General features: G+C 65.2%; 42 protein-coding genes (2 of these 42 cut by a window edge). 21 read left to right on the forward strand and 21 right to left on the reverse strand.

The genetic code is table 11. From position 1 onward, the window contains the following. Window positions 1–1,184: the 3' portion of an FG-GAP-like repeat-containing protein gene (locus FRC96_RS03135; protein WP_146972616.1), read on the forward strand. The gene continues 1,174 nt to the left of window position 1, outside the view; only the last 1,184 of its 2,358 coding nucleotides appear in the window; its start codon lies off the left edge, out of view; its stop codon occupies window positions 1,182–1,184. A 399-nt stretch (window positions 1,185–1,583) separates the two neighbouring features. Then, entirely contained in the window at window positions 1,584–2,084 is a 501-nt protein-coding gene (locus FRC96_RS03140) for a DUF892 family protein (protein ID WP_146972617.1), read from the forward strand. A gap of 416 nt (window positions 2,085–2,500) precedes the next feature. Here the strand turns inward: FRC96_RS03140 and FRC96_RS03145 are convergent, their stop codons facing one another. Further along, a complete protein-coding gene (locus FRC96_RS03145; RefSeq protein ID WP_146972619.1) occupies window positions 2,501–3,481 on the reverse strand; it encodes a hypothetical protein in 981 nt (326 codons plus the stop codon). Between the two features lie 464 nt (window positions 3,482–3,945). On the opposite strand from FRC96_RS03145, the gene FRC96_RS03150 reads away from it, so the two are divergent. Then, the gene (locus tag FRC96_RS03150; RefSeq protein WP_146972620.1) at window positions 3,946–4,590 is read left to right on the forward strand and encodes an RluA family pseudouridine synthase; all 645 of its coding nucleotides are present in this window, start codon (window positions 3,946–3,948) and stop codon (window positions 4,588–4,590) included. A 230-nt stretch (window positions 4,591–4,820) separates the two neighbouring features. On the opposite strand, the gene FRC96_RS03155 is transcribed toward FRC96_RS03150, so the two are convergent. The 4 genes from FRC96_RS03155 to FRC96_RS03170 all read right to left on the reverse strand — a co-directional run bounded on the left by FRC96_RS03155 (window position 4,821) and on the right by FRC96_RS03170 (window position 8,308). Then, entirely contained in the window at window positions 4,821–5,408 is a 588-nt protein-coding gene (locus FRC96_RS03155) for a pentapeptide repeat-containing protein (protein ID WP_146972622.1), read from the reverse strand. Window positions 5,409–5,471: 63 nt separating this feature from the next. Beyond that, complete coding sequence (locus tag FRC96_RS03160; protein WP_146972623.1) at window positions 5,472–5,966, reverse strand: cupin domain-containing protein; 495 nt, start codon at window positions 5,964–5,966, stop codon at window positions 5,472–5,474. Window positions 5,967–6,146: 180 nt separating this feature from the next. Further along, window positions 6,147–6,749 carry a TetR/AcrR family transcriptional regulator gene (locus tag FRC96_RS03165; protein WP_230469816.1) on the reverse strand — a complete coding sequence of 201 codons (603 nt, stop codon included), beginning with the start codon at window positions 6,747–6,749 and terminating at the stop codon, window positions 6,147–6,149. Window positions 6,750–7,042: 293 nt separating this feature from the next. Next, entirely contained in the window at window positions 7,043–8,308 is a 1,266-nt protein-coding gene (locus FRC96_RS03170; RefSeq protein WP_230469817.1) for an aminotransferase class V-fold PLP-dependent enzyme, read from the reverse strand. A 422-nt stretch (window positions 8,309–8,730) separates the two neighbouring features. On the opposite strand from FRC96_RS03170, the gene FRC96_RS03175 reads away from it, so the two are divergent. From FRC96_RS03175 to FRC96_RS03185, 3 genes are read left to right on the forward strand one after another with little or no spacing between them, the layout of a single operon-like run. Then, window positions 8,731–10,905, forward strand: a complete 2,175-nt coding sequence (locus FRC96_RS03175; protein WP_146972628.1) for a response regulator — start codon at window positions 8,731–8,733, stop codon at window positions 10,903–10,905. Window positions 10,906–10,960: 55 nt separating this feature from the next. Next, a complete protein-coding gene (locus tag FRC96_RS03180; RefSeq protein ID WP_146972629.1) occupies window positions 10,961–12,229 on the forward strand; it encodes a hypothetical protein in 1,269 nt (422 codons plus the stop codon). Continuing rightward, complete coding sequence (locus tag FRC96_RS03185) at window positions 12,226–12,558, forward strand: hypothetical protein (RefSeq protein ID WP_146972631.1); 333 nt, start codon at window positions 12,226–12,228, stop codon at window positions 12,556–12,558. Before FRC96_RS03180 ends, FRC96_RS03185 begins: the two co-directional genes overlap by 4 nt. Window positions 12,559–12,851: 293 nt before the next feature. Here the strand turns inward: FRC96_RS03185 and FRC96_RS03190 are convergent, their stop codons facing one another. From FRC96_RS03190 to FRC96_RS03200, 3 genes are all read right to left on the reverse strand, one after another. Next, window positions 12,852–15,089 (reverse strand): RCC1 domain-containing protein, encoded by a 2,238-nt coding sequence (locus tag FRC96_RS03190; protein ID WP_230469818.1) that lies wholly within the window; start codon window positions 15,087–15,089, stop codon window positions 12,852–12,854. A 114-nt stretch (window positions 15,090–15,203) separates the two neighbouring features. After that, window positions 15,204–16,106, reverse strand: coding sequence for a pirin family protein (locus FRC96_RS03195; RefSeq protein WP_146972634.1), 903 nt, complete (start codon window positions 16,104–16,106; stop codon window positions 15,204–15,206). A gap of 271 nt (window positions 16,107–16,377) precedes the next feature. Next, entirely contained in the window at window positions 16,378–16,845 is a 468-nt protein-coding gene (locus FRC96_RS03200; RefSeq protein WP_146972636.1) for a hypothetical protein, read from the reverse strand. A 134-nt stretch (window positions 16,846–16,979) separates the two neighbouring features. Here FRC96_RS03200 and FRC96_RS21725 point away from each other — a divergent pair, with 134 nt between their 5' ends. The 4 genes from FRC96_RS21725 to FRC96_RS03220 all read left to right on the forward strand — a co-directional run bounded on the left by FRC96_RS21725 (window position 16,980) and on the right by FRC96_RS03220 (window position 22,098). Beyond that, a complete protein-coding gene (locus FRC96_RS21725; protein WP_230469819.1) occupies window positions 16,980–17,171 on the forward strand; it encodes a hypothetical protein in 192 nt (63 codons plus the stop codon). A 147-nt stretch (window positions 17,172–17,318) separates the two neighbouring features. After that, the gene (locus FRC96_RS03210; protein WP_146972640.1) at window positions 17,319–20,405 is read left to right on the forward strand and encodes a right-handed parallel beta-helix repeat-containing protein; all 3,087 of its coding nucleotides are present in this window, start codon (window positions 17,319–17,321) and stop codon (window positions 20,403–20,405) included. Window positions 20,406–20,575: 170 nt separating this feature from the next. Continuing rightward, window positions 20,576–21,283, forward strand: coding sequence for an alpha/beta fold hydrolase (locus tag FRC96_RS03215; protein WP_146972641.1), 708 nt, complete (start codon window positions 20,576–20,578; stop codon window positions 21,281–21,283). Between the two features lie 206 nt (window positions 21,284–21,489). Then, window positions 21,490–22,098, forward strand: a complete 609-nt coding sequence (locus tag FRC96_RS03220) for an MYXO-CTERM sorting domain-containing protein (protein ID WP_146972643.1) — start codon at window positions 21,490–21,492, stop codon at window positions 22,096–22,098. Window positions 22,099–22,425: 327 nt separating this feature from the next. Here FRC96_RS03220 and FRC96_RS03225 read toward each other — a convergent pair whose 3' ends face one another. After that, window positions 22,426–22,704, reverse strand: coding sequence for a hypothetical protein (locus FRC96_RS03225; protein WP_146972645.1), 279 nt, complete (start codon window positions 22,702–22,704; stop codon window positions 22,426–22,428). On the opposite strand from FRC96_RS03225, the gene FRC96_RS03230 reads away from it, so the two are divergent. Next, on the forward strand, window positions 22,675–23,859 hold the full coding sequence (locus FRC96_RS03230; RefSeq protein ID WP_146972646.1) for a DUF7151 family protein: 1,185 nt from the start codon (window positions 22,675–22,677) through the stop codon (window positions 23,857–23,859). The genes FRC96_RS03225 and FRC96_RS03230 overlap by 30 nt on opposite strands. A 282-nt stretch (window positions 23,860–24,141) precedes the next feature. Here FRC96_RS03230 and FRC96_RS03235 read toward each other — a convergent pair whose 3' ends face one another. After that, on the reverse strand, window positions 24,142–24,753 hold the full coding sequence (locus FRC96_RS03235) for a flavodoxin domain-containing protein (protein ID WP_146972648.1): 612 nt from the start codon (window positions 24,751–24,753) through the stop codon (window positions 24,142–24,144). A gap of 455 nt (window positions 24,754–25,208) precedes the next feature. Between FRC96_RS03235 and FRC96_RS03240 the strand changes: the two genes are divergently transcribed. Further along, window positions 25,209–28,157 (forward strand): protein kinase domain-containing protein, encoded by a 2,949-nt coding sequence (locus tag FRC96_RS03240; RefSeq protein ID WP_146972650.1) that lies wholly within the window; start codon window positions 25,209–25,211, stop codon window positions 28,155–28,157. A gap of 177 nt (window positions 28,158–28,334) precedes the next feature. Here the strand turns inward: FRC96_RS03240 and FRC96_RS03245 are convergent, their stop codons facing one another. Beyond that, window positions 28,335–29,876: an ATP-binding cassette domain-containing protein gene (locus FRC96_RS03245; protein WP_230469820.1), complete on the reverse strand. Its 1,542-nt coding sequence runs from the start codon at window positions 29,874–29,876 to the stop codon at window positions 28,335–28,337. 545 nt (window positions 29,877–30,421) lie between these two features. Between FRC96_RS03245 and FRC96_RS03250 the strand changes: the two genes are divergently transcribed. Genes FRC96_RS03250 through rtcR form a run of 3 tightly spaced genes read left to right on the forward strand, consistent with a single transcriptional unit; the run spans window position 30,422 to window position 34,689 of the window. Continuing rightward, window positions 30,422–31,801 carry an RtcB family protein gene (locus FRC96_RS03250; protein ID WP_146972653.1) on the forward strand — a complete coding sequence of 460 codons (1,380 nt, stop codon included), beginning with the start codon at window positions 30,422–30,424 and terminating at the stop codon, window positions 31,799–31,801. After that, window positions 31,802–32,908, forward strand: a complete 1,107-nt coding sequence (gene rtcA / locus FRC96_RS03255; RefSeq protein WP_146972655.1) for an RNA 3'-terminal phosphate cyclase — start codon at window positions 31,802–31,804, stop codon at window positions 32,906–32,908. Continuing rightward, entirely contained in the window at window positions 32,905–34,689 is a 1,785-nt protein-coding gene (gene rtcR, locus FRC96_RS03260; protein ID WP_230469821.1) for an RNA repair transcriptional activator RtcR, read from the forward strand. The genes rtcA and rtcR overlap by 4 nt, the downstream gene beginning before the upstream one ends. A 24-nt stretch (window positions 34,690–34,713) precedes the next feature. Here rtcR and FRC96_RS03265 read toward each other — a convergent pair whose 3' ends face one another. From FRC96_RS03265 to FRC96_RS03275, 3 genes are all read right to left on the reverse strand, one after another. Beyond that, window positions 34,714–35,448 carry a glutathione S-transferase family protein gene (locus tag FRC96_RS03265; protein WP_146972657.1) on the reverse strand — a complete coding sequence of 245 codons (735 nt, stop codon included), beginning with the start codon at window positions 35,446–35,448 and terminating at the stop codon, window positions 34,714–34,716. 345 nt (window positions 35,449–35,793) lie between these two features. After that, complete coding sequence (locus tag FRC96_RS03270) at window positions 35,794–37,518, reverse strand: hypothetical protein (protein WP_146972658.1); 1,725 nt, start codon at window positions 37,516–37,518, stop codon at window positions 35,794–35,796. 226 nt (window positions 37,519–37,744) lie between these two features. Beyond that, window positions 37,745–38,770: a sigma-54 interaction domain-containing protein gene (locus FRC96_RS03275; RefSeq protein ID WP_146972660.1), complete on the reverse strand. Its 1,026-nt coding sequence runs from the start codon at window positions 38,768–38,770 to the stop codon at window positions 37,745–37,747. A 356-nt stretch (window positions 38,771–39,126) separates the two neighbouring features. On the opposite strand from FRC96_RS03275, the gene FRC96_RS03280 reads away from it, so the two are divergent. The 3 genes from FRC96_RS03280 to FRC96_RS03290 all read left to right on the forward strand — a co-directional run bounded on the left by FRC96_RS03280 (window position 39,127) and on the right by FRC96_RS03290 (window position 43,563). Beyond that, window positions 39,127–39,639 (forward strand): DUF4402 domain-containing protein, encoded by a 513-nt coding sequence (locus FRC96_RS03280; RefSeq protein ID WP_146972661.1) that lies wholly within the window; start codon window positions 39,127–39,129, stop codon window positions 39,637–39,639. A gap of 105 nt (window positions 39,640–39,744) precedes the next feature. Beyond that, complete coding sequence (locus FRC96_RS03285; protein WP_146972663.1) at window positions 39,745–40,584, forward strand: fimbrial biogenesis chaperone; 840 nt, start codon at window positions 39,745–39,747, stop codon at window positions 40,582–40,584. 15 nt (window positions 40,585–40,599) lie between these two features. Beyond that, complete coding sequence (locus FRC96_RS03290; protein WP_146972665.1) at window positions 40,600–43,563, forward strand: hypothetical protein; 2,964 nt, start codon at window positions 40,600–40,602, stop codon at window positions 43,561–43,563. A 190-nt stretch (window positions 43,564–43,753) separates the two neighbouring features. Here FRC96_RS03290 and FRC96_RS03295 read toward each other — a convergent pair whose 3' ends face one another. The 3 genes from FRC96_RS03295 to hmgA form a co-directional block, all read right to left on the reverse strand. Then, window positions 43,754–46,477: a tandem-95 repeat protein gene (locus FRC96_RS03295; protein ID WP_230469822.1), complete on the reverse strand. Its 2,724-nt coding sequence runs from the start codon at window positions 46,475–46,477 to the stop codon at window positions 43,754–43,756. Window positions 46,478–46,608: 131 nt separating this feature from the next. Beyond that, window positions 46,609–48,333 (reverse strand): M66 family metalloprotease, encoded by a 1,725-nt coding sequence (locus FRC96_RS03300; protein ID WP_146972669.1) that lies wholly within the window; start codon window positions 48,331–48,333, stop codon window positions 46,609–46,611. 442 nt (window positions 48,334–48,775) lie between these two features. After that, entirely contained in the window at window positions 48,776–50,089 is a 1,314-nt protein-coding gene (gene hmgA, locus FRC96_RS03305) for a homogentisate 1,2-dioxygenase (RefSeq protein ID WP_146972670.1), read from the reverse strand. 302 nt (window positions 50,090–50,391) lie between these two features. Here hmgA and FRC96_RS03310 point away from each other — a divergent pair, with 302 nt between their 5' ends. Both FRC96_RS03310 and FRC96_RS03315 read left to right on the forward strand, forming a co-directional pair. Then, window positions 50,392–50,838 carry a GyrI-like domain-containing protein gene (locus FRC96_RS03310; RefSeq protein ID WP_146972672.1) on the forward strand — a complete coding sequence of 149 codons (447 nt, stop codon included), beginning with the start codon at window positions 50,392–50,394 and terminating at the stop codon, window positions 50,836–50,838. A gap of 322 nt (window positions 50,839–51,160) precedes the next feature. Continuing rightward, entirely contained in the window at window positions 51,161–53,422 is a 2,262-nt protein-coding gene (locus tag FRC96_RS03315; RefSeq protein ID WP_146972674.1) for an ATP-binding protein, read from the forward strand. Window positions 53,423–53,437: 15 nt separating this feature from the next. On the opposite strand, the gene FRC96_RS03320 is transcribed toward FRC96_RS03315, so the two are convergent. Then, window positions 53,438–55,240, reverse strand: coding sequence for a DUF4153 domain-containing protein (locus FRC96_RS03320; RefSeq protein WP_230469823.1), 1,803 nt, complete (start codon window positions 55,238–55,240; stop codon window positions 53,438–53,440). A 124-nt stretch (window positions 55,241–55,364) separates the two neighbouring features. Here FRC96_RS03320 and FRC96_RS03325 point away from each other — a divergent pair, with 124 nt between their 5' ends. After that, complete coding sequence (locus FRC96_RS03325; protein ID WP_146972677.1) at window positions 55,365–55,895, forward strand: hypothetical protein; 531 nt, start codon at window positions 55,365–55,367, stop codon at window positions 55,893–55,895. A gap of 10 nt (window positions 55,896–55,905) precedes the next feature. On the opposite strand, the gene FRC96_RS03330 is transcribed toward FRC96_RS03325, so the two are convergent. From FRC96_RS03330 to FRC96_RS03340, 3 genes are all read right to left on the reverse strand, one after another. After that, the gene (locus FRC96_RS03330; RefSeq protein WP_146972679.1) at window positions 55,906–56,103 is read right to left on the reverse strand and encodes a hypothetical protein; all 198 of its coding nucleotides are present in this window, start codon (window positions 56,101–56,103) and stop codon (window positions 55,906–55,908) included. A 12-nt stretch (window positions 56,104–56,115) separates the two neighbouring features. After that, complete coding sequence (locus tag FRC96_RS21730) at window positions 56,116–56,922, reverse strand: hypothetical protein (protein ID WP_230469824.1); 807 nt, start codon at window positions 56,920–56,922, stop codon at window positions 56,116–56,118. A 299-nt stretch (window positions 56,923–57,221) separates the two neighbouring features. Beyond that, on the reverse strand, window positions 57,222–57,671 hold the 3' portion of the coding sequence (locus FRC96_RS03340; RefSeq protein ID WP_146972681.1) for a hypothetical protein. 384 nt of this gene lie beyond the right edge of the window; only the last 450 of its 834 coding nucleotides appear in the window; its start codon lies off the right edge, out of view; the stop codon is at window positions 57,222–57,224.

Consider the following 57,671-nt stretch of genomic DNA (forward strand, 5'->3'; position numbering starts at 1 on the left):
ACAACCACCGCGGAGAGGTATTATGGACCTACGCCTTCACCTCACAGAACTCCCGCTGTCAGGGTCCCTTGACCTGTGACGGGTTTAACGCCGTGGCACGTTTTGAGGATGGTCCCCACCCCAACATCGTGCTGGTGCGTCGCGGGGAGATCATTGTGCTCGACCATCAGGGGCAGGAGGTCTGGAAGATCGGCGTGCCGCTGGACAACTGCACCAACGGCAATGAGGCTGGCCCACCCACGATCGCGGACTTCGACGGCGACGGAATCCCCGAGATCGGCACCGCCGGCGCGGACTTCTACGTGGTGGCCAAGCGGGAGTGCGACGTCGACAACTGGGAAGATCTGAACTGCTCGGATCGCGGCATCCTCTGGAAGACCACCAACCAGGACTGCTCCAGCCGCGCCACCGCCTCCAGCGTCTTCGACTTCGAGGGCGACGGCAAAGCCGAGGTCGTCTACGCCGATGAGCAGGACTTCTACATCCTCGACGGGACCACCGGGGAGGTGCTCTTTGTGGACGGGCAGCACGAGAGCAACACACGCATTGAGATGCCGGTAATCGCCGACGTCGACAACGACGGGGCGGCCGAGGTCTTGGTGGCCTCGGCCTACGGAAACCGCGGAAGTCGCCCCGGGCTGTGGGTCTGGAAGGACGCGCGCAACAACTGGGTGCGCACCCGGCGTATCTGGAATCAGCACGCCTACTCGGTGACCAACATCACCGAGGACGCACGCGTGCCCCGGACTCCGGAGCGGAACTGGGAGAACGGCCGTCTCAACAACTTCCGCCAGAATGTTCAGCCCGACGGCCTCTTCGACGCGCCGGATCTTGTGGTGGAGGAGGTCACCACCAACCAGGTCAGCTGCGGGGTGGAGGGCGAGCTTCGCATCAGCGTGGTGGTGGGCAACCAGGGGGCGAGGAGCGTGCCGGAGGGGACGCCCGTATGGGTGACGCTCGCCCGCAACAGCACCGTGTTGCTCGATGAGCGGCTGGAGCTAAGCGAGGCGCTGCTGCCGGGCAACACCGAGCGCTTTGAGCTGAGCCTGGAGGTCCCCAACGCCCTGGTGCAGGCCGAGTTCGCGTTGAGCGTCGAAGCCGACCCGGACAACCGCTACAACGAGTGCAACGAAGACAACAATGCGCAACTGGTGGAAGGGGTGCAGTGCCGCATTCTCGGCTGATGAGCGTGCTGTGGTGCCCGACCCTCGGTCGGGCGTTTGCGGCGTGGTGACCAACCCTCGGTCGGCTCTTTCGGGGCGGTGACCGACCCTCGGTCGGGCGTTTGGGCTGCGGATGGTCAGCCTTCCGATGGGACCGCCTCTTAATCGTACTCTTCGGGAGAGGTGACCGAATCTCGGCGTGTTGACCGACCCTCGGTTGAGCCATGCGTCGACATACGGCGCTTCCTCGGCATCTCGTCTTTCGCCTCCTCCTCTGGCCCCGGCCCCCTGATCGCCTCCATGGAGGAGGCGTGTTTGGTTTGGTGAGGTGTGTTCGTGCCCACCTTTATCGCTGGGCCCCGCCCGAGGGCTTCTTCGACACGTCCCCCTCTCTGGGGTGGCGCAAAGACAGGAGGCATTATGAGCACAGACCCTCATCGTCAGCTGCTGATCAAGTGGCTTGAAGGCGCATATACACTGGAGAAAACGCTGAGCAAGGCGCTGACCCGACAGGCCAAGCACGCCCGGGAGTTTCCCGAGTTGCAGGCCCGCCTGCACGAGCATACGCGCGAGACCAAACGGCACTGCGAGCTTGTAAAGCACTGCCTGGAAGATCTCGGCGCCGAGGCCCCCGAGCTGCGCGCGAAAGCGTCGAGTTTTGCGGGCGCGGCACAGGCCGGATTTACCGGGTTTCTGGACAACACCTTTGTCAAAGACACCATGATCGGCGCTGCCAGCGAGGAGTTGGAGATCTCGATGTATCAGGCCATCATCGCGCTGGCGGAGAAGTTGGGAGAGGACGAGATCGCCAGTATCTGCTCCGATATCCTGGAGGACGAGCGCGCGATGCTCGCGTTTTTCAACGACAACCTCCCCCAGATGATCCGCGCCGGGGTGGAAAACAACCTGCTGCGGGGCTGACATCACCCGCGAAAAGACAACCGGTCATCGGCCGCAGTCTGCATGCATGATGTCCAACCGAGGGTTGGGCATCATGCGTATCGGTACAACCGAGGGTTGCGCACCCTCCCGTGGCGTTGCGCCGCAACGACACCTGCATTTTTGCGCGTTTTGCGACCGGTGGCTGCCATCATGGGGCGTCGATCGCGACGCTCTGGCTGTGAAGTTGGCGCGTGGAGCCGGCGAGCAGACAGACCCTGGCCCGCGTCGGCCTCGGGGGGCCGGAGGAGATAGGACCATGGGGGGCCGGAGGAGATAGGACCATGCGGTGCGGGCCGATAAAAGCCGCCCCACACGCTGTGGTTCCTCACTATGTTTTGCTGCCTCCAGGCCAGCACAAGCGCTGGCGTCTTACCGGGTACATTCGGCGCCCAGCCTCACCCGCCGGTGCCTGGAAGAAGCGTGTGTATCTCGGAGGGCGGGTGCTCCTCGGGAGGACAATGCCCCAGACACAGCGCCAGCTCTTCTGGACCGGCGGGGTTGCAGCTGACACGGGCATGTTGCTTCAGCCAGAGGGTGCCGCAGGGGAATACGACACCGGTCTTTTTGCCCTTCCACCGCAGGCGAACTCGCTCGTAGACGCGCACAAAGGAGGCGTACTGACGTTCCGCCGCCAAGAGCAGTGCCGGGAGCGTCGCGACAAAACGCGGCGCCTTGCGCACGCGCGGGCACGGGGTCGAGGGCCGCGTGCTCGTCGGCAGCCCCAGCACCCTGAGCACCCCCTCTGCGCCGACCTTCCCCCTCTCGCGCTCCTGGAGCACCTCCTGGAGCGCCTCTTCGAGCAACCCTTCGAAGTGCTCCTGCACCTCCTCAAGACTCATCTGCTCGTAGCCCGGGGGCGGGGTCGGGGTAAATTCCACGTACTTCTCGGAGCGCCGGCCGTAGCCGTTGGGCTTTGCAACCCGCATCGGTTTCCCCCAGTCCCGGGGCAGGATCATCATACCCGGCCACTCCTCAGGATGGTCGCATTCGCCGGTACGCACCGGGTTGAGCCAGATGTAGAGCAACTGCTTGACCAGCGCCCCCTGATCGAGGACGACCATGTCGTGGTAGCCACGGGAATCCCAGAAATAGCCACTGCGATCGAGGTCGCGGTTTCGTGCGCGGGCCACCCCGGCCATCGTATCTCGCATAAATCCGCTGCGCGTGGCATGCACATCGGTGGCCAGCACATGGACGTGGTTGGACATCGCGACAAAAGCGTGGATACGCAGCCCATGGCGCGATGCGGAGCGCGCGATCTCGTAGCGAAAAATCTCGTTCATCACGACGTCCGGCCGCAGCAGATACTCGCGATCGTGGGTACGACGGCTCATCACGGCGACCTGATTTTCGGTGTGGCAACGGGGTAGCGTCATGGCACGATTCTCCGGGTGGGGGTCGAGGTCAGACGTCGTTGTTCTGTTATCGACCGCCCGGCAGAGATGTTGCGCGGGACATCACATTTTTTTCGTTGCTCCCTGGAAAAAGGGCTGACCGCGTAGGCCTCGTCTGAGCTGCGTCCAACCCCCGGTCGGCCATCTCTCGGGCTACGTGCGCCGACATTGACCAACCCTCGGTTGCGCAATCACTCGCCAACACACGGCGATACGATGCGCATAAGAGCGGGGCGCTCTGACGTGGTTTAAGGCTCCACCGGCCTCATACCACCAGCGCGCCATCTCCACGTTGCAGTCTCAACGCCGCGACGTTCGACGTCACACAGACCACGCTGCTCGCGCTCGAAACGATCGCCTTGATGTCCGACCCTCGGTCGCCTATCACCCGCATCACCACAGCGCGTTGACCAACCCCCGGTCGCGCACCTCGACACGGCTCCTCCATGAACGACCCGACACTGCTCTCGCACGATGACGATCTCTTCGTCGTCAACAAACCCGCTGACTGGGTGGTGCACCCCACCAACGATCCCGGGATGAAGGATCTGGTCAGCTGGCTCAACGCACTGACCGGCACCTCCGAGCACGCGCCGATTCATCGCCTCGATCGCGAGACCAGTGGCGTCGTGCTGATGTCACCTTCCCCTGAGCTTCGCGCGGAGTTTGGTGAGTGGTTCGCGCAGAACCAGGTGCGAAAGGAGTACCGGGCGATGGTCTACGGGAAGACGCCCGACGCCATGACGCTCGATGCGCCGCTCTTCGATCGGCGCCGTCGGCGGCCACTGGACGCCCTGACTCGGATCGAGACTCTGGAGCGCTTTGTCTCCTGCTCCTACCTGCGCGTGCTGCCGGAGACCGGACGAAAACACCAGATCCGCCAGCATCTTCAACGCGAGGGTCACGCCATCGTAGGAGAGTCGCGCTACAAGCCTAAGAAGTTTTTACGAGTTCCGGGCTTTCCGGGGCGTCTCTGGTTGCACGCGCTGCGACTGGAACTTCCCGACGGTCGCGTCATGGAGGCCCCGCTTGCCCCCGAGCTGGAGGCACAACTCACCCTGCTTCGCTCGCTGGCCGAAGAGCCGCGCTGACGTTGCACATCCGAGGGTCGGACATCTCCCAGGTTCAGGTTTCTCGCCAACTTTGCACATCCGAGGGTCGGACATCTCCAACTTTGCACATCCGAGGGTCGGACATCTCCTGCTTCGCTCGCTGGCCGAAGAGCTGCGCTGACGTTGCACATCCGAGGGTCGGACATCTCCCAGGGTTCTCGCCAACTTTGCACATCCGAGGGTCGGACATCTCCCGGGTTTCTCGCCACCTAACCCTCGATCTTTAGCCCGAAGCGTGACACCAGACCGGGCAGCTGCTCCAGACGCACCTTCATCCCCCGGGTGCGGCTTTTGGCCGGGTCGAGCACCAGGTTTATCGCCCCCCGAAGATCGGCCCCCTCCAGATTGGCCCGCTCCCAGCTCACTCCCGCCACGTCGCTCTGCTCAAACGTCGCTCGCCGCAGATCGGCCTCGTAGAGGTCGCTCTCCTGAAGGGTGCAACGCGTAAAGGAGGTCTGACGCAGATTCAGCGCGCGCATCGACGCGTAGTTGAGGTTGCTGCCCTCAAACCCCACGCTGAACCCGAAGTCGCTGACCTCGAAAAAACTCACCCCCATCAGCTTGCAGTCCACAAACTGCACCCCCTGCAGGCGCGCGCCGGCCAGTTTGACCATGGCCAGGTTGCATCCCCGGAAGGTGCAGTCGACAAATGCGACCTGCCGAAGATCCGCGCCCAGAAACTCGCAGTCCACAAACTCGCAGGCGTAGACCTCCTGCTCAAAAGGCCGCTGATGGGTGAAGTCGGCAGCGTTGATGGTGGTGTTGAGGTAGGCGTCAGGGGCGGGAAGATCGCTCATCGGGAGGCACACACAGCGCAAGGGGAGCTCGACCCGGGGCCGGGCCTGGAGGGAGGTCAAACCTCATTCCCCCTCCCAATAGCCGACCTGGGCCGCGCGAGGCAAGAAGGCGTTGAGCGTGCGTTTGGACGCATCGCCGCCAGGGGCTTCACCGCCCATCACGCCGATCTTGTCGCTGTCGGGGTAGAGCAGCACATCAGGCGCGTTCATCGTCGAGATCACCAGGTACCGCAGCACCTCGGTGCCGGTGTTGATCACCTGATGCGCATGCTCCGGTCCCGCAGGAAACGCTACATAATGGCCGGCCCCCACCGGATAGCGCGACTCCCCATGACGAACCTCCCCGCTGCCACTGAGAATATAGAGAGCCTCCTCATTGCCCAGGTGCGCATGGAAAGGAAAGGCCGCACTACCCACGGGCACCTCAAAGAGGCTGCAACCCAGGCGCCGCGCTCCGGCCGCCTTTCCCAGCTGCTTTCGCCGGCTGGCAAAACGCTCCCCGTGGGACTGCTCGTGCCACTCCAGTTCGTCGGGATGCACGCGATAGGACTGACTCATAAACCCTCCTGTCTTTCACGTTTAACGTCTCACGATCTGCGATTTTCGAGATACGTGCTCAACCCACGGTCGCGCATCAACCGCATGACACCTGAACTTCGACCATCCCTCGGTCGCGCATCAACCGCATGACACCTGAACTTCGACCATCCCTCGGTCGCGCAGCCCCGCCAGATAAACTCAACGCTGTCCCGCCCCCTCAACAAAAATCTCCAGCACCCGATCGATGGCCGGCTTAAGCGCAAAGGGCCCCTCAAAGGCCCAGTGGATCGTCAGCGAATGCAGGTGCCCCCCCAGCGCCAACACATAGTCCATCGGATCGGCCTCCCGGAGCGCTCCGGAGGCGATACCCTGCTCCATCAAATCCAACCACACGCGCTGGTTGGCGCGGTAGGTGGTCAGAATCTCCTCGTCGACCTTGCCCGAGGGCGGCCCCATCGGTGCGTTGACCATCGCCGCCACATAGAGCTCGCGCTCCTCCTCGGCGAACTCCGCCAGGCGATAGAGCAACCAGCGGGTGCGCTCCACAAAGCCCAGCCCCTCAGGCGGGGGCTGCAACATCACCTCGGTGATGCGCGCGCGCACCGAACGCCACAGCGTGCACAAAATGTCATCGCGGTTGGCAAAATGCTTGTAGAGCGCCGAGGTGGAGTAGCCAGCCTGGGTGGCGATCTCCTCCACGGTCATTGCCTGACCGCGCTGATTATACACCACCGCCGCCGCTTCCAGGATGCGCTCTCGAGCCTCGGTATGGCCCAGGCGCTGTCGGTTTGCATCACTCATGCACAGACTCATCGCTTCATCGAACACTCCAGTGGGGATCTCTGAGTCTGACCCAGCCCCATCAAATTGGCCAGCGTCGAGAACACGCGCAGCGCGGGAGCCCGGGTGGCAAATCAGCGCACCTGCCCCGTGCATCGCCGCGGCCATCCTGGCCCGGATCGTCGGTCAGATCGCGAGCCTCCCGTCTCATCGCGGCAACGAGTATGGGCGCATCGCCCGCTGACGCCCCCTGGCGTCATGCCCCGCCCGAGACCTACGCTCTCGACCACCACCCTTTGAAAAACGCGCTCGTCTCAACCTGAAAAACGCCCCGCCTCGACCAACGCCGCGATCAGCGCGTCGACGTCATCACGATCGGTGTACGCCCCGAACGACGCGCGGGCCGTGGCACAAAGCCCCAGCTCGCGCACCAGGGGATGGGCGCAATGCGACCCCACGCGCACCGCCACATTCTGTGCGTCGAGCAGCTCGCCAAGGTCGTAGGCGTCGACCCCGCGCAGACCAAACGCGATCACCGCCGAACGCTCCCGCGGGCACCCCACGACCTCCAGCCCCTCAACCTCGTTGAACCGCTGCAGCGCATAGGCACAGAGCGCCTCCTCATGACGCTGCAACGCCGCCATCCCAAAACCCTCCATCCAGTCGATCGCCGCGGCCATCCCCACCGCCTGCGCCACCGGCGGGGTGCCCGCCTCCAGCCGGTTGGGAAGCTCGGCGAAGACGACCTCCTCCTCACTCACCGAGGTCATCATTCCGCCGCCAAGCTCCACCGGCTTGAGCCGCTCCAGCGCCTCCGGCCGACCGCAGAGCACCCCCACCCCGGTCGGCCCGTACATCTTATGGGCCGAGCACACAAAGAAGTCACAGCCCAGCGCCTGCACATCGATCGCCCGGTGCGCCACGCTCTGCGACCCGTCGATCACGCTCAACGCGCCGTGCCGGCGCGCCAGCGTCACCAGCTCCGCCACCGGGTTCACCGTCCCCAGCACATTGGAGACGTGCGTCAGAGCCACAACCGCGGTGCGCGCTCCGATCATTGACTCGGCCGCCTCCCCATCCAACTCGCCACGCCCGTTGATCGGAAGCACCCGCAGCGTCGCGCCGCTCTCTGCGGCCAGCGCGCGCCAGGGGAGCAGGTTGGCGTGATGCTCCATCGCGCTGACCACAACCTCATCGCCCGGCTTCAGCGCCCCGCGAAGTCCGCCCGCAATCAGGTTGAGCGCGTGTGTCGCCCCGCGGGTAAAGACCACCGAGCTATCGGTCTCCGTCCCCAGAAACGCCGCCACCCGCGCCCGGGCGGCCTCATAACGCTCCGTCGAGCGGCGCGCCCTCCAATGCCCTCCTCGCCCCGCCGAGCCCGTCTCGGTGGCATAGAAGTCACTCAGCGCGTCGATCACCGGCTGCGGCGTCAACGTCGTCGCCGCGCTGTCCAGATAGGTCCAGCGCCGCCCACCTTCCTCCCCCTGACGCAACGCCGGGACCTGCTCACGCACCCGGGCCGCGAGGCACGATGTTTCGCTTGTGATGCTGACATCTACCGCGGGTCGTTCGGCTTTCACAGACACCTCCAGTTGTTGCGCCTAACACCAAAAGCGACGTCTCTTCATACAACATCCCCACGCCTCTACGGAGATGCGACGTCGCTGAAACATCCCCTTCGCGCGCCCCGCCGACCGCATCGCAAACCTGAGGTGTGGTCCTCCCCCGAGCGCCTCCCTGCCTTCGTCAGAGCCCCCCATGCGCGTTTCGACGCCTGGCGCTCACCTTGCCTCGCCATCGCGTGCAGTCAGGCTGCCCCCCGCGCGGGGGACGCGCGCGCTTAACGCTTGACGCACCTCAAAGGGGCTGCGAAACATGTAAGCAGACACTAAGTCTACATCTCATAGCCCTAAGCTACCGCGCTGCCTTGTGTTTTGCGAATGTCTTCTCGTCAGAAACACCGGGCTCACTTGCCTCTGCCCCTGCCCCCGGGATCTCCCCTATGGCGCTCCATCCCCGACTGCGCGAACTTTTTGAAACGCTCGACATCGACGACGCCCAGGCCGCACCCGATCAGGCGACCTGGGCCCGGCTGCTCGTCGGCATCAACCAGATCTGTGCGGAGTCGGAGCACAACGCCTTTCTGCTCAATCAGACCCTGGACACCCTCGGCGAGTCCTCGCGCCAGCTTGAGTTTAAGGTCAACGAGGAGCGTGAGAAGTTGCAATCTCTGCTCAGCGCGGTCGAAGACGGCGTCTGCGCCATCGACCGCCGCGGGCGCCTGCTCTTTGCCAACCCGGCCGCCTTCCGGCTCTTCGACCACGCGTTGGGCGACGACTTCAGACTTCTGGAGCACCTTGGCGTTGACCGCACCGATCCCGATCAGCCCGACCTGGATCCGGAGCGCAGCGCCCAGGCCCTGCTCAACTCCGGCGCGATCCTTCGCGACGACGACGGGCTTCTGGAGCGCAACGGCGCCGGCGCGCTGCCCGTCTCCTACATCCTCAGCCCCATCGATCGCGACGGGGTGATTGTGGGCGCGGTCTGCGTGATCCGCGACGTCACCGAACAAAAAGAGGTCGCCGACCGCCTCCAGCGCCTCAACGATGAGATCACCCGCGCCCGCGACCAGGCCATTGAGGCCAACCAGGCCAAGAGCAGCTTTCTGGCCAACATGAGCCACGAGCTGCGCACCCCGCTCAACGCCGTCATCGGCTACACCGAGTTGATTCGCGAAGACGCCGAGGTCTTTGGCTACAACGAGATCACCCCCGATCTCGGTAAGATTTACACGGCCGCCAAGCACCTCTTAAGCCTGATCAACGACATCCTCGACCTCTCCAAGATCGAGGCGGGCCGCCACGAGATCGTCTGGGAGAGCTTCGATCTGGGCGAGCTCATCGCCGATGTCATCTCCACCATCGAGCCGGTCGCCCGCGAGAAAAACAACCACTTCGACGTCCAGGCCGAGGCCGACCTGGGGATGATCCGCGCCGACCGCATCAAGCTGCGCCAGATCCTCATCAACCTGTTGAGCAACGCCTGCAAGTTCACCGAAAACGGTCGCATCACCTTGAGCGTACGCCGCGAAGACACCGGCCCCGGCGAACACTTCATCTTCGATGTCACCGACACCGGCATCGGCGTGGTCCAGGAGAAGATCGACGAGCTCTTTGAGCCCTTCACCCAGGCCGACAACTCCACCACCCGCCAGTACGGCGGCACCGGCCTGGGGCTCACCATTACGCAGCACTTCTGCCGCATGATGGGCGGCTTCATCGACGCCACCAGCCGCCCCGGCGAAGGCTCCACCTTCAGCGTGCATCTGCCCGCGCCCCTGGTCGCCAGTGAGACCTTGAACGCCATCGACGAGGCCGCCGCCCTGCCGCGCGCCGCCCGCAATGACCACACCGTGCTGGTCATCGACGACAGTGAGACCGTCCACGAGCTTTTGCGCCGCCAGCTCGGCCGCGCCGGCTACCGCGTCGTCAGCGCCATCAGCGGCGACGAGGGCCTGCGCATGGCTCGCGCCGTCGGCCCCTCGGCCATCACCCTCGATGTGATGATGCCCGGCCGCAGCGGCTGGGACACCCTGGCGGAGCTCAAACACGACCCGGAGCTGGCCCACATCCCCGTGGTCATGCTCACGATGGTCGTCGACCGCAAAAAAGGCTTCGCACTCGGCGCCGACGACTACCTGGTCAAACCAGTCAGCGGCGACGTCCTCCTGCGCACCCTTCAGCGCTTTGAGCTGGAGCGCGGCGAGCTGCAGGCGCTGGTGGTGGAAGACGATGACGCCACACGCGAGATCATGGACCGCACCCTGAAAAACGCCGGCTGGCAGACCACCACCGCCATCCACGGTCGCAAGGCCATCGACCACCTCCGCGCGCTCGATCCCGGAAACCTCCCCGACATCATCCTCCTCGATCTGATGATGCCCGAGATGGACGGCTTTGAGTTTCTGGAGGTGCTGCGCGCAGACGCCACCTTAAGCGACATCCCGGTCATCGTGGTCACCGCCCGCCAGCTCTCGCGCAAGGAGCTGCAGCAACTTCAGCAGGTCACCGAGCGCGTGATGCGCAAAGGCAACTTCACCGGCGCCGAGCTCGTCGAGGAGGTCGACCGCCTGGTCGCCCCCGGCACTCGCCGCCCGCTTGCCCCGGCGCTCAGCTGAACGCCATTTCTAAATTTCGCTGTACGTCTCCCCACCCCTGTCGTTGGAGTCGCCGATGAGTCCCCTGCATGATCTGGAACGCTGGAGCCCCGAGTACGACCTGCGATTTGTGGCCGAGACGCCCGTCTGCGGGCACTGCCATCACTACAACCTCTTTATCGACAAGACCGTCAACGACGCGCTGGGGCTTGCCGCCGGCGCAAAACTACGCACCGAGGCGGCCCGCGAGTTCTTCTGGGCGCTGCTCAACCGCGCCGTCCTCGACCTCCACATCGACGAGCCGGGCGCGCGCCTCAAACTCGCCGAAGATCTCTTTCGGACCTGGGGACACGGCCGCCTGGAGCTCGGCGGGCTCACCCCGCAGGGCGGATTGGCCCTCGGCCAAACCCTGCACTACAGCTTTAGCTGGCGCGAGAAATTCGGTGACCAGCCCCGCTATTCGCCGGCCGACGCGCTGGCCGCAGGCTTTGCGGCCGCGGCCATGGCGGTGGCCTTCGATCTTCCGCCTCACGAGGTCGAGGCCACCGAGACGCTCTGTCTGGCCATGGGCCATGAGAGCTGCGAGTTCCGCCTGCGCCGCGTTGAAGGCGCAGCCCCCCTGCACCCCCCGGTCAGCCGGCAGGCCACGCTCGATGTGCTCCCCGAGAGCTTCGGCGGCCGCTCCGAGGATGAGGTCCAACGCCTGACCGAGGGTCTGCGCGACTTCCTCTCGGGCGTTAAAGGTGATGAGCGCGGGCTGATTGAGGCGTTTGGCGTCTTTGTGACGTTTAGCCCGGTCAACATCTACAACCGCCTCTCCTACGAGATGCTCGACACCCTGAGCCAGCGCCACGAGAGCTTTGCGCGCGTCTCCGCCGGTCTGTTGCGCGAAGCCGGCCGGATGTGCGGCTTTAACACCTTCGGCGGCATCATTGGCTCGCCAGAATGGGAGGCGCTGACCGGCACCAGCGAGCGCGATGCGCTCACCGTTGCGCTTCATTCCTGCACGATCGCCCGGGGCTTAGGCTTTGGGAGGTGGTCGGTGGCCGACTTTGAGCCGGGACGGCTGCTTATTCTTCAGGCGCCCACCACCTACGAGGGCCCCTACTACAAGCTACGCCACGGCCAGGGATCCACCCCCTCCTGCTACCTCTTTGAGGGGGCATGCGAAGCCATCGCGCAGCTCGGCCACGCCGTCGACTGGAGCTCGGCGCCGGCGTTCACGCCGGAGTTCTACGACCAGATGAGCAACGATCCCGACAACCAGTGGCAGGCCGAGCAGACCCACTGCGTCAGCTGCGGCGACGATCATTGCGAAGTCATCGTAACCCGGCAGATCCGATGAGCACCTCGGAGATCGATGCGCCGCTCAACCTGCGAAAAGACCGGGCGTGCATCGACGATCTGCTCTGGCGCCTCGATCTCCCCGCAGGGACCGACCTCTCCCGGGCGCCCGAGGCTCTGGCCGAGGTCGGTCTGACCCGGCGCGGCCAGGCCTCCAACCTCCCGATGTGGGTGTTTTTCAGCGCCGAGGAGCACCGCCTGCTGGTGGTGCCGGCGACCGGGCGGCTGCAACTTCGGGTGCATTACGCCACCCCCCGCGAAGATCGCATCAGCGCTGCCCGCGACCTGGCCGAGAGGGTCGCCCGGGCGCTGGCCTCATGCCGCGTCTGACCGACCCACGGTCGTACCCTCCCCCCGAACATGGCGCTGAGATGGCCGACCCTCGGTCGTGCATCACCCGCACGTCGCCGGCATAACGCGGGCGTGATGCACCTCCCGGGGTCGGTCGCATCATCCAAAACGTGAACGACCGAGGGTCGGTCGCATCATCGCTCGGATGCACCGCCCTCGGTCGTTTGTTGTTTCGAAGATGTCGCTGAGATGGCCGACCCACGGTTGTGCATCACCCGTACGTCACCCGCACAGCGCGGGCGTGATGCACCTCCCGGGGTCGGTCGAGAGGCTTAGAACTGCACGCGCACCGGCGTCGTGCGGTCCACCAGGGTGCCATCGCCCAGCTGACCGTGGGAGTTGCGTCCCCAGCACATCACCCCACCATCGGTCAGGCGCGCGCAGGTATGCATGCCGCCCACCTGCACATCGATGGCCGAGGGCATCGTCAGCGCAAAAGGCTCAAAGTAGTTGTCGGTGTCGCCCAGGCCCAGCCGCCCGTACTGACCGCTGCCCCAGCAGTAGACCGTGCCGCTGCCCACCGCACACACGTGGCGCTCACCCACGCTCAAATAATCCGCTGAACCCGGCCCGCCAAACACCTCGTTGGGCCGTGAGGTCGAAGACGTCGTGCTGTCCCCGAGCTGTCCGTAGGCCGGGCTGCCCCAGCAGTAGATCGTGCCGAACGTCCCTCGCGCGCAGGAGTAACGATCTCCCGCCGCGACGTAAGGGCCGGAGAGAAAGCCGGAGATGTAGTCGGCGTCATCGACTTGACGCGGCGAGGTTGAGCTGGAGCCGAAATAATCCGCATCGCCAAGCTCGCCATAGCTGTTTCGCCCCCAGCACACGTAACGTCCGCTGAGCTGACGGCGCGCGCAGCTATGGTAGCGCCCGGCGTGAATCTGCGTGGCGTCGGCCAGACCGGACACCGGCGTCGGCAACGTCAGCGGACTGTTTGATGGAGCTGCTCCGCCACTGCCAAGTTTGCCAAACTCATCGCTGCCCCAGCAGTAGGCCTGCCCGCCGCTGACGATCGCACAGGTATGCGTTGAGCCCGCGCTCACCGTGGTCACCACCGGAGGTGTCCCCGACCACAGCACCGGCGTCGGCACCATCGCGTCGGCGACGGTCCCGTTTCCAAGCTGACCGCTCAGGTTGCCTCCCCAGCAAACCAGCGTGCCCCCCTGCTGAATCGCGCAGGTGTGATAGCCACCGGCCGAGATCTTCGTCACATTGCTGAGCCCCGGAACCAGCGTGGGCTGCGTCTTGTAGATGGTGGTCCCGTCGCCCAGGCGCCCGTCGTCGTTGCGACCCCAGCAGTAGACCTCACCGTCGGTGGTGCGCACGCAGGTATGCGCAAAGCCCGAGCTGAGTTCGGCAATCGCGATGTCCAGGCACGCGCTCTGGTCGAGTTCGCAGCTCGCATCGCAGCTCAACTCTCCGGCAGCCGCGCCCACGGAGGTGCAGGTGGCTCCGGCCAGGTCGCCGCCGTCGCAGGCCTCGTGGGCCGGCTGCATGACGCCGTCGCCGCAGTAACCGGTGACCTGCCCGGCAACCTCCTGACACTGCGCGTTGCACACCCGGCAGCTCATCTCACCGTAGGCACAGCTCGTCTCGGGGGAGCCGCCGTGATCGCATTCTTCGCCACCCTGCACCACGCCGTCACCGCAGCCGGGCTCGACTTCGATGTCGATAAGCTCGCACTGCGCGTTGCACACCTGGCAGCTCATCTCACCGTCCTCGCACTCGGTCTCGGGGCTGCCCCCGTGATCGCACGCCTCGCCAGCATCGGACTGCACCACATCATCACCGCAGTACCCGGTGACCTGCCCGGCGACCTCTTCGCATTGCGCGTTGCACACCTGGCAGCTCATCTCACCGTAGGCGCAGGCAAGCACCACGGTGCCTCCGTGGTCGCATTGCTCATCGCCATCGACCTGACCATCGCCGCAGGTCGCAGGGATCACGCAGGCTTCCTCGCAGGGGCCGCCGCAATCCACGCCTTCCTCACCCCCGTTCTGAATCTCATCCTCACAGGTCGGTGCCGCGCAGGCTTCCTCGCAGGGGCCGCCGCAATCCACGCCTTCTTCACCCCCGTTCTGAATCTCATCTTCACAGGTCGGCTCCACCGGATCGTCTTCGCAGACCTGCTCGCAGGAGCCACCGCAGTCCTCGCCCTCTTCATCACCGTTCTGGACGCCATCGTCGCAGGTCGGCTCCACCGGTTCGTCCTCACAGGACTGGTCGCAGGGGCCGCCGCAGTCCACGCCCTCCTCACCGCCGTTCTGCACCGTGTCCTCACACGAGGGCACCAGACAGACCCGGTAGGTCGGATCAAACTCCTCGCCCTCCCCGCAATCTTCAGGCTGCACGCGCACGTAGCAGGCGCCCGCCACGCAGCTAAACCCCTCCTGACAGGAGGGCACACAGGCGTTCTCATCGTCATTGCGGCGACGATCGGTGTCGCCCCCACCGCAGGCACTTAGAAAGAAGGCAAAGAGGACTACAAGCGCAACTGCGCACCGGGTCATGGCTACCTCGAAAAACATGTGTCAGGTTAAGTCTTTAGGTGACCCGACGTCTTTAGCGGCCCCGGCGAAGAGAATCAACTTACGCCGACGAACATCCTCACGATCGCAAGGGGCTCAGGAGAGCGGCTCCGCGTCGCTCTTCTTTGCGCCGCCGGGCAAAGGAATGAACTCCTCATCGTCATGCACCGGAAGTTTGATGCGCCCGGCCTCCCAGTCGACTTTGGCCTGCTCGATGCGCTCCTTGCTCGACGACACAAAGTTCCACCAGATATGCCGCTTCCCCAACGGCTCGCCGCCGAGCAACATCACCGTGGCCGGGGTGCGAGCGGTGATCACCGGGTCTTTGCCGGCCTCCACCACCAGGAGCTGGCCTTTTTTGTAGAGCTGCCCGCCGAGCTCCACCTGCCCACGCGCCACATAGATCGCCCGCTCGCTGTAGCCCTGGGGCAGTTTCAACTGCGCCTCGGGCGCAAGCTCGCTGTGAACGTAGAAGAGCGGCGAGTGCGTCTGCACCGGACTTTGCAGACCGTAGGCCTGGCCGGCGATCACCCGCAACCACACGCCCGATGCATCATCGTGGGGAAGCTGCGTCTGCTCGTAGTGATGAAACGTGGGCTCAGTCTCCTCAACCTCTTCGGGCAGCGCCACCCAGGCCTGCAGGAGCTCCAGGTCGCCACCGGTGCGCCGAAACTCCTCTTCAAAACGCTCCGAGTGACTCACCCCGCTGCCGGCCGTCATCCAGTTCACATCCCCCGGCTTGATCACCTGCTCGTAGCCCACGCTATCGCGGTGCATCCACTTGCCGTGAAAGATGTACGTGATCGTCGAGAGCCCGATATGCGGGTGGGGCAGCACGTCCATCTCTTCGGAGATCACCGGCGTCAATGAGACCGGCCCGGCGTGATCCAGGAAGATAAAGGGCCCGACCATCCGCCGCTTGCGGTAGGGCAAAATGCGCGCGACCTCAAAGCCGGGACCCAGCTGGGCGGCGCGCGCATCAATGACGATGTCGAGCATACATCCTCCAAAAGATTCGAGTCAGAAGGGCGCCCCATCGCGCCGCTCCCCGAGTGTGCGCACAGACCCACGGTCGGGCAACTCGGCGTGATGACTGGACGTTGTACGACCCTCGGTCGGACAACTCCGCGCCATCACCGGACGTTGTCCGACCCTCGGTTGTGCAATCCCCCAAACGCTCACTCGAATCGACCCACATCGCACACCCCCGCGCCTCACAACCACCTAACCACACAACCACCCAACCACCTCCTCACAGATGGGTTCAGGCTCAGCGTACCCGAAGGCGATGTGCCAGGCGTCCCGGCACAAACGCCGCAGCCACCACCAGGGGGTAGATCGCCGCGCCGATCGTCGCAAAAAGCATCGCAAACCCCTGCCCCAGCCCGCAGTCGTTTTGCCACGACTCGCTAAGCGTCAGCGCGATAAAGCTGCCGAGCAAAAAAGCCCAGCCCGAGGCCGTGATCGTCACCCCGGTGCGGCCTCGTCCGTCGAGCAGCCCCGCAGCAATCGGCGGCCCCAGAATGCAGCTGCCCCAGATCGCGAGAATCAGCCAGCTCTCCGCCAGAAAGGGCGGGAGGCTCACCCGACTCAGCGCCCACCCCATCACCAGCATGCTGCCCAGCGACGCGATGTTGACCCATGCCCACAACGGCCAGCGCATCCGCGGCGCGGGCGGGTTGGGATGGCTGAATATGCGCAGCCAGGTGGTGTAAATGGGGGAAAATTCGTCGAACATGGCGTAATTCCGAAGCGAAAGTTGCGTTGAGGGCGCTACGCACCCCGAGGGTCGGGGATCTGTATCGCAAGGGCTGTGCCACCCATAAAACACCAAAATAGGGCCCTTTCCCTGCGCGGAAGCGCCCTCCCCCCGTGCAACCCCCTACATATTATGTAAGTCGCTATGACATATTATGTACGCACCCACCCCAAGAACATCCCCAGCACGAACACGAGATCCAGATCGAGAACCAGATCGAGAACCAGATCGAGAACCAGATCGAGAACCAGATCGAGAACCAGATCGAGAACCAGATCGAGACCACAACCCCCCGCGATCATTGAAAAACATCCCCCTCCCGCCGGTTTTTATTATTTGATCCTTCCAATCCCGGGTGCTACTAGCTCGCCCTTCGCTCCCATCCCTCGCCACCGCGCGTCCTTCGCTATCTTTGCGCGCCGCCCGCGCCCATCCGACCCGGCATACCCTCTATGTTCCCCAAAATCCCGCTCGCCATTCTGACCCTACTCCTCTCGCTCTCCATCGCCTGCGGCGACGATCCCATCGGCCGCCCCGACTCGGACACCGACACCGACATCGAGACCGATACCGGTGATACCGATCCCGATACCGATCCGGACCCCGATACCCCGCGCCTGATCATCCCCGGCAGCCTCGAGCTCTCGGCCGCCCTTGGCGCCAGCGCCACCACGACTTTCGTGGTTCAGAACGCCGGCCTGGCGGATCTGGAGCTGGAGTTGGAGTCCCAGGACGCCTGGCTCACCCCCTCGCTCGACCAGCTCACGCTCTCGCCGGACGCCCAGGAAAGCATCATGGTCACGGCGACCTGCGCCGACGAGAACCTCGTGCGCAGCACGGATCTCTTTGTGCGCTCCAACGATCCGCGCGCCCTGGAGACGACCGTGGCTGTGACGCTGGTCTGCGGCGACGCGGAGCTTCTCTCGGACCTCAACATCGAGGTCGAGGGCCTGCCCGAGGGGCTCGCTGCCGACGTCACGGTGAGCGGCCCGGAGAGCTTTGAGGCCACGCTGACGGGCTCCGACGAGTTCACTGATCTCACGCCCGGCACCTACACCCTGAGCGCGGCGCGCGTGGGCGACGATCTGCTTTACGACCCCAGCCAAGCCTCCCAGACCCTGGAGCTCATCGGCGGCCGCACCAAGACCGCGATTGTGAATTACGCGCTGGTTCCCGGAAGCCTTCAGGTCAGCGTCACGGGCCTGCCCGCAGGAGAGACGCCGACCATCGAGTTCGTCGACGCCGACCAGAACAGCACCTCTGTTCCCGCCGACGGCCTTCTCGAAGGGCTCACACCCGGCGATTACCAGCTCATCCCCGCCGATCTCATCGTCGGCACGACCACCTACAGCGCGTCCACGGCCACCGTGACCATCTTGAGCGCGATCCGCAGCGAGGCCACCATCGCCTACGCCGACGTCGTCGAACTCGGCTCCATGCAGATCGCGGCCACCGGACTTCCCGCAGGCGCAGCGTTCACCACGCGCATCCAGGGCGAGGGCCTTGATACCTATGTCGTGGGGGCTCAGACCGTGGAGAACCTCGCGACTGGCGAGTACACGCTGACCTTCCAGGACTTCTCCGCCGATGGCGTGATCTACAGCGCGCCGCCCGTCGATGTGAGCGTCACCACGGGCGACCCGGCCGTCGCCACCGCCGCGTACTCCGCCGGCGACACCACCTTGATCGTGCACGTGAGCACCTCGCTGCCGATGGATCTCGATTTTGAGATTTTGAGCGGTGGCAACGTCGTGCAGACCTTCTCGACCTCCGACGACACCACCGAGACGCTGCTGCTCAACCCGGGCTCCTACACCATCGAGCTCGCGAGCTACCCGCAGGTCGCCGACGATGTTGGCAACGTCACCCAATTTGCGGGACTTGGCGACTCCTTCACGCTGATCGCCGGTGCCACGGTGGAGCGCAATGTCTCGGTGACCATTCCCACGGTGGTGACCCAGGGCGGCGACAACGGTCCGGGCTCGCTTCGGGGTGTGGTCGCGTCGGTCAACGAGGGCAGCACGATCCGCTTTGCGCCGGACGTCCAAGAGGTCGCGCTTACCTCGCGGGTCCTCATCAACAAACCCCTGCATCTGCTCGGTGACGGCCAACCCGGCGACCTGGTGATTCGCGGCGCCGGCGACCACGGCCTCTTTGAGGTCCTACCCAACATGGACGTGACCTTTGAGAACCTCACCCTGCGCGATGGCCACGCGGAGTTCGGTGGCGCGATCTACTCCCAGGGCAAGCTCACGCTTCGCCGCGTCGACCTGCGCTCCAACCACGCCACCGACCAGGGTGGCGCCGTATGGCAGGACGAACGCCCCGTGGACTTCTTCTTCGTGCGCGCCCTCGATAACTCCAGCGATGGCGATGGCGGAGCGGTCTACGTCGCCCGCATCTTTGTGCACATCCGAGATTGCCTCTTCGAGGGCAATAACGCGGTGGGCAAAGGCGGTGCGCTCTTCGCCTTCGAGATCTACGAGGGCTACAACGCCGTCCTTCAGCGCAACCTCTTCAACGAGAACACCGCCGCCCAGGGCGGGGCCATCTATGCCGGTATCTACGGCTATTTTCAGAACAACACCTTCACAGCCAACAACGCCACCCTGCGCGGCGGCGCCTTTTACCACCACAGCGGCGACGACCTCGTGCTCACGCATAATACATTTACGGCCAACGGCTCCCCGGAAGGCGCCGCGATCTGGAAGTACCAAAACGCCGCGCTCACCCTGGACCGCAACCTGATCGCCTCCAACGCCACCGGCGGCGGCGCGCTCTACACCCCCCTGGGCAGCGGCGGCTCGCTCTTTACCTCCTCGGGCTACAACGTGCTGGGCGACGTGAACGTCAACATCGTCACCACCCAGCCCACCGACATCGTCGGCGACGCGACCTACAACGCGCACCTCTTGCCGCTGGCCGACAACGGCGGCTTTACCCAGTCCGTGGCCGTAGGCTCCGCCAGCGACGCCTACCAGGCCGTGCCCAAAGCCCTCTGCATGGACGCCATCGGCGTCGAGCCCCTGGGCTACGATCAGCGCATGGCCCCGCGCTCCTCCGGCGCCTTTTGCACCGTCGGCGCCTGGGAAGTCGGCAGCACCCGAAGCGGCACCTTTGAGGATTTTGAGGCCATGGACTTCTTTGACGACGGTTACGGCGACCACACCTTCTACGGCCGCGAGGGATTTCCTTTTCGCTTCCTCGAAGGACGCAAGCAGGGCGACTACCCCATCGAGGGCCAGGGGCTGCTCTTGCGCGACGCCACCAGCCGCCTGGGCGCCATAATCCCGGGCGGTCTCAGCTCCATCTCGCTGCAATTTCGCAAAGCCTTTACCGGCGGCGCCGACCGCAGCATCGAGATTCGCATCAATGGCCAGGTCGTCGCCACCAGCCAGGTTATCGGCCCGCCTGCCCAGAGCGAGGACGCGACCGTCTACACTGTGGAGGCCAACGGCCTGAACATCGCCGGTCCCTTTGCGCTGGAGATCCGCAACCTCGGCGCCCAGGTTGTGATCGATAACCTCGTCTGGGACTGAAGTCTCACGTTGACCTTCAAAGCCCCGAGCTCCGCGCCATTCTGGCCCGGGCTCGGGGCTTTTCTATGCGTGCGTGTTTGCCAAAAAGCGCCAATGGCATCGACAGCGAGGGCCTGGTGAATCTAGTTTCGCGCGTTTGAAGCAGACCCAACACGGCATAGGGAGCACAGATGAAAACGGGATTTGTACTGATTCACGGAGCGGGCCTGGGCGGCTGGATCTGGCGGGACGTTGAGACGCAGCTGAAGCAGCCCGCGCTGGCCGTCGACTTCCCCGGACGCGCGTTGACGCCGGGGCAGCGCGGGGTGCTCTCGCTGAACGATTATGTGGCGGATGTGCAGGCGCAGATCGAGGCGTTTGAATGTGAGCGGGTGATTCTCGTGGCGCACTCGATCGGCGGGGTTCTGGCGCTCCCGATCGCAGCAGCGCTCGGCGATCGCGTGGCCGGGATGGTGGCCATCGGAGCGGCGATTCCCAACGATGGCGGCTCCTTTGCCTCGTGTCTGCCGCTCCCGAAACGCCTGCTGATGAAGGCATTGATTCGAGTGATGGGCACGCGTCCGCCCGAGAGCGTGATCGGTGCCGGGCTGGGCAGCGATCTGAGCGCCGAGCTTAGCGCGGAGCTCGTGGAGCGCTTTGCGCCGGAGTCTGCGGCGCTCTACTTCGAGGACTGCCAGGCGGCGGTGCCCGAGGTGCCCCGATGGTACGTGCGGTTGACGGCCGACAAGGAGTTTGGCGATGCGCTGCAGGCGAAGATGATCGCAAACCTGGGCACGCAGAAGGTTGTGGATGTGGCGTCGGGGCATCTGCCGATGTTGAGTCAAGCGGAGGCGTTGAGCGCGCATTTAAATGCGTTTGCGCGCGAGATCGAGGGGTGAGGATGATGGTATTGGCCGACCCTAAGTCGCGCATAGAAGAGCGGATGGCACACACCATGCATGACTTCGCGCTGCCATCACCAACCGCCCTTTTTCGGCGCAGCCCCTAGCCGCGTCGCTCGCCAGGCACAATCTGGACAAATCTTTATCCAGACCTCGTCCTTGCTGCCCCGCACGCTTTCATAAAAATAACCTTAGGAAACCTCATGATGCGCTCCGCCACCGCCGCCTTCCTCGCTTTTGGACTTCTTTTACCCGCCGCGGCCTTGGCCGAGACCGGCGGCGGCCCTGACGGCTCCTGCGACGTCGACGCCACACCCATCCCCGAGCTCGAATGCCTGACCATCGAGGGCGACTACAGCGCAGGGCTCTACTATGGCGAAATCTGCGCGCGTACCCTCACGCTCACCAATACCTGCGATCAGGCTGTCACGATCGTCGAAACCGAATGCGAGCCCGAGGCCTGCGTCTCCGCGACTCTGGAGCCCGGCGACGAATTCGCGATCCATATGGAAATCCCCGAGCCCTACGAGTTCGGCGACGAGAGCAGCGTGTTACGCTTTTTCGAGGCCAGCACCGACACCGTCGAGGCCACGCTCGAAATCAAGATTCGCAACTTCTATGAAGCGCCCGAATACCCCGATGAACCGCCTGTCGACGAGCCCGATACGGACGCTGGCTACGATGAGCCCGACGACGACGCCGGCGACAATCCCGGCACCGGTGGCTGCTCCACCTCCGGCAACACCCCGGCCCCGGCGCTGCTGACGCTGGCCGGCGCCCTGGGCCTCGTCGCTCTGCGTCGCCGACGCTAAACGCACCGAACATCCAGGTAAAAAGCCCCGACCTCGCTTTTGAGATCAGGGCTTTTTACGTTCAGCCCCCCGGAGGTTGTCCGCCCCCGGTCGTGCAACATCGGCGCTATCTCTGGAGAGTATCCGCCCCCGGGTCGTTTTCGACCTCACCGGGATTGACTCCGGCCCCCGCAAATGTAAAGAGTTGTTTTCAATCATTTCAGAAGTCGTCTCACCCTCAAATCATGCGCGTCTCACGAGCGTTGCGCCTCGCCTCTGGGCCCCCCTCTGCCGCCCTCGCCCCCCTCACTTGCCTCGGAGTTCTCCTAGCAACGTACGGCTCAGAAATCATCGCTCGTCACCCTCGTCGCCCTCCTGCTCACCTCCACCGCGGCTGGCTGCAGCTCGGAAGCCCCCCAGGATGGCCTCGCCATCAGCGGCACCGAAGCCACCAGCGAGCAATGCCCCCACGGCGGTCAGGTCATCCTCATCGATGAGACCGAGCACGTCCTCTGCCAGGGCGCCCCGAGCGAGGATGGTGAATCGCCCGAGATCGAGGTCACCGACGCCACGGCGGAGCAGTGTGATGAGGGTGGCGTGGTCATCACCCTCGATGGTGAAAGCCACATCATCTGCGACGGCGAAGATGGCGAAGATGGCGAAGACGGCGTAGACGGTGCGGCCGCTGCCCACGTGGTGGTACGCGCCAGTGAGGCCGAGGTCGCACAGTGTGAGTTTGGCGGCACCTTCCTGGAGTTTGGCCTCGACGCCAACGCCAACGGCACCCTCGACGCCGAAGAAGACGTGATCGAGAGCACGTCGATCTGCAACGGCGCCACCGGCGAAGCGGGTCAGGCGGGCCTAAACACGGCAATGCGCGTCAGCGCCGCCGACGTGGCCACCTGCGAGTACGGCGGCACCTTCCTGGAGTTCGGCATCGACGCCAACGCCAACGGCAGCCTCGACACCGAAGAAGACGTGATTGAGAGCGAGTCCATCTGCAACGGCGCCCCCGGCGAAGACGGGCTTACCCCGGAGGTCACGCTCAGCAACGCCACCTCCGAGGAATGCCCCGGCGGCGAGGGCACCCTGCTGACGATTGGCGAGGAGTCGACGCTGCTCTGCCCGCTGATGGTCGTGTATGTCTCCGATCTTCCCACCGGCGCGCTCGTCGTCGACAGCGCCACCGTCAGGAATGAAGCCCCCCTGGAGTGGCGCGTGGTCCATCATAACTACGGCTTCCTGGCCAACTCGGTGACCCTGCGCACCACCGAGCGCGTCGCGTCGCGCGCCCTCTACGATGGCGGCTGGGCCAACGCCTGGGGCTCAAGCGATCTGCGCACCTGGCTCAACGCCACCTTCGCCGACGCCTTCTCGCCAGAGTTGAGCGACGCGCTCACGCCCATCACTATCCCCTGGGTCTCCATCAACAGCGGTGGCGACGTCGACGCGGTCTTCATCGCCTCGCGCACCGAGCTTGGCGGCGAGGCGGTCGAAGGCGATGGCGAGGTCCTGGACGGGTTCGCCGACCCGGCCACCGCCGCTGAGCGACGCCTTGAGAGCGCGACCCCGGGTCAGTACTGGACCCGCACCGGCATGTGGACCACCTACAGCGGCAGCGAATATGCCATGAGCGCCTGGCTTGTGAACGCATCCGGCGACTTCGTCACGGGCAACTGGACCAGCGACTCTTTTGGCATCTGGCCGATGATCAACATCAACGGCCGCACCCTGGTGGTGCAGCGCGAGAGCGATCGTTTTGAAGTGATCACCCTCGACTAACACCCCACCGGAGCGACGCGCACCACTTCGAGCACGTTTTTTGAAGAGCGCCGGCACATCGCCGGCGCTCTTTTTTTATCGGATAGGACCGACCCTCGGTCGTACAATCCGGCGTCGACACGGGAAGCTGTTCAACCCTCGGTCGTGTAACATGGCGTATTTACTGGACTTTGCACGACCCTGGGTCGTGCAACCTTTAAAAGTGGTCCGACCCTGAGTGGTCCGACCCTGGGTCGTGATCCGACGTCTTTTGGAGAGGTTGTTTGTTTGTTTCGACGCTTCTTAATAGGGCAGCGGAGTACTCGACGCGGCCTCCGCCGGTCGCCCGACCATAAAGGCAATCTGCCCCAAAAAACCCTCCACGAACTCCTCGACGTCGGCGCCCTCCAGGGTCTCGTAGTCCTCTTCATCCGCAATATCAAAGCCCAGCTCGCCATCCATCCGCCTCCCGAGGGGCTCCATGCTCATCTGCTTCATAAAGCCGCGGCTGGAGCTCGGCAGCTCGGTGGTAAACGAGGCGAAGAAGGCCGGATTAAAGTCCGTCTCAATGATCAGGCGCTCCATGCAGCGCTCACTCTCAGCGCGCAGGGCCTCGGCGTCGTCATGCTCACTCAAGCTGACGCTGAAAAACGCCGCCGGCATATGCTGCAGCTCCCGGTGCCGCTCCCCGATCAGCTCCTCGATCGGCGGTGCATACTCCCCATCTTCCAGCGCGCTGCCGAAGATCACCCCGTCATACTCGCTGAACTCCAGCTCCTCGGGGATGGCCTCAGCGGTGAAAAGCTCCACACGGTGGCTCATCTCCTTGAGGTGGGTCGCGATCGCGTCGGCGACCCGGCGAGTTTCGATCGTGTCGGCCTGGTAGATAAGAGCGAGTCGGGTGATCGTGTCCATAAGCCCCTCGAACGAAAGTCATCGTAAGTGGTTGACGTTACACCCAAAATAGACCCGAACCCCACCTCACCAACGTCGTTTATGCCCGCACTCAACCCTCACCGGACACACATCCACGCGCCCCACCCAACGCCCGCGCTCACCTCCCAACATCGCGAACCCCGACGCCCCACAACCACAACCCGCACGCCCCCCCAACCACCCACCTCCGCAAAATAAAAAACCCGAGCGCACTCAGGGCGGCGCCTGGCAAGGAGATAGGGATGAAGCTGTAGCAGCGCTACCGCGAATCCCTATCGACACCGCCAGCGTCGTCCTGATGCGCTCGGCGGCGCTCGGCGACGTTGTTCGACCCAGAAGCCTCTGGCATACTGGCGGCGAGCTGACGCCCTTTTAGTGGTTTTAACGCGCTCTTTTTCTTCCGTCGCTGAACACCTCCGGCGCCTGGACAATGCATGCGTGGTACTACGGGAACGTGTCCCGGCTGTGACGGCACCGGTGTGGTGGCCGCGCCCTGTGAGGAGCGGGGCTGCGCCAAGCGCGGGCTGCACTATATCTCCAACACCGACTGGGAGCGGGCCCACCGCGGCGCCGCCGAGCAGCCCGACCCGGTGATCGGCCAGATGGTCGGCGATTTTCTGGTCGTCGGCACCCTGGGCTCGGGCGGGTTCGGGCGCGTGTATCTGGCGTACCAGTCGCCGCTCTTAAGGCTCAAAGGGGCGCTCAAGCTCATCAACGTCGACACCGACGAGCCCGAGTTCTCGCGGGTGCTCCTCCAGAAGTTCCAGAGCGAGGCGGAGGTGCTCGCGCACTTAAGCCACCCCAACATCGTGCGCCTGCTCAAGTACGGCATTCACGCCGGGCGGCCTTATCTTGTGATGGAGTTCATCGACGGCAGCCGCACCCTGCGCGATGAGATTCACGCCCGCACCGAGGATGGCCGCGGCTTTAGCGCCGAGGAGATCCTCACCATCACCAACCAGCTCCTCAACGGGCTGGGCGCGGCCCACCAGGACAGCATCGTCCACCGCGACATCAAGCCCGAAAACATCATGATCCAGGCCGTGGTGGGCAACCCCCTTTACGTGCGCCTGCTGGACTTCGGGCTGGCCAAGTTCGTCGAGCATAAGAGCGATACGCGCTGGCACCTGGGCTCACCAAATTATATGGCGCCCGAGCAGATCTCGCGCAAAAACCTGGGACCCTGGACCGATCTTTACGCCGTCAGCGTGATGCTCTTTGAGTTTTTGAGCGGCCGCCGCCCCTTCCCCGGCGCCTCCGAGCAGGAGGTGTTGATCAAGAAGATCAAAGAGGAGTTTGATCCCCTCGATGAGATCGCCGACCTGAACTTCCCGGAGGTCACCCGCGACTTTCTGGCCCGGGGGCTTGCGCGCGATCCCAAAACGCGTTTTCAGGATGTCGAAGCGCTGCGCCGGGCGATGCGCCCGGCCGTCGAAGCCCTCTCCGGCCAGCTCGGCCCTCGCGGCACGCTGCTGCCCGGGCAGACCGCTCATCTGGCCTCCCGGGATCTTCTCGCTCTTAAGACGGTGCGCGCTGAGGCCGCCGACGACCTCGCCACGCGCCGCGTCCCCACCTCGGAAGAGCTCGCCATCGCCCCTGAAAACGAGATCGAGCCCGAGAGCGAGCCCGAGAACGAGATCGAGCCCGAGAGCGAGCCCGAGATCGAGATCGAGCCCGAGCCCGAGATCGAGATCGAGATCGAGATCGAGCCCGAGAGCGAGATCGAGCCCGAGATCGAGCCCGAGAGCGAGCCCGAGAGCGAGATCGAGCCCGAGATCGAGCCCGAGAGCGAGCCCGAGAGCGAGATCGAGCCCGCCCCTAAACCCTCTCAAAAACCCACCGCCTTACTCGTTAGCGCGCTGCTCCTCACCCTGGCCGGCATCGTCCTCGCCGACATCTACGGCCCCGGTTTTCTACCGCCTCCGTTCTCCCTCAAAGCCGCGCTGGCCAAAAACTCGCAAGAAAATGCCCCTGCCACCTCGTCTTCAGACGAACCCATCGCCGCCGAAATCCAAGATCTGAGCGCGGATCCGGACCCCGACGCCCTCTCGATCGCCCCGCTCATTGAGAACGCAAGCCACACCGTCAGAGGCGCTCTGATCGCGGCCGCCGAGGGTCTTCCGAGCGATGCCGTCGCCGCGCCCCCCCGCTTCGTACAGCAGATGGCCCTTGGCAAGTTCCACTCTTGCATCCTGCTGCGCGAGGGTCAGGTGCGCTGCTGGGGCGCAAACTTCGACGCCGAGCTGGGTCTGGGCCACCGCGAGCGCATGGGCGACGACGAGCCGGCCTCCGAGGCCGGGTTCGTGGCGCTGGGAGAGCCGGCCATCGCGATCGCGGCCGCCGGCGACTACAACGCGTCGTTTACCTGCGCGCTCTTAGAGAGCCGCGCTCTGCGCTGCTGGGGCAGCAACCACTTTGGCCAGCTGGGCCTGGGTCGCGACGTGCGCCGCGTCGGCGAAGACGAGCTCCCCGCCGACATCGAGCCCATCACCATGGGCGGGCCGGTCAAAACGCTGACCGTCGGCGCGATGCAATACGCCACCCACGCCTGTGCCCTTCTCGACGACGGCGATCTCAAATGCTGGGGCAACAACCGCTACGGCCAGCTCGGACTGGGCCACACCCATCACCTGGGCAAAGCGGAGGTCCCGGCCAACATCAACCCGGTCAACGTCGGCGCCGACGTCCTGGAGATCAGCGCCGGAAAGTTCCACACCTGCGCGCTCTTAGAGGGCGGCGAACTCAAATGCTGGGGCCGAAACCAGGCCGGACAGCTTGGCCAGGAGCACACCGACAATATCGGCGACAACGAGCACCCCGCCGCCGTCGACTTTATCGATGTGGGCGATGAGGTGTTGGCGGTCTCCGCCGGCCGCAGCCACACCTGCGCGCTGCTCCCCGAAGGACGCGCCCGCTGCTGGGGCTGGAACGAGCACGGCCAGCTGGGCCTGGGCCACACCAACAACATCGGCGACGACGAGTCCCCGGCCGAAGCCGGCGACATCGACGCCGGCGGCCCGATCTTGCAGATCGACGCCGGCGGCCTGCACACCTGCGCGCTCTTAGAGGGCGGCCGAGTGCGCTGCTGGGGCGACAACCGCTTTGGCCAGCTCGGCTACGGGCACCGCCGCTCCGTCGGCACCGACGCCCCGCCCTCGCAGGCCACCGACGTCTACCTGGGCGGCAAGGCCGTGGCCATCGAAGCCTCGAACTACCACACCTGCGCGCTCCTCGAAGACGACACGATGCGCTGCTGGGGTTTTAATGATTTTGGCCAGCTCGGCTACGGCCACACCGACCTTATCGGTGACGATGAGGCCCCCGCCATCGCCGGCGCGGTGCCCGCCTATGAGCTCGACACCCCCGACGCCGAACCCTTGTAACCAGGTCATGTTTCCGACTTCTGGGCGCGATGATGTTCGCCCCCCGGTTGAACAGTTCAACCTCATTGCTGGCAATGGTCCGACCCTGGCAAGGGTCCGACCCTCGGTCGTGCAACTCGACGCCATCACTCGCGATCGTCCGACCCCGGGTCGTGCAACTCCGCGCACGATCGCCGCCTACGTCTCATCATCCAACCTCTCCTCAACCTCCACCCTCTCCGGCCCGATCCGCCACGTCTTCTGCGTCACTCGCTGCCGAAAACGCGCGTCGTGGCTCACCAGCAGAAGCGCCCCGGGGTAGGCGACCAGCGCCTCCTCCAGCCGCTCGATCGAGGGCAGATCGAGGTGATTGGTCGGCTCATCGAGAATCATCGCGCAGACGCGCTGATGCAGCGCCTGCGCCAGCATCACCTTACGCGCCTCCCCGGGGCTGGGGGGGGCGCCGCCGAGCAACTTCGAGGGGTCCGTTCCCAGCGCGGCCACGATGTTCATCACCTCTCCGAGCTCGTCGGGGTGCATCGCTTTGAGCGCCTGCATGCTGGCCGATGTCCGACCCTCGGTCAGCTCTTGAGGCAGGTAGAGCACCCGATCTTCGGGCACGTGAAGGTTCGCCATCAGCAGGCGCAGCAGCGTCGACTTACCCGCCCCGTTGGGGCCGGTCAGCGCGATCTTCTCGCTGCGCCCGAGCGCCAGGCGAAGATCGCCTGCCAGCACCCGATCGCCGGCCTTCAACGCCTCGCCAGTGAGGCTCGCCAGGGGATCTTTGGGCGAGGGCTCAAAGTCCACGAGCAGCGCCCGGCCCAGGGCTTTGTGGATGGGAAGTTCTCTTAACCTCGCATCGGCTTTTGCGAGCTCGCGGCCCACCACACCGGCCTCCCGGCTGGCCTTCGCCGACGCGTCGATCGCGCGCCCTTTTCGCGCCATGCTGCGCGCGTCGCTGTCGCGCACCGAGGTCATGCGGCTCTTTGTGCTGAGCGAGCGCTCCGTGGACTGCTGGCGCTCGGCGGCCTCCACGCTTGCGCGCTTGAGCCGATCGCGCGCCGCCTCGGCGTTTTGCCGCGCCTGCACCTCCCCGGCAATCCGCAACTTCCGCATGTCAAAAGCAGCGCTGTACGCCGCCGGATAGACCTTGAGCGCCACCTCGCCAGGGCCCGGCTCCAGCCACAGGGTCGCCTGGCACGTCGCGTCGAGCAGCGCGCGATCATGGCTGACCACCACGCCCACCCCCCGGTGCAGCCCCATCGCCTCCATCAACCACGCTCGCCCCTCCGCGTCGAGGTGGTTGGTGGGTTCGTCCAGAAGCAAAAGATCGGGACGGGCCATCAGCGCCGCGCCGATCTGCCAGCGCTTGCGCTCCCCCGGGGAGAGCGTCTCCCAGCGGGTCCACCCCTCATAGTCCAGATCAAGGCGGCTTTTGAGGCGCATCGCCTCTTTATCCCAGCGCTGCGCCGCCTCATCGACCCGCTCACCCGGCGCCTCCACGCGCTGCTCACAGCAGACCACCGGCCCCTCAAACTCGTGCACCATCCGACCCTCGGTCGGCTCCAGCGCCCCGCTCAGAAGACTCATGAATGTGGATTTTCCCGCGCCGTTCGGCCCCACGAGCCCGTACCAGCCGGCCTCCAGATGCAGATCCAGGCCCCGAAAGAGCGTGTGGATCGCGCGCGGATACGAAAAAGCGACGCGCTCAAGGCGCACCGACACCTGCGTTGAAGTCATACGACCTCCTTTCAAGAGAATGGGCGCAGATCCAAAACAGAAGGACCTGCAAATCATCGCGCTCTTAAAAGGGGGTTACTTCACCAGCGGACTCGGGGTTTGGGAAAAGGGAAGTCGGTGGCCCACACGACCTCTCGATCGGCGGCGACACGACGGCTCAAAACTAGGCAGGTGTTTTCAAGAAATCAAGACGTCGACGCGCGCGCCGTGCAAGATGAAATGATACGATGTGCGCGAGTTTTATAAATCCGTATACAACATGCGCGTCGCCATATGTGCTCCACACGGCCCTTCACGCTCACGCGAACTTTTCCTACGCCACACAAAAATCACCAAAACACCAACAAAACCAACACATTACACACCCAGCACTCACCCTCCTCCCTGATTAAAAATACCTGAGTGAAAAATATGGCACGGGGCTCGCTATGGGGAAGGTTCGAGTCTGGAGGCCGACGCCGTCGACACGTTGAAAGACAACGCCCGACCCGCCTCCTCAACATCTCTCGAACACAGCGGCGAGGAGCTGCCGCAAGGAAAGTCAGATGAAACACCACCTGCGTAAGTTGAACATCCCCAAACACTTCCATCCCCACCTGCTCAAGACCATCGGGACGATGATCGAGAGCGGGCAGACCACCCCGGATGAGGCCTACGAGGAGCTGCGGGCGATCGTGGAGGCCCCCGAAAACTACCAGGGTGAGACCTTCGCGGAGCTCGCCGACTACCTTCAAAAGGTCGAGATCTGGAAAGAGCCCGAGACCCGCGCGCCCTGGGCGCAGTGGGGTGAGAATCTGGAGCCGCAGGCGGTCAAGCAGATGGAGCAGGCCTCGCGCCTCCCCATCGCCTACCGCGGCGCGCTGATGGCCGACGCCCACCTGGGCTACGGCCTGCCCATCGGCGGCGTGCTGGCCACCGAGGGGGCGGTGATCCCCTACGCGGTCGGCGTGGACATCGCCTGCCGGGTGAAGTTGAGCGTGCTCGATGTCGATCTGCAGAGCTTTGAGGATCATCCCGAGCGTTTTGAGCGCGCCATTGAGCGGGAGACCGCCTTTGGCATCGGCGCGCATTTCAAGAAGCCCCACGATCACAAGGTGATGGATGAGGACTGGGAGATCTCGCCCATCACCTCTCGCGGTAAGTCCAAAGGCTGGAAGCAGCTCGGGAGCAGCGGCTCGGGGAACCACTTTGTGGAGTTCGGGGTGCTCACCCTCACCGAGCCGGACCTGGGGCTTGAGGCCGGGCGCTACCTGGCGCTTTTGAGCCATAGCGGCAGCCGCGGCACCGGCGCGGCGGTGGCCAACCACTACTCGAAGCTTGCGATGAAGCTGCACCCGGAGCTTCCCTCGGAGCTTCGTCACCTGGCCTGGCTCGACCTTAAGAGCGAGCCCGGCCAGGAGTACTGGGCGGCGATGGAGCTGATGGGGCGCTACGCGTCGGCCAACCACGCGGTGATTCACCGCCAGATCCTGCGCAACCTCGGCGCCGAGGCGCTGGCCCAGGTCGAGAACCACCATAACTACGCCTGGAAGGAAGTTCATGACGGCCGCGAGCTGATTGTGCATCGCAAAGGCGCCACGCCGGCGGGTAAGGGTGTGCTCGGGGTGATTCCGGGCTCGATGGCCGACCCCGGCTTTGTGGTCCGCGGCAAAGGAAACGCCCTCTCATTAGAGAGCGCCGCCCACGGGGCCGGGCGCGTGATGTCGCGCACCCGAGCCAAGAAGACGATGGACTGGGCCCCGGTCAAAGAGCGCCTGGCGCGCCAGAAGGTGCGACTTCTCTCGGCCGGCCTCGATGAGGTCCCCGACGTGTACAAAAACATCGAAGAGGTCATGCGCGCCCAGAACGACCTCGTGGAGATCGTGGCCCGCTTCGACCCGCGCATGGTCAAGATGGCGCCGGCCGGCGAACCGGCGGAGGACTAAGTGGCTGAATTTAAACAAGAACCAATCACAATCGATGGCAGCGCCGGTGAGGGGGGCGGCCAGGTGCTGCGCAGCGCGCTGACGATGGCGATGCTCACCGGCCGCCCCTTCGCCATGGAGAAGATCCGCGCCGGCCGGCGACGCAGCGGCCTGCTGCGCCAGCATCTGACCTGTGTGCGGGCCGCCACAGCGATCTGCAACGCCGAGGTGGAGGGCGCCGACCTTGGAAGCCAATCCCTGCGCTTTACGCCGGGCGATCTTCAGGGCGGCGACTTCCGCTTCGAGGTGGGCTCGGCCGGCAGCGCCATGCTGGTGTTGCAGACGGTGCTCCTGCCGCTGGCGCTCAGCGGGCAACCCGCCACGCTGAGCATCAGCGGGGGCACCCACAACCCGGCCGCGCCCCCCTTTGAGTTCATCGCGCGCGCCTACCTCAAGGTGCTGCGCGAGGCCGGCCTCTCCATCGAAGCCGAGCTGCGCCGCCCGGGCTTTATGCCCGCCGGCGGCGGGGAGGTTTTTGTCGACGTTTCGCCTGCGAGTGGCCGACCTACGGTCGTGCAAAGCCCGCATAAAACCTCGTCGATCGATGCGTCACCCGCCCTCGACCTGATGGCGCGCGGCGAACTTCTCGACGCCTCCCTTGAGGCGCTGATCGCCCACCTCCCGACCTCCATCGCCGAGCGAGAGATCCAGACCTTTTTAAAACGCGCGCCCGCCCTCCCCGCCCCCGGGGTCGGCTGGAAGACCGAGGTGCTCCGCCACGACACAAGCCCCGGACCGGGCAACGCGCTCCTCGCCACGCTGAACTTCGAGCACGTCCGCGAGGTCGTCTTTGTGCCGGGTCAAAAAGGCGTGAGCGCCGAGACCGTCGCCGAGCGCCTGGCCGACGCGCTTGGCGCCTACCTCCAGCACGACGCCCCGGTGGGCGAACACCTCGCCGACCAGCTCCTGGTGGTGCTCGCCGCGCTCGGCCGCGGGCGCTTTCGCTGCGGCGAGCTGAGCTCGCATGCCCGCACCCAGCTTGAACTTCTGCCACGTTTCACCGGCCGCGAGTTCGAGGTGAACGAGCGCGACGATGGCACCTTCGACGTTGGCCTGGAGTCTCAATGAGTGCTCGAAAACCCACCGTTGTGATCGGCCTCTTAGGCTCCCAGCTCGACCGCGGCTTTGCTCCGGCCCGCTGGGAGCGCTGGCGCCCTTCGGTGGGGATCTGCCAGCAGGACGACCTGCTCATCGATCGTTTTGAGCTCCTCTGCCAGCCCGGCGATCGCCGGCTCGCCAGACAGGTCACCGAAGACATCGCGCAGGTCTCACCCTCGACCGAGATCGTGCTGCGCGAACTTCCTCTGAACGACCCCTGGGATTTTGAAGAAGTCTTTGGCGCGCTGCACGACTTCAGCCGCGCCTACCCCTTTGAGGATGACGAAGAGTATCTGCTGCACCTGACCACGGGCACCCACGTCGCGCAGATCTGCATGTTTCTCCTGGCCGAATCCCGCCACCTGCCCGCGCGTCTTTTGCAGAGCTCCCCGCGCAAAAAAGGCCCGATGCGGGCCGCCGGGGGCTGGCGGCTCATCGATCTGGATCTCTCGCGCTACGACCGGCTGGCCGCGCGCTTTGCGCGCGAGCAGCACGAGGCCACCACGCTGCTCAAAGGCGGCATCAACACCCGCAACGCGACGTTTAACGCGCTGATCGAAAAGATCGAGATCGTCGCCCAGCGCTCCCGAGAGCCGATGCTGCTCACAGGCCCCACCGGCGCGGGCAAGACGCAGCTGGCGCGGCGCATCTACGAGCTCAAAAAACAACGCCACCAGGTCCGCGGCCCCTTTGTGGCCATCAACTGCGCCACGCTGCGGGGCGACGGGGCCATGAGCGCGCTTTTTGGCCACCGCCGCGGCGCGTTCACCGGGGCGGTGGCCGCGCGCGAAGGGTTGCTCAAGCGCGCCGACGGCGGGGTCGTCTTCCTCGACGAGATCGCCGAGCTCGGCGCCGACGAGCAGGCCATGCTTTTGCGCGCGCTGGAGACCGGTCGTTTTTTGCCCGTCGGCGCCGACGATGAAGTCGAGAGCGACTTTGTGCTCATCGCCGGCACCAACGCCGATCTTCTCGATGAGGTGCAGCGCGGCCGCTTCCGCGCCGACCTCCTCGCCCGCATCAACCTCTGGAGCTTCGAGCTTCCGGGTCTGGCCGCGCGCCGCGAAGACATCGAGCCCAACCTCGACTTTGAGTTGGAGGCCTATGGCGAGCGCCACGGAGAGCGGGTGCGCATCAACCTGGAGGCGCGCCGTCGCTACCTGGACTTCGCGCTGAGCGACGACGCCACCTGGACGGCGAACTTTCGCGACTTAAACGCCTCGGTGGTCCGCATGGCCACCCTGGCCCGCGCCGGCGTGATCGATGAGGCGGTGGTGGCTGAAGAGATCGAGAGGTTGCAGGTGCGCTGGGGCCTCAACGGCGCGAGCGACGACGCCCACATGGCACATCCGGGGGTCGGACATCACCCGCTCAACGCGAGCGACGACGCCCACATGGCACGTCCGGGGGTCGGACATCACCCGCTCAACGCGAGCGACGACGCCCACATGGCACATCCGGGGGTCGGACATCACACCGCTGCGAAGGTCGGTCGAAGCGCGGCGATGGGAGAGGTTGAAGATGTGCTCTCGGAGCTGGGTGTTGGCGAGCTCGACGATTTCGACGCCGTGCAACTTCGCTATGTGATTGAAGTCTGCCGCCAATGCGCAACGCTCTCGGAGGCAGGCCGCGCGCTCTTCGCCCACTCCCGCACACGCCGAAAGTCGCGCAACGACGCCGATCGCCTGCGGAAATACCTGCAGAAATTCGGGTTGGACTTCGACACCCTCACCGCCCTCAACGAGCCGGTGTAACGACGTGGCCACGCCTCACGAGGCTCAGGTCGGACCGGGCTCTCTGTCCAGCTCGGGATAGTGCCGAAAGATCCCGTCCTCATTGAAGGGGATGCAACGCTCGCTCTTGAGATACGCCGCAATGCGCTCGCGCGTTGCGACCTGATGCGCGTGCCGCTCCAGGCGAGCGTACCGCGGTCGGTAGGCCGACCAGGCCCTCGGAAAAGCGTAGCGAATCCCCCGGATCATCTGAAAAAGCCCGAGGTCCGGATAGGTCAGGCGATCGCCAAGAAGACAATCCCCCGGCGTGGCGTTGAGCGCGCTCTCAAAGTAGTCGAGAAACTTCGGCAGGCGCTCCTCGATGAAGTTGCGGGTTCGCTGACGCGCGGCGTCCTGCTGATCCTCATAATAACGTCCGACCGCGATCGGATGATGCGTGTCGTGAACCTCAGACAACATGTCTTCGAGGGTGATCTGGAGCTGGTTGGCGTGCCAGATCGCGTCGCCCTCGGGCGCAAGCCCGTGATGGGTTCCGAGGTAGAGGCAGATATTCGGGGTCTGGGAGATCGTCAGCGGGCCCGCCCTCAACACAGGCACCGCGAACGCCGGCGTCTGCCCGAAGTCCTCGGCCAGAAGACGCTCAATCGCGGCCGTCCCGCCCCCCTCGGCCTCCGGCAACCGCGCCACGTCGATATAAGACACACCACACTCTTCCAACACCAGGCGCACAAACTCGCCACGCCCCGGGATCGATGGCCAATAGTAGAGTTCACAGGTCATGCAGAAACCTCGTCGCAGCTGCTCCGGGAGATGCGGCACACGCCCGGGTGTCGCACACCCAAACCGGTCAGGATGTGTTGGCGCAAAAGGTATACACACCACGTCTTCTTTCGATGACTGGAGGCTCGATGAAACATCTCGCAACCCCACTCTCACCCCATCCGAGCTCCGCAAGCCCTCTTCTCCCCGACCGCCCCAGCCGGTCCGACCCACGGTTGTGGTCGAAGATCGCCATCGTTGGTGCCAGGCCAGCGCCCTGGCACAAAAAAACCCGGCCCCCAAAAGGGGCCGGGCGTCGCGCGAGGCGTTGAAGCCTCACGCCGCAAACGAGCATCCCACAAACGCTCAGTCGATCACGTCGTCGGCGCCGGAGCCGTCAAAGGTGTTGTTCGCCAGCAAGTCCGCTACATCGGCGGCCTCAGCGGCTTCGATCGCCGTCACGCTGTAGCTGGAGAACGTGTTGTTTTCGACGTTGATCGAGTTCCGCAGCGTGAGCGCGGTCGTCGCGTACGAAAACTCGGCGTACGCAATGGTGCTGTTGGAGGTCATCGAGCCATTGATCCAGACGCCTTCCCAGGCTCCGGCTTCTTCAAGCTCCGAGGTGAAGATGATCGGCGCATCGACGGTTCCCACCGCGGTCACGGTGCCGCCATTGCCGTTCCAGCCAAACTCCAGCGACTGATCCGGCGCGAAATAAAACACGGTGCCCGGCTCAATCACGACCTCGGCCGCATCGCGGGTGGAGATGTCGTCGATCACGCGGTAGGGCGCGCCCAGCGGGCGGATCGTGGCATCGATGCTCAGGTTACCTTCGACATCAATGAAGTCATCTTCATTTCCCTCGATGGTGCCCGTGGGCATCGTGCCGATGGTCTGAAAGCCGATGACCGCCGCGCGCCCCTGGGTGTTGAGGATCGAGATGTTCTCCGAGCCGGTGCGAAGGCCCTCGCGCAGCGCAAAGCCGGTGTGAAAGCTCTCCTCCACGCTCAGGTTCTGAATGCGGATCCCCGAGCGCACCTCGACGGCAGCCTCGGTGTTGGTCCCGGCGTAGCGCACCTGCACGTGGTTGATGTTGGAGCTGCTGAGCACATCCCCGCGCACGATGATGCCGCGCCAGGAGCCGGGCGTGGGATCGATCGCATCAAAGACGATGGGGGACTCGGCGCTTCCCTGAAGATCAAACGAGAACGTGTTGCCGTTCCAGCCAAACTCGATGAGCTGGTCCACATCGACCAGAAACTCCACGCCCTCGGAGACGTTAAACGCCCCGCCGTCTCGACCCGAAAGCCCCTCGGCCACCACAAAAGAGACGCCGGGGTCCTGCACGTTGACCTCGGTGGTGATGTTGCTGAAGTCCAGCACGATCACGTTGTCGGTGTTGTCGCTGATCTCACCGCCGTAGGGGAAGTTCGCCAGGGCGCTCTCGTTGGTGAGCACCACCGCCTCTTCGGCGCTCCCGGTCACGGTGAGCCCCTCCGAGCCGCTGCGGAAGCTGTAGGCCTCTACGCCCACATCGCCGGACTCATTGACGGTGACGTTGGAGAGGGTAAACCCGGCGTTCTGAACCAGCGCGGGCTGCTCGCCACCGGCGTGGTGAATCTCCACATGCTCCAGGCGGCTGTTGGTCGCGCCGTCGCCGCGGAAGATGATCCCCCGCCAGAACCCGGCCTCGGCCGTCTCGCCACGAAAGACGATCGGCGCCTCTTCGGTGCCTTCGGCAAAGACGGCGTAGTCGTTGCCGTTCCAGCCAAACTCAAACTGGACGTCGGCCTGCACATAAAAGGTGGTGCCCGCCTCAATCGTGATCTCCGCACCGTTGCGAATCGAGACGTCATCGACCACCAGGATATCGCCCGACCAGGTCTGATCCTCGGTGATGTTTCCGCCCAGCTCGGTCATCTCATCCGGGTTGGGCGTGGCGTCGGGATCGCCGGAGTCGCCGGCGTCATCACCCGCGTCGGTGTCTTCCACAACCGGGTCTTCGTCGTCGCCGGTGACGCAGGCTGGCCCGGCCAGGGTCAACGAAAGCAAACCGGCGAGCACGTACTTCGATCGATTCCTAAACAACATCATAGCTCCACAAGTTGGTGGTTTTACCGCGCCGGCGTTCGCTGAGCGCGGCCCCATTCCCTGAAATTAGCAAGGTAGCTTCAGTCTATAGAGGAGAACGCAGGCGGATGTAAAGAGAGGTATGTTCGCCTCCTATGCCTGCACCTCAGGCCCACGCCAGGCGATCGCGTCAACCCGCAGCACATCCCCCCTTCGCCCGCCCTATCGCGTCCCCCGGCCCCCGGCCTCAGTTCTTCTTATCGTAATCTTTGAGCTTGTTGCGGATCGTGCGCGTGCTCACCCCCAGCTCCTGGGCGGCGCGGGAGCGGTTGCCCTCAAAGCGCTCCAGGGTGCGCTCAATGATGACGCGGCGCACATCGGTCAGCGGCATATCCCCGGCCCGAAACTGCACGGTGTGGGCGTCCTCATTGCCCGACGCGCGTCGTGTCTCGTGGGCGACCTCGGGTGCGGCATCGGCCTCAAAGATCAGATGCTCGGTGGTGATGCAGGCGGCGGTGCTGGCCAGGATCAGCGCCCGCTCCACGATGTTGATCAACTCCCGCACATTGCCCGGGTAGCGGTAGCTGGCGAGCTGCTCAAGCGCCTGCGGGCTGAACTCACGAGGCTCAAGATCCAGGCGCTCGGCCAGCGTCCCGGCATAATGACGCGCCAGCGGCAGAATATCGGCCGGGCGCTCGCGCAAGGGCGGGATCTCCAGCGGAAAGACGTTGAGGCGAAAATAAAGATCCTGGCGAAACTGCCCCGCGCTTACATGCTCGGCCAGGTTGCGGTTGGTCGTGGCGATGATACGCGCGTCGTTGGGAATGGGACGCGTGCCCCCCACGCGCAAGACCTGCCGCTCCTGAAGCACGCGCAAGAGCTTGGCCTGCAGCTCCAGCGGAAGCTCCGAGACCTCATCGAGCAGGAGCGTGCCGCCGTGCGCCCGCTCAAAGGCGCCGGCGTGCTGACCGGTCGCCCCGCTGAACGCCCCCTTCTCATGGCCGAAGAGCTCACTCTCAATGAGCGAGGCGCTCAGCGCCGCGCAGTTGATCGCCACCATCGGACCGCGCGCCACCCGGGAGTTGAGGTGAATAAAGCGCGCGAGCACCTCTTTGCCCACGCCTGTCTCCCCGTGAATCAGCACCGTTGAGGGCGTGCGCGCCACCGTCTCCGCCAGCGCAAAGAGCTTACGGCTGGCGTCATCCTGCGCCAGCGCGTCGATGCCCTCTCGCCCTTCCTTCATCGACGATGTCTCTCGTTCCGACTTTGCCAAAACCCTCTCCCTGAGCGCGCGACGCACTCCCTGGGGCAACGTACGTGGTCATTCGATCACCTCAGCGCATGATCCGGAATTTCCTTCCGCGAGGCAACGATCCCGCCCGGAAAAGTTTTCCGCGCGCTCCTTTTGGGCCGAGTTCAGACCCTTTCATCCTCGTTGTAGCACGAAAAACAAAAGACCATAAAACCCTTATTTACCAACAAGTTATGACAAAACATGTTTGTGACATCGACTTTTTTTCAGCCCGGGCACGCCCCTTGCTGAAGGGTGGTCATGCGACGCCGTACCGACGAGTCGGAGCCGCTTTCCCCCCTGCCCCCTCCCGGGGCTGACCTCATAAGGAGACGACCATGACCATCCGACACATCTTCACTCGACGCACCCTGGGCATGACGACAGCAGCGGCGCTGCTGCTGATCTCCCCGGCGGCCTTCGCCGACAACGTGGGCTCCATGGACGCCTCGGTCACCCTGCAGGCACCGCTGAGCGTGGCCGTCGACACCCAGCTCTCCTTCGGCACGCTGGCCATCCCGGTGGCCAACAGCGCCACGCTGGTGATGACCGCCAACGGTGAGACCGTCGACGACGCCGGCGTGGGCGACGGCGCGATCTACCGCAACGACGCGGTCTTCGGTCAGATCACCATCACCGGTGAGGCCGACACCAGCGTCTCGATCTCTACCCCGGCCAGCCTGGAGCTGGCCAGCGGCGTCAACATCACCTCGTTTAACCTGAGCAACGCCAGCCCCACCCTGGCGCTGGGTACGGCCACCGTTAAAGTCGGCGGCACGCTGGTGGTCGACAGCACCGCTCAGGTTGGCAGCCCCTCGCAGAGCTTCGACATCACCGTCGAATACCAGTGAGGCCGGGCCTGCGCGCGGCCGTCCCTCTCTCCCACGGCCGCGCGCAGGCGTCATCACCCCGACTTCTTCCCCCCTGTCGCACCACCTCAACTCCCGGAGCAGCCCATGACCCGATCGTGGCGAAGATGGATGGCCTCAATGGTGCTCGTCGCCGGCATCGGCTGGAGCAGCGTGGCCAGCGCTCAGAGCATCTCGATCTCACCGACCCGTGTGGTCTTGGAGGGGCGCGAGCGCAGCGCGGAGCTGACCCTGGTGAACCAGTCCGAGCAGACGCTGACCTACCGCGTGCTTTTTCGGCGCCTGGCGATGAGCCCCGCCGGCCAGTTTGAAGAACTTCCCCCTGAGGCTGCCGGAAAGTTCGTCGACGCCTTTGTGCGCTACTCTCCCCGCCAGGTCACGCTGGGCCCCGGGGAGACGCAGACGGTGCGCCTGATGGTGCGCGCGCCGGCCTCTTTAGGCGATGGCGAGTACCGCTCCCACCTGACCTTTCAGGCGTTGCCCACCGCCGCCGAGCCCCCGCAGCCCGAGAGCAGCGAGGCGGTCGAGGTGGCCCTGAAGATGCGCATGAGCGTGAGCCTGCCGGTGATCTACCGCCGCGGCGAGCTCGGCGCGGAGCTGAAGTCGCCCGACCTTCAGATCACGCACCACCAGGGGCGGCCCACCGCCATCATGAACCTCCAGCGCAGCGGCGAGCGCTCGGTCTACGGTGACTACGAGCTCTATTACGCGCGCCGGCCCGGCATGCCCGCCGAGCTCGTCGGCGCGGTGCGCGGGGTGGCCTTCTACGCCCCCGGCCAGGAGCGCGTGCTGCACGTCCCCTTAAACGACGCCTCGGTGAGCGCGACCGGCCAGTGGAGCCTTCGTTTTATCGAGCGCGACGGCGACCGGCGCGCGCCGGCTCAGACCGTCGCCATTGAGCGTGTTCGCCACTCTGGCGAGCGCTGAACACGGTGAGGGGCCATGGAATCACACGCGCGACATGGCCGTGGAGCCAGCCCGGCGGGCCGACGCGCGTGGTCGTGGATCACCCTCTTCAGCCTGACCTCGATCCTCATCAGCCCGCTCGCCAGCGCACAGTCCGCGCTGGAGCCCGCCGCCTCCATCGAGAGCGCCTCGTATGGCGAGGCCTTTGAGGCCGAGAAGGAGTGGCTGGTCGTCGAGCTCTTCCTCGACGACCATCATTTGAGCGAGGCCTTCCTCATCATCTGGGACGCCGCCTCCAACCGCGCCTTCGTGCCGGTGAGCCACCTGAGCGAACTTCTGGAACTTGCCATTCACGCCGACCTCCCGTCGGCGCGCGTGGAGGGTTGGATCATGGATCCCGCTCGCACCGTCGCCATCGATCTTTTACGCGGCCGGGGCGAAGCCTCCGGGCGCGCGGTGGCCTTGAGCAGCGACGACTGGATCGCCCAGCCCGACGATCTTTATCTGGCCGCCGACCTCGTCGCGCGCTGGCTCCCGGTCACGCTTACGACCGACTTACAACGACTTCGCCTGCAGGTTGAGGCGCGCGAACCTCTGCCGATTCACCGCCGCCTGGAGCGCGAGAGACGCCTGGCGCGCATGCGCGCCGTCCAGGGCTGGGACGGCGCCCCGCATTACGAGGTGCTCGAGGCGCCCTACCGCATCATCGGCGCCCCGGTGATGGATCTTTTTTTAAGCGGCACCCTGCGCGCCGCCACCTCGGAGCCCGGTAGCACCACCGTGCCCCAGTCCAACACCTACAGCGTGCGCGGCGCCGGCGATCTGCTCTGGATGCAGGGCAGTTGGTCGCTGAGCGGAACGCCAAACGCCCCCCTGAGCGCAGCGCGCCTCAACCTCTCGCGCCGAGACCCGGCCGGTCGACTGCTGGGCGCGCTGGGCGCCACCCGCGTGGAAGTGGGTGATGTGCACGCCAGCGCCATCCCGCTGGTGACCACCGGACGCGCCGGGCGCGGCGCAAGCCTCTCCACCGCCCCGCTGACCCGGGCGCAAACCTTCGACCGCACCTCCCTGCGTGGCCAGCTCGACCCGGGCTGGGAGGTGGAGCTCTACCGCAACGGCGCTTTTTTGGGCACACAGCGCGAAGCCCGCGGCCGCTTTGAGTTCGGCGACGTCCCGCTGGTCTACGGCTGGAACGAGCTGCGCCTGGTCTTCTTTGGCCCCTACGGTCAGGAGCGCGAGGAGATCGAGCGCATCTTCATCGGCTCCGAGATGGTCCCCACCGGTGAGGGCCAGCTCGATCTTCAGGTGGTTGAGGCCGGCACCCCGCTGATGGTGACCAGCCCGGACTTCCAGAACACCACCGGCGGGCTGCGTGCGTCGGCGAGCTATGAGTTCGGCATCAACTCCGGGCTCTCGGTGCTCGGCCGTGCCAGCACCGCGTCGCTCTACGGCGACGAGCAACGAAGTTACCTCAGCGCGGGCACCCGCGCCGGGCTGGGCTCCTGGTATGTGGGCGGCGAAGTCGTCGCCGACCTGGGCCACGGCGCCGCCGGCATCCTGCAGTTTCAGACCCGCAAGCTCGGCCTGAACCTCTCGGGCTACCACCTGCGCACCGCTGGCGACTTTCGCTCCACCGCGCTCGGCTACGGCGGCGCTTCGCGCCGCTCCGAGACCAGTCTGCGCCTCGACGGCGCGCTCAAGCTCGGCGCCCACATCCCCTACCAGCTGCAGTGGCTGCGTCGCGACCAGCGCAACGATCTTCAGCAGCATCGCGTCAGCGCGCGCTACGGACTGCGCATCTTCGGCGCGCAGCTCTCGCACACCCACCAGCTCAACCTGATGCAGGGCGCGCTGCAATCGCTCAACGCCCGCGCCTCATTGCGACGCCGCATCGGCGACTGGAGCCCGCACCTGAGCGCGGACTACCGCGTGGTGCCCGCCCCGCGCCTGCGCATGGTGCAGGCCGGTCTCGACCGCAAACTCACCCGGACCCTGCGCGCTTTTGCCACCCTCGATCTTCGCAACCTGGTCGATCTTCAGCTCGGCGTGCGCGCCGGCATCCAGGGCGAGGTGGGCGGAGTGCGCTGGGGCCTCAACGGCGGCTGGGGCCAGCGCGGCGGCTGGGCGCTGGGCGCAAGCCTGGCCATGGGCCTGGGCCCCGACCCGGTCGACGGCGGCCTGATGGTCTCCACCCCCGACCTGACCACCCGCGGCCAGGTCCTCGCCGAGATCTTCCGCGACGCCAACGGCAACGGCCAGCGCGACCCCGGAGAAGATCCCATCGAAGGCGCTCGCGTCCAGGGCTTTGGCAGGCGCACCTACCCGGCCCGGACCAACGCCGCAGGGCGCCTGCGCGTGGCCGGCCCCCCCTCGACCTACACCGAGCTCCGGCTGGACACCTCCAGCCTCAACGACCCCTTCGCCCTCTCCACCGTCCAGGGCCGCAGCGTCATCACCCGCCCCGGTGCCCCGGCCCGCCTGATGCTCCCGGTGGTCATCGCTGGCGAGGTCGACGGCACGCTCTACGTCGAACGCGACGGCCAACATCTACCTCTGCCCGGCGGCTGCGTCACGCTGCGCCCCCGCCAGCAACCCGGTCGCCCCACGGCCGAAGCGGTGGAGGCTCGCACCGCCTACGACGGCTTCTTCTACTTCCCGCATGTCCCGCCCGGCAGCTACGAGCTGGGAGTGTGCCGCCCGAAATCCCCCGACTCAACCCTGGTTCGCCCCGCCCCGCAGCCGGTCTATGTCGGCCTGGACGGCACCGTGATCACCGGCCGCCAGATCGTCATCCGCGCCCCCGCCCCGCGCCGTGAGCTGACACGACCGGGGGTCGGCATCGCCGCCACCCTCCCCGACCTTAACGAAGGCCCGACCGACACCCGCGCGCAGAACCGCCTGGCGGTGGAGGCGGAGCGCCGCGCCGCGCTACGTGCCCGCGCCGCCCGCAGCAACTTCCAGGTGCGCATCGATGGCGAGCCCACCGTGCAAGCGCCCTGACCGCCTTCTCGCTGGCGCGCACATCAGAGGCCGATCCCCGCATAAACAGCGAACCTTGTCCCTCCCAGGGTCGGACATCCCGCGCTCACTCGGTGCCTCACTGCCCACCTGCGGCGCACGAAAAAGCCCCGCACCTCCGAGGAGGTGCGGGGCCAATGCGCTCACGAGCGCAGCGCTGCTTTAGAAGGGCTTAGCAGCCCTTCTCAGCACGGCGACGACGCACACCCAGCGCGCCCAACGCCGCCAGAACCCAGAGCATGCTGCCCGGCGTCGAACCGGTCGAGGAGCATCCCCCGCCCGAGAGCGACTCCCAGCTTCCGGGGAAGCTGTTGGGATCGGTGGGATCGGTGCCCTGCTCGACCTCTTCACCGTCGTCGTAGCCATCATCGTCGGTGTCGGGGTTCTCCGGATCGGTGCCCAGATCATCTTCTTCGTCGTTGGTCAGACCATCGTCGTCGATGTCGTCATCGCAGGCGTCGCCGATGCCGTCGCCGTCGATATCGGACTGATCGGCGTTCTCCACCAGCGGGCAGTTGTCGTCCTCGTTCTCCACCTCATCGCCATCAATATCACCATCGCAGGCGTCGCCGATGTCATCTTCGTCGAGGTCGGCCTGGTCGGCGTTCTCCAACAGCGGGCAGTTGTCCTCGTCATTGTTCACACCGTCGCCGTCAATATCCTCACTGCAGGCGTCGCCCACACCGTCATTATCACTGTCGAGCTGATCGGCGTTCTCCACCAGGCGGCAGTTGTCCTCGCCGTCGTCCACGCCGTCACCGTCGCTATCTGGCGAGCGGTAGTCGGGGGTGCCGTCGTTGTCGGTGTCGATCGCCGGCGTCGACAGATCGGCATCGCCGGCTTCATCGACATCGGGGATGCCGTCGCCGTCACTGTCTTCGTCGAGGGCGTCGATCACCTCATCGTCATCGGTGTCGATGGGGTTCTCCAGATCGTCACCCACCTCGTCACCGTCGGAGATGCCGTCCTCGTCGCTGTCGGCCGTGGTCGGGTCCAGTCCGACCGAGACTTCCCAGGTGTCCGGAAGACCATCATCATCTTCATCAAGGAAGGTGGTGGTCAGCGTGATCGTGCGCTCATCGCTGAGTTCGCCATCCGTCACCGAGATCACCACCTCGTAGCTGCCGGCCTCGTCCCAGGTCGGCGACCACATCAGCTCGCCGGTGGTCTCATCCAGGAGCGCGCCCTCGGGAAGATCTTCGGCGCCGTAGGTCAGCGGGGCGCTGTCCACGTCTTCGCCCAGAAGCACAATCTCCAGCAGCTCGCCCTCGACCACGTCAAACTCCGCGCCATCTTCGGGCGTGGGCTCCACAAAGAAGGGCGCGTCATTGACCGGGCTCACCGTGATCGTCACCGTCGCCGGCGCAGAGTCCAGCGCGCCGTCGTTGGCCACATAGGTGAAGCTGTCGGTGCCGAAGAAGTTCGCATCCGGCGTGTAGGTGAAGGAGCCGTCGGCGTTGAGCGTGAGCTGGCCATGGGTCGGCCCGCTGTCCAGCACCGCGCTGAGCGCGTCGTTGTCCGCGTCGCTGTCGTTGTCCAGAACACCCGGCGCCGTAACGGTCAGCGGCGAGTCTTCGACCACTGTGTGGGCATCATCTTCGGCCACCGGCACGTCGTTAATGGCGTTGACCGTCAGGGTGACCGTCGCCTCATCGGACTCATCCTCGGCGTCAAAGGCCACATACGTGAAGCTGTCGGTGCCCGAGAAGTTCGCATCCGGGGTGTAGATAAACGATCCATCGGCGTTGAGCGTGAGCTGGCCGTTTTGAACATCGTCGATCAGAAGCGCGCCCAGCACGTCGCCTTCCACGTCACTGTCGTTGGCCAGAACGCCGTCTTCGGCGGTGACGCTCAGCGTCGTATCTTCATCAAGCGCGTAGGCATCATCTTCGGCCACCGGCGCATCGTTGACCGGGTTGACCGTGATCGTCACCGTGGCCGGCGCCGAGTCGAACTCACCGTCGTTAGCCTGGTAGGTGAAGCTGTCGGTGCCGAAGAAGTTCGCATCCGGCGTGTAGGTGAAGGAGCCATCGGTGTTGAGCGTGAGCTGGCCGTTGGCCGGCCCGCTGACCAGCACCGCGCTCATCGCTTCGCCGTCGGGATCGTTGTCATTCTCCAGAACACCCGGGGCCGCGACCTCCAGAAGTGAATCTTCGTCGACCTCGTACGCATCAGCGGCACTCATCGGCGCATCGCGCGCCGCGCAGAACCCGTTGCTACCTTCGTCGCACAAAAAGGTCTGAAAGTTCTCGACCCACTGCCCGGCGTTGCTGCTGGTGGTATAGTTCACATCCATCACCACGATGATCCGGCCGCGCTGCGCGACCAGGTCATTCGACGTCCACGCTGCGGCCACCGGCACACCCCCGGCACCGCTGATCATCACGTTGGCCCCATCCACGTTGTTCATGCCCCCGGGCCCGCCCGGCGAGAAGGTCGCCAGGGTGTTGGGCGTGGTCGTCACCCCGGCCGGAGCCAGCGGGTTCACAACATAGGGTGTGCCGATATCGCCCCGATCCCCTACCTGCACCGATTCACCGGTCAGGGTGTTGAGCAGCGCTTCGACCGAATCGTTGTTCGCCTCACAGCAGGGGCGCTCCCCGGTGAGGTAGAGGCCACCGCCGCGCTCCACAAAGGCCTGGAGCGCCGGACGATCGGCCGCCGGCAAGGCATCCACTGCGTAAAAGGACCAGATCGAGTCGTAGTCATCCAGACTCGCGGGCAGCGTGGCCACGTTGGTCACGGTATGCCCCTGATTCGTCAACTGAGCCGCTACAGCGTTACGCGTGGAGACGTAGTCGCCAAAAAGCAACACCTCATCGGCCGACGCCACCGCGGGCATCGCCATCAACGCCGCCAACCCGACGGCTCCTGTCCAACATCGACTCCACTTCATCGCATCACTCCTCATCTTAGATGACAGAACATCGCTTCACACGTCACACAACCCTTGCTGAATGCTCCCCTTGTACGGACATCTCCGCGATATCGCAAAAAGAAGACGCATCACCCCTCGCATAGCTCCTCTCAACGCACGCGCACCTCCCGGCGCTCTCCGTCGACCTCCACGCTCATAAGATGGGCATCGTCGGGAAGTTCGCGCAAAAGCACCTCAAAACGCTCCTCGTGGGAGAAGCGCACCAGCGGGGCGAGCCCACGCTGAAGCACCTGGCCAGCCTCATTGAGAAAACGCACCTGCGCGACCTCGCCGGTGGTGGGGTTGGCCTCATAACGCGGCGCTCCGACTGTGGCTTCGTCACTGCGACTCCAGCTCAGGGGCGCATAGAACCCCGGCGGCAGCACGCGTTGGTTCGTGGCGACCTGCTGCACCGCGCTCATGCGCTCAAAGAGCCCGCGGTAGGTGTAATCGGAGATCCACCACGGGTCGCAATAGCCCATAAAATCGGCCGCATCATCGGGGGCAATGAGCGCGTCAGTGCGCCTGTCCCAACCCCACACGCCCACATCACCGCCGGCGTGGGGGTAGCTGTTGTCGTCGCTCCACCAGCTCACCCCGCAGGGCGCGTGGCCGCGCCCGTGCATATGCCCCAGCTCGTGGATCAGCGTGCCCACCCAGCGCGCCCCCGAATAACCCAGCCCCGCGCCCACCCGATAGGTGTTCGCCGTGGCGCTGCTCACCGTATAGCTCTGGCCCGTCGTGCAGGAGCTTCCGCAATAGGCCTCGAAGGTCGCCGCCGGCTGAATCAGGCCGTAGTAATACGCCTCATCCTCCCCGTCGGACATCTTTAAGTCGCGCAGCGCCTGGGTGAAGTCCCCCCAGCGCACCGACCCGCTCCAGCTGTAGGGCTCGCGCACTTCCAGACGCAGGCTGTGCATCGGGTAGAGCGCGCGCAGCGAGCTCTCGATCAGCGCGAGCTGCGCCGGCGAGGTGTCCGGCAGGCGCCCGGAGCCATCGGTGTCAAAACGCATGGGCACGAGCACCAGGTGCAGCTCCCCGCTCTCCTCGGTCGCCCCGGTCGACCAGAGCGTGCCATCGGCGGGCCAGCGCGCCAGAAGTTCGCCCCCGGCGCCATCTTCAACCAGACGAAGTCGCAGCGCCCCGCCCTCCTCGACCTCCTCGCCGGGAAGTTCAAACTCAAAGGCCGAGCCGCGATCGCCGGGTTGGGAGTCGGCGCTGACCCTCTTCACGACATCGTGAAGCGTCTGCGAGCCACCGGCCCCGACTACGATCAGCTCAGTGCGCACCGAGCTCGCGCTCCAGCCCGCCGGCACATCGACCGAGACCCGCACCAGGGTGTCGCGACCGGCGATGATCGGGGTCGGATCGAAGTTCGCCGCCCCATCCAGCCAGGGGGTTTTGGCGACGGTCTGAAAGATCTCCACCGTGTCGATCTGCACGGAGATCGGCGCCGGATCGGGATCCTCGCCCACATCGACCGGGTCGCCGCCGGCATCATGCTGATTCTCCGCGTCGGGCTCCTCGCTGTCCGGCTCATCCGCATCCGGGGGCTGGCTATCGCCGCCATCCATCGGATCTTCGGCGGCGTCGCTCGCGTCGTCGCCGAGGTCGGGCTCAAGGGGCGCATCGGGGAGGTCCGTATCGCCGTCACCCTCCACATCCGCCGACACATCGGGGCGATCCGGCACCTCGCGCACATCTTCGGAAACCGGGGCGATGTCTTCGCCGCAGCCGACCGCTGCGCCGGGGGCGCACACGGCAAGCCCCAGGGCCATCAGGCAGCGAAGTGCCGGGAGGGGATGAGAGAGGAGGGAACGAGGGCTCGCGGGCATCAAAACCTCGGTGTGGGCCACTCTCCCGAGCCTCGGCGCGTCGCCGCGACGCGCGGGTTGGCGAAGATCGCAGACGCGCCGGAGGTCGCGTTTCGACCCGAAGTCGCGGACTCGCCGGAGGTCGCGTTTCGACCCGAGGTCGCGCGTAGCACCGCGTGGCGCGTGCAGCGGGGAGGTGGGGCGTGGCGTGTGTAAACAACCTACAAAGAGTTACACAGATCCGCCTCGGATTGCACGCCCCTCTCAGATGCCCCCCCTCTATGGGGGATACTCGGCACGCGATACCACGCCGGCTGGCCCGACCACGAGTTAAAGCATCGCGTACCGAAGCGCCAAAGGGTGTACGTTTTAAAAGACATGTGCCCGGGCGCTCCCCCTGGGCCGAACCTCCCGGCTAGCCCACTGAAACATCGCGTTCTGACAAACTCCCTGACCCGGCCCCTCAGCTCCAGTCGCCCTCGATGGTGCCATCGAAGCGCTTTTTGAGCCCCTTCCAGCAGTCGATGTAGTTCTTCTGCATCGTCTCCAGCCCGGCCGCGTAGTCGGTCAGGTGCTGGGGCAGACGCGTCTCCCACATAAAGGCCATCGTCCCTTCGAGCTTCTGGGGCTTGAGCTCGGCGCGCGACGCCTTCTCAAAGGCGTCGGTGTCCGGCCCGTGCGGCAGCATCATGTTGTGCAGGCTCATCCCGCCGGGCAGAAAGCCCTCTTCTTTGGCGTCGTATTGCCCGTAGATCAGCCCCATAAACTCCGACATGATGTTGCGGTGGTACCAGGGCGGCCGGAAGGTATCTTCGCCCACAAGCCAGCGATCCGAGAAGATCACAAAGTCGATGTTCGCCGTGCCCGCCTCCCCCGAGGGGCTGGTGAGCACGGTAAAGATCGAGGGGTCGGGGTGATCAAAGAGGATCGCGCCGATCGGCGAATAGTCGCGAAGATCGTATTTATAAGGCGCGTAGTTCCCGTGCCAGGCCACCACGTCGAGCGGGCTATGCCCGATCGTCGTCACATAATGCCGCCCGCACCATTTGATATGAATCTCAGAGGGGCGCTCCACATCCTCAAAGTAGGCCACCGGGTATTTAAAATCGCGGGCGTTGGCCATGCAGTTCGCGCCGATGGGGCCGCGCTCCGGGAGCGTGAATTTGCCGCCGTAGTTCTCGCAGAGGTAGCCGCGCACAGGCCCGTCGATCAGCTCAAAGCGAAAGACCATCCCGCGCGGGATCACCGCCAGCTCACCGGGCTCCACCTCCAGCACGCCCATCTCAGTGACCAGGCGAATCGCGCCCTCCTGGGGCAAGAACATCAGCTCGCCATCGGCGTTGATCACATAGTCATCCTCCGAGCTTCGGTTGACCAGGTAGAGGTGCGCCGACATGCCCGTCTGACCCACCACGTCGCCGGCGGTCGAGATGGTGCGCACGCCGTCGACAAAGCCGGTGGGCTCCCGGGGGATCGCCACCGGATCCCAGCGCCGCTGCCCGATCGGAAGCCCCCCGCCCTCGGTCGTCGGCGCGCTCAGCCAGTGCTTAACCTCCACCGGCTCATACTCGCCCATATGCCGCACCGAGGGCCGGATGCGATAGAGCCAGCTGCGCTCATTGGCGCTGCGCGGCGCGGTAAACGGCGAGCCGGAGAGCTGCTCGGCATACAGCCCGTAGGGCGCGCGCTGCGGTGAGTTGCGCCCCCGGGGCAGCGCCCCGTCGAGCGCTTCAGTCTCAAAGTCGTTGCCAAACCCGGTCATGTACTCAAGCGTCATAGCGTCTCTCCTGCCAGTGTCTGCACACCACGGCTGAATCAATGGGTACGATGCGTTTCGCCCTTTTTGGATAACGCGCCGGCCGCACAGTGGCAACGCTGCGAAGGTCGCAACGACGATGTGCCGCAGCAGATCCGCCAGGGTTATCCGACCCTCGGTCGTACTTCACCCGCATAAACGCTCGACCTTGTCCGACCCTCGGTCGTGCACCTTCCCCGACTTTGCACCGCTCCCACCGACGCGCTACACCTGAACGTCTCGCTGCTCCTTCATGCTCACCTTCCCCTCACCGGAGCCCGCTTATGTCTTCAATCGCCCCCACCGTCCTCGACGCCCTGGAGGTTGTCGGCCTCTATGTCGTGGTTCCCATGGCCGAGCTCTCCACTGCAGTGCCTGCGGCCAACCGCGAACTTCTCTCGCGCTACGAGAGCATCGAAGGACGCTGCGGCCGCCATCTTCTCGATGTCTCTCTGAAGGTCGAAGAGGGCATCTACACCCAGTTTGTCGGCGTGGAAGTTCACCCCGACGCCCCCACCCCCGAAGGGCTGGAGCGACTTCGGCTGCCGCGCCAGCGCTGGCTTCACCTCACCCACCGCGCGCCGGTCACCGAGATCGGCACGAGCTTTGGCGCGATGCGCGCGTTTGGCGAAGCGCAGCGCCTGCCCACCGAGCACGTCTTTCTGGAGTTTCATCCCCTCCAGGGCGACGGCCCCGTCGAGCTTTACGTGCGCCTGGCGCCGCAGCCCTAAAAGAGCCCGGACTGCCCCGGGCTCCCCCCTCCCTCCCTCGCAGCTCAGGGGGTCGAGCCCACCACCACCCCCGTTCGGGGCGTTGCCAGCCGCCCCGAACAGAGCGCAAGCTTTTGGTGCGAACCCTCGCTACCTTCCCCCTGCTAAGCTGCCTTACTTCTTCAGACTTTTCCGCGCGCCGCCGCGCTTCATCCCCCGAGATGCAGCTCTAGTCTGAGCGGGATTTGATCCTACTTGTAAAGTTATCTTAAGCTCCACCTGCCGGCCGTGGTCGGTCTCTCCCCTCCCGCTCCTCCCCCGCCCCCCCTCGGAGCTCCTCATCATGACCAGGCTCTGCGTCCCGCCCGACGATGCGCCCCGCATCCCCCTGCTCTTCTCACCACCGGTGAGCTTCTTTACGCCGCCCGAGCTGCGCGAGGCCACGACCTATGAGGCCTACCAACACCGCGTCGCCGCGCTGCTGGGGCTGGGGTTGTGGATCTGGGCGCCGGTCTTCGCGCTGCTCTACATCACCCTCTTTGACATCGTTTTGCTCTTCGCCGAGTTGATGATCGCCGGGGTGATCGGGCTCTTTACCATCTGGCGGATGCGCAAAACCCGCGACGAGGTCTGGCTCGCTCACCAGACCTGCGCGGTGCTCAGCGCGGTGCTTTTTGTGCTCACTCTGCACACCGGCGGGATCTTCTCCCCGGTGCTCTTCTGGCTGCTGCTCGTTCCGGTGGTCTCCATCACCATCGCCGGCCCCTCCCGCGCGATCTGGTTCTGGATGGCGGTCTCCATCGCGATCTTGCTGGTCTTCTACCTGGAGTGGATCCCCGAGTGGCCTCTGCTCACCATCAACAACCATCGCCTGATCCTGTTTCTCTCGATGCTCGGACTGCTCCTGGCCACGATGATGATGTTCGGGGCGCGCTACCAGATCGAGCGCTGGCTGATGGAACGCAACGCCCAGAGCCAGAGCCGCCTCCAGGAGTTGCACGTCCAGACGGAGCAGATCGCCCGCGCCACGATGATCGAGATCATGGAGCGCACCCCTCAGGGCGTGCTGCTGCTCGACGAGCAGGGGACGCCCATCTACGCCAACGCCAGCTTCCGGGAGCTCAGCGCCTATACCGATGAAAACCTGCCGGCCCACCACGCCTCGACCCTCTTGAGCGCTCCGGATGGCTCTCCTTTGCCCGGTCTTCTCAGCGGGCAGAGCCAGAACATCCCCGCCCAGCTGCGCGTGGCCAGCGGGGAGCAGCTCGCCATCAAGCTGAGCATCTTCACCACCACCTTCGACCAGCAGGAGGTGCGTGTGCTGCTCATCACCGATCTCTCCCAGGAGCATGAGCTGCAGAGCCGCATCGCCCAGATGGATCGCATGATCACCGCCGGCACTCTGGCCGCCGGCGTCGCCCACGAGATCAACAACCCCCTGGCCTACGTCGCCTCCAACGTCGAATACCTGCTCGAAAAGGTGGCCGAGGGCGACATCGACCGCGACACCCTTCTCACCAGTCTGGAAGACGTCCACTACGGCACCCGCCGCGTGCGCAAGATCGTCGACGATCTGCGCGACCTCTCCCGCGCCCCCACCGACGATATCTACCCGGTCGACATCGCCACGATCCTGGACTCCACCCTGCTGATGGTCGAGCACCGGGTGCAACAGCGCGCCCGGCTCATCCGCGACATCGACGATCTTCCCTCGGCCATGCTCAATGAGTCCGGGCTCTCCCAGGTGCTGCTCAACCTCTTCGTCAACGCCGTCCAGGCCATTGAGCCCGGCGCCCCGGACCAAAACCAGGTCCGGGTGAGCGCGAAACGCGCCGACAACAACCTCATCATCACGATCGAAGACAGCGGCAAAGGCATCGCCCCCGAGCAGCTGGAGCGCATCTTTGAGCCCTTCTACACCACCAAACCGATCGGGGAAGGCACCGGGCTGGGGCTGTCCATCTGCCGCAAAATCATCGCGGAGATGAACGGCGATATCGAGGTCGAGAGCACGCCGGGCCAGGGCACAACCTTTCAGATCATCATCCCCACGCGCTGGCTGGGCACGGTCACCATCACCACACCGACTCCCGGAACCTTGAAGGCCCAACCCTTCAACCTCACCCCGGAGGTTCGCGAGGATCGCGCTCCGGTTGCACAAAACCCCGCCGCCGAGCCGGTCTCCCGCGCAGGCGCCCCGGCCGACGCCACGACTCCCCACGAGGACGCGCCGGCGCCGGCCGGGGTCTTCCTCATCGACGACAACGCCATGCTCCTGCGCGCGCTCAGACGCCAGCTCAAATCACGCGTCGCGCTGCACACCTTCGAGTCGGCCGCCGAGGCCCTCGACGCCATTGAGGCCGGCGCCGATCCTCGCCTCATCGTCTGCGACCTGGAGATGCCCGCCATCGGCGGCGCGCGCCTCTACCAGCAGCTTCGCGAGGAACACCCCGCGCTGGCCGAACGCATGATCTTTATGACCGGCGGCGCCTACAGCGCCGAGAGCAAACATTTTCTGGAGTCGGGCGACTTCACCGTGCTCTCCAAACCCTTCCCCTCCGCCGAGCTCGAGACGCTCATCGCCCGGGCCACTGCCGCCGTGTAAGCGCCGCCACCCTTCTCAGCGATCCACGATCAATACCCCGTTGGCTCGCTTAAGCCTGGCCAATGCCTCTACCTCGCTAATCTGAAGAGTCAGCTCATCGAGCACCAGCTCGCCACGCCGCTCGCCACCCTCATCGACAAGCAGCACGCGTCGCAACCGGGGCGTAAGCTCGTCGAACGACGCACTCTTGCGGGCCGCAGCCACCTGCTCGCTCAAGTCCGCTTGCCAGCGCCCGCTGCCTTTTTTGACCACCAGCGACGCCCCCTCGGCCAGCATCGTCACCTGCACATCGGGCGAGGTCTGCAAGTACGACTCCCCACCCTCCTGGTGGACGACATGGTTGAATCGATACACCGTCGCCGGACTCGCCACCTCAAAAGGAAGCCCGTTGGCGCTCATATTCACCACACGCCAGCCTTGCTCCTCCCCACTCGACTCCCAACGCGCCCTCCAGAGGCGCCTCTCCCAGCTCTCACGCTCCTCATCGCTGAGATCTGCCGGCACAAAGGGCGTTAAGGCATCATGACCAAAATGCTCGTCGACGTAATACGCGAGCTTCGCCACCTCATATCCCCCCAGGCTCAAGACGCCGTAGAGACGGTCGACATCGATCGCCCCCTGAGCGTCCAAAACGCCCAGCGCCGAGGCCTCCCGCTGAAGACGCGCCACCTGACTGCGCTCGGCGACCGCCGGCGCGCTGACTGGCCCCAACGTCCCCACAAACGCCCCGGCCGCCATCACCGCGGGCACCATCCACAGCCCCATCGGACGCCGCCGCACGTAACTCACCGCCCCGACCGCGCAAATCGCCAGCAGCACCCCAAGCGCCAGCAGACGCACATAACGAAACTCTGTCCATCCGTACTGCCCGATGCGCTCAAACACAGCCCAGATCGCAAGCGGCACCGTCGGCCCCACCATCACCGGCAGCGCATCCACCACACGCACCAGTATCTCATAGCCCCCCCGACGCCGCATCGCCTCGACCTGCTCCAGCGATAACCACATCAACATCCCCGCCCCCAGTATCAATGGCGAGAGCACGTTGGAGGGGGCCTCCCCCACCACCAGCACGCGGATCGCGTAGATATAGGTAATGAAAAGATAAACCGACACCAGCGGCAACGTCAGATAGAAGCCCAACCGCTGGACCCAGGGCAGCGCCTCGGCGCCCACCTCCTGCTCAAACGCAAAGATCACATCGGTACGCGCCGCCAGCATCCAGACAAAGCCCGGGGCAAAAATCCAGGCCGCCAGGTGTGCGTAAAGTTCACCTTCGACACCCAGGTCAAAGAGCATGCTCACCGAGCGCACCGCCAGCGCCAACCCTACCCACAGCGCGCCCAGATACATGGCGCTCATCCCCCCAGACAGCACCAGACGCTGCGTGGCCCGCCAGGCCTGAAGACGCTCGCCCACCCCATGCTGTCGAGCCATCAGCGGCACCACCATCAGGAGCGCCCCCAACCCCACCGAGGCCAGGCCCACGCGCCAGAGATCGGCGATCACAAGCTCCGAGCGCAAGGCCGACGCCCACCCGCTCCAGATGCCGAGCCCCACCACGCTGAGCGCCACACGCCACCCCACCTTCAATGCCTTGAGCGTATGCAGGTAACTCGCCAGAAACACCCACATCAGCGCCGGCACTGCTGTGAGCGACCAGGCGACCACGAGCTCATCCTCCCAGAGCTGCTCCACCCCGCCGCTGAGCAGCGTGGCGACCCCCAGCCCCATCGCGACTTCCAGCGGATGCCGACGCGCCGCCTGCAGAGCCATCGCACCAAAATTTTGAAGAAAGCGCCCTATCATCGCCTGCATCACAACCTCCACCTTATCGCCAGCCCTCAACGCGCCAGCTGCAACCCGCGTGTTGGTAGACAGCACCCACGTGCGCATCTTTCAAACGATGTTCACCCACCCTTCGCCCCCAACGGACGCCACCATGAGCGAAAAACGCTACCTCGAAACCTACCTCCAGGACCACTACGCCGCGGCCACCGCCGGGCTAAGCCTGGCCCGGCGCATCGCCTCCCAGAACACCGCCAACCCCGTCGGCCAGAAGGTCAGCGAGCTGGCCGAGGAGATCGAAGACGAGGCCACGGTGCTGCGCAACATCCTGCGAGCCCTCGACATCTCCCCCTCCCTGGTCAAAGGCGCCAGCGCCCGCGTCGCCGAAAAACTCGGCCGCCTCAAACTCAATAACGAGGTCGTGCGCTACTCCCCCTTAAGCCGCGTTTTGGAGTTGGAGGGGCTTCAGAGCGGCGTGCGCGCCAAACAATGCCTCTGGCGCGCCCTGCTCCTGGCCTGCGATCACCACCCCGAACTTGAGCCCTTTCCCCTCACCGAGCTCCGCGACCGCGCCGATCACCAGCTCGAGCTCCTTCAGGCCCTTCACCACGACGCGGTCATCGTCCTGATCCGCCACGACCGCACCCATCCTCATGATGAGGATCGTCCCTCCCCCTCTGCCTGACCTCAAGGTTTCACTCGAACCCACGGTCGAGATCGAGCCCGAGATCGAGCCCGAGATCGAGCCCGAGATCGAGCCCGAGATCGAGCCCGAGATCGAGCCCGAGATCGAGATCCAGCCCGAGATCGAGATCGAGCCCGAGATCGAGTTCGAGCCCGAGATCGAGATCGAGATCGAGATCGAGCCCGAGATCGAGCCCAAACCCGAACACGCCCCTCAAACCTCAATAGATCGGCACCCCACCCTCATCGTACTCCGGCGCCGGCTCCGGCTCAGGTTGCGACTCAGGCTGGGGCGCCCGCGCCGGCTGCGCCGGCTCCTCCGCCGCACTCTGCACCTGCGGCGCCTCACTCGGCGCCATCTCTCCCACCGCCTCCGGCTCCCCACCAAAGCGGTAGTTCAGACCCACACTCCACTGAAAGGGGATAATCACCACATCTCCCCCAATCATGGAGGCTCCCTGGCCGGTCACGGCCCAGGGCATCGCGATCAATTCCATCTGCAAACTCAACGCCGGCGAGACGAGTTTTCCCTCCAGCCCCACAAATCCGCCGACGAGTGTCCCCTCGTACCCAAAGCGCGTCTCTCTGCTGTTCTCCGGATACTCCCAGGCGCTGAGTACATTGGCCTGCACCCCGACGTAGAGCGGCATCTTCCCCCGGACCGCCGTGGAGATCCGCGGCGTCACCACAAGCCCCGCTGCGTAGTCTTCGTAGTCGCCAACATGATCGACCACGATGATGCCCTCGGTCTGCAGCCCCAGCGTCAGCCAGCGCGTCGGATAATAACGCGCCGACACGCCCAGGTTCGTCGTCGAAAACGCAAACCCGCTCTGCAACCCCAGGTCGGCCTTGTTCCCCACCCCGACCTTTCCATAGGCCGAGATTCGCGGAACCAACTCATCCCCCGGCAAGTCGATGCCGCCGCCGACCACCACCTCACGATGTTCCAGCTGGCGCGCGGTCTCCCGGCTCGTCAACGAGCAGCCCGCCCCCACTGTCGGGGCCAGCCCCATGACCAGGATCAGCACCCAACGTTTCCAACCCGGTGTCGCCCCTGTCCCTTCACAACCCCGTGTCATCGGCCCCTCACAGCTTCCTGTCGAATTGTAATGCGTGCGCTCTCCGTACACACCATCCGACCCCAAACCCCGGGCCGTGCACAAGCTCGCGCTTGTCCACAAGGCCCGGCCCGCGTTTAAGCCCTCACTCCTGCACAGAACCCAGGTCGAGTACGAGGACCAGTATGAGATCGCGTCCGAGATCGAGTTCGAGATCGAGCCCGAGCCCGAGCCCGAGATCGAGCCCGTGATCGAGTCCTACTCAAACCTCAATAGATCGGCACCCCACCCTCATCGTACTCCGGCGCCGGCTCTGGCTCGGGTTGCGACTCAGGCCGGGGCGCCCGCTCCGGCTGCACAGGCTCCTCCGCCTCGCGCCGCGGCGCCTCACTCGGCTCCATTCGCCGCACCGCCTCCGGCTCGCCGCCGAAGCGGTAGTTCAACCCCACGCTCCACTGAAAGAGCGCCGGCAGTCCGCCCTCCGAGAAGATCACGTTGACCCCGGCGTCATCGACGGTCACCGGCATCAAAATCAGCTCGGTCTGCAGGCTTAAGCCCGGCGAGATATCGGTCTCGATGCCGGCGAACCCGCCGATGGTGGCGCCCTGAAACGTGTAGACCGTGTTGACGCCGCTCTCATCGTACTCCCAGCCCGTGAGCACGTTGGACTGAAAGCCCCCGTAGAGAAAGTCATCGCCGTTCACGGCCGTGGAGATCCG

It is taken from the genome of Lujinxingia vulgaris (assembly GCF_007997005.1).
Classification (GTDB): Bacteria; Myxococcota_A; Bradymonadia; order Bradymonadales; family Bradymonadaceae; genus Lujinxingia.

Excerpts from the sequence above, each read along its gene's own strand:
- FRC96_RS03315 (WP_146972674.1), top strand. The coding sequence starts at position 51,161 with ATGACCAGGCTCTGCGTCCCGCCCGACGATGCGCCCCGCATCCCCCTG.
- FRC96_RS03215 (WP_146972641.1), top strand. The coding sequence starts at position 20,576 with ATGAAAACGGGATTTGTACTGATTCACGGAGCGGGCCTGGGCGGCTGG.
- rtcR (WP_230469821.1), top strand. The coding sequence starts at position 32,905 with ATGAGTGCTCGAAAACCCACCGTTGTGATCGGCCTCTTAGGCTCCCAG.
- FRC96_RS03325 (WP_146972677.1), top strand. The coding sequence starts at position 55,365 with ATGAGCGAAAAACGCTACCTCGAAACCTACCTCCAGGACCACTACGCC.
- FRC96_RS03140 (WP_146972617.1), top strand. The coding sequence starts at position 1,584 with ATGAGCACAGACCCTCATCGTCAGCTGCTGATCAAGTGGCTTGAAGGC.
- FRC96_RS03250 (WP_146972653.1), top strand. The coding sequence starts at position 30,422 with ATGAAACACCACCTGCGTAAGTTGAACATCCCCAAACACTTCCATCCC.
- FRC96_RS03270 (WP_146972658.1), bottom strand. The coding sequence starts at position 37,518 with ATGTTGTTTAGGAATCGATCGAAGTACGTGCTCGCCGGTTTGCTTTCG.
- FRC96_RS03195 (WP_146972634.1), bottom strand. The coding sequence starts at position 16,106 with ATGCTCGACATCGTCATTGATGCGCGCGCCGCCCAGCTGGGTCCCGGC.
- FRC96_RS03290 (WP_146972665.1), top strand. The coding sequence starts at position 40,600 with ATGGAATCACACGCGCGACATGGCCGTGGAGCCAGCCCGGCGGGCCGA.
- FRC96_RS03300 (WP_146972669.1), bottom strand. The coding sequence starts at position 48,333 with ATGCCCGCGAGCCCTCGTTCCCTCCTCTCTCATCCCCTCCCGGCACTT.
- FRC96_RS03145 (WP_146972619.1), bottom strand. The coding sequence starts at position 3,481 with ATGACGCTACCCCGTTGCCACACCGAAAATCAGGTCGCCGTGATGAGC.
- FRC96_RS03285 (WP_146972663.1), top strand. The coding sequence starts at position 39,745 with ATGACCCGATCGTGGCGAAGATGGATGGCCTCAATGGTGCTCGTCGCC.
- FRC96_RS03320 (WP_230469823.1), bottom strand. The coding sequence starts at position 55,240 with ATGCAGGCGATGATAGGGCGCTTTCTTCAAAATTTTGGTGCGATGGCT.
- FRC96_RS03180 (WP_146972629.1), top strand. The coding sequence starts at position 10,961 with ATGAGTCCCCTGCATGATCTGGAACGCTGGAGCCCCGAGTACGACCTG.
- hmgA (WP_146972670.1), bottom strand. The coding sequence starts at position 50,089 with ATGACGCTTGAGTACATGACCGGGTTTGGCAACGACTTTGAGACTGAA.
- FRC96_RS03210 (WP_146972640.1), top strand. The coding sequence starts at position 17,319 with ATGTTCCCCAAAATCCCGCTCGCCATTCTGACCCTACTCCTCTCGCTC.
- FRC96_RS03240 (WP_146972650.1), top strand. The coding sequence starts at position 25,209 with ATGCGTGGTACTACGGGAACGTGTCCCGGCTGTGACGGCACCGGTGTG.
- FRC96_RS03280 (WP_146972661.1), top strand. The coding sequence starts at position 39,127 with ATGACCATCCGACACATCTTCACTCGACGCACCCTGGGCATGACGACA.
- FRC96_RS03160 (WP_146972623.1), bottom strand. The coding sequence starts at position 5,966 with ATGAGTCAGTCCTATCGCGTGCATCCCGACGAACTGGAGTGGCACGAG.
- FRC96_RS03175 (WP_146972628.1), top strand. The coding sequence starts at position 8,731 with ATGGCGCTCCATCCCCGACTGCGCGAACTTTTTGAAACGCTCGACATC.
- FRC96_RS03310 (WP_146972672.1), top strand. The coding sequence starts at position 50,392 with ATGTCTTCAATCGCCCCCACCGTCCTCGACGCCCTGGAGGTTGTCGGC.
- FRC96_RS03245 (WP_230469820.1), bottom strand. The coding sequence starts at position 29,876 with ATGACTTCAACGCAGGTGTCGGTGCGCCTTGAGCGCGTCGCTTTTTCG.
- FRC96_RS03150 (WP_146972620.1), top strand. The coding sequence starts at position 3,946 with ATGAACGACCCGACACTGCTCTCGCACGATGACGATCTCTTCGTCGTC.
- FRC96_RS03235 (WP_146972648.1), bottom strand. The coding sequence starts at position 24,753 with ATGGACACGATCACCCGACTCGCTCTTATCTACCAGGCCGACACGATC.
- FRC96_RS03190 (WP_230469818.1), bottom strand. The coding sequence starts at position 15,089 with ATGACCCGGTGCGCAGTTGCGCTTGTAGTCCTCTTTGCCTTCTTTCTA.
- FRC96_RS03265 (WP_146972657.1), bottom strand. The coding sequence starts at position 35,448 with ATGACCTGTGAACTCTACTATTGGCCATCGATCCCGGGGCGTGGCGAG.
- FRC96_RS03200 (WP_146972636.1), bottom strand. The coding sequence starts at position 16,845 with ATGTTCGACGAATTTTCCCCCATTTACACCACCTGGCTGCGCATATTC.
- FRC96_RS03155 (WP_146972622.1), bottom strand. The coding sequence starts at position 5,408 with ATGAGCGATCTTCCCGCCCCTGACGCCTACCTCAACACCACCATCAAC.
- FRC96_RS03220 (WP_146972643.1), top strand. The coding sequence starts at position 21,490 with ATGATGCGCTCCGCCACCGCCGCCTTCCTCGCTTTTGGACTTCTTTTA.
- FRC96_RS03295 (WP_230469822.1), bottom strand. The coding sequence starts at position 46,477 with ATGAAGTGGAGTCGATGTTGGACAGGAGCCGTCGGGTTGGCGGCGTTG.
- FRC96_RS03165 (WP_230469816.1), bottom strand. The coding sequence starts at position 6,749 with ATGAGTGATGCAAACCGACAGCGCCTGGGCCATACCGAGGCTCGAGAG.
- FRC96_RS03185 (WP_146972631.1), top strand. The coding sequence starts at position 12,226 with ATGAGCACCTCGGAGATCGATGCGCCGCTCAACCTGCGAAAAGACCGG.